This window comes from Pseudomonas sp. P7779 (assembly GCF_013386315.1).
In the GTDB taxonomy this organism is placed as follows: domain Bacteria; phylum Pseudomonadota; class Gammaproteobacteria; order Pseudomonadales; family Pseudomonadaceae; genus Aquipseudomonas.
The window spans coordinates 1-57,012 of record NZ_JACARZ010000074.1 but is presented as its reverse complement, the minus strand read 5'-3'; the positions used below and the strand labels follow the sequence as shown (position 1 = coordinate 57,012).

Genomic DNA, 57,012 nt, shown 5'->3' with positions numbered 1-57,012 from the left:
GGCACGCTGATCCTGGTGGACAGCCGCTGCACCTGCCCCGTGCACACCAACTGCAAACACATCGCCGCCGTGTTGCTCAAGGTCCAGGAAACCCTGGCCTACCCGGCGGCGGCCCAGGATGCCGAGTTGCTGGAGAAGCTCCAGGCGGTGCTGGATAACCGCGTGGTGTTGCCGCAAGTGGTGATGGAAGACGTGCAACCGGTGCCGCGCCTGTGGCTGGCGAGTATCGAGTTCAGTGCCTTCGAGCCGCGCAACGGCAAGATGCAGCGTTATATCCAGCATCGCGCAGCGTTGTCCTTCAACTATTTGGGCAACTACGTCAGCGGCCAGAAGAACGCCGACATTATCGTGCGCCAGGAACAACAGAGCCTGCGGATCAAGCGCCACCCCGAGGTGGAGCAGCAGTTTCGCGAACAGCTGCGCCTGCTGGGCTTCAAGATCGCCACCCGCCAGAGCAAGGCCCTGCCGGAAAGCGCCGGCGAGCTGTTCGAGATGGTCAATGACAGCGCGTGGCTTAACTTCACCCTGAATGCCTCGCCGAACCTGCGCGCCCAGGGTTGGGAACTACAGATCGACGAAGATTTCGGTTTTGACCTGAGCGCCGTCGACGACTGGTACGCCAGCGTCGACGAGATGCCGGAGCGCGACTGGTTCGACCTGGAGCTGGGGATCATCGTCAACGGCGAACGCCTGAGTCTTCTGCCGATCCTGTTGAACCTGATGCGCTCCCACACCGAGATCCTCAACCCGGAAAAACTCGCCCGGCGCCGTGATGACGAACTGATCCTGGTGAACATTCCCGGCCTGCCCAACGGCCACGGCCCGCTGCAAGTGGCGCTGCCTTATGGCCGGCTGAAACCGGTGCTGGCAACCCTGGGCGAGTTCTACCTGCAAGAGCCCGGCACCACCGCGCTGCGCCTGGCCAAGGCCGACGCGATTCGCCTGAACCCGCTGGAAGACCTGCCGCTGCAATGGGAAGGCGGCGAAAAGATCCGCAACTTCGCCCAGCGCCTGCGGGACATCAAGGATTTCAGCTGCGAAGCGCCGGAAGGCTTGAACGCAACGTTGCGCCCTTATCAACTGGAAGGCCTGAGCTGGATGCAGTCGCTGCGCCAACTCGACGTCGGCGGGATTCTCGCGGATGACATGGGCCTGGGCAAAACCCTGCAAACCCTGGCGCATATTCTCAGCGAGAAAATCGCCGGACGCCTGGACCGCCCGTGCATGGTGGTGATGCCCACCAGCCTGATCCCGAACTGGCTCGACGAAGCGGCGCACTTCACGCCGCAGCTCAAAGTCATGGCGTTATACGGCGCGGGGCGCAAGAAACATTTCCCTCAGTTGCAGGACTACGACCTGCTGCTGACCACCTACGCCCTGCTGCCCAAGGACATCGAGCAACTGGCCGCCCTGCCCTTGCACGTGCTGATCCTTGACGAAGCGCAGTACATCAAGAACCCCAACAGCAAGGCGGCCCAGGCGGCCCGCGAGCTGAACGCCCGCCAGCGCCTGTGCCTCAGCGGTACACCGCTGGAAAACCACTTGGGCGAGCTGTGGTCGCTGTTCCACTTCCTGCTGCCGGGTTGGCTGGGGGACGTGAAGAGCTTCAACCGCGATTACCGCGTACCGATCGAAAAGCGCGGCAGCGATGTGCGATTGCAGCACCTCAATGGTCGGATCAAGCCGTTCCTGCTGCGTCGCACCAAGGAACAGGTGGCGACCGAGCTGCCGCCCAAGACCGAGATCATCCACTGGGTCGACCTCAACGAAGCCCAACGCGACGTGTACGAAACCATGCGCCTGGCGATGGACAAGAAAGTCCGCGACGAGATTACCCGCAAGGGTGTGGCGCGCAGCCAGATCATCATCCTGGAGGCGCTGCTCAAGTTGCGCCAGGTGTGCTGTGATTTACGCTTGGTCAATGATGCAACCCTGCCGGCAAAGGGCAGTAGCTCGGGCAAACTCGACAGCTTGATGGAGATGCTCGAAGAGCTGTTTGCCGAAGGCCGCAGGATTCTGCTGTTTTCCCAGTTCACTTCGATGCTGAGCCTGATCGAGGCCGAGTTGAAGAAGCGCGGCGTGGCTTATGCGCTGCTTACCGGTCAGACGCGGGATCGGCGCACGCCGGTGAAAGACTTCCAGAGCGGCAAGCTGCAGATCTTCCTGATCAGCCTGAAGGCAGGCGGCGTCGGACTTAACCTGACGGAAGCCGACACGGTGATTCACTACGACCCGTGGTGGAACCCGGCCACGGAAAACCAGGCCACCGACCGTGCGTATCGCATCGGCCAGGAGAAGCCGGTATTTGTGTACAAGATGATTGCCCGGGGCACCGTGGAAGAGAAAATCCAGCATTTGCAGCAGGAAAAGTCTGATCTGGCGGCGGGCGTTCTGGATGGGCGGACGACGGGGGATTGGAAGTTGGGGAATGAGGATATCGAGGCGTTGTTTGCGCCGTTGCCTCATAAGCAGGAAAAGCGCTGACTGTTAGATCGCCTTCGCGAGCAAGCCCGCTCCAACATTTGACCGCATATACCCTGGAGGAATGCGGTCGGATGTGGGAGCGGGCTTGCTCGCGAAGGGCGCACCGCAGTTGTCAGTCGATCAACTGAGCATCCCGCAGCGCACCCAACGCAGCCAGCCAACGCGGATCCTGCTTGTACTCGGTCGAAGCCACCGCCTGGCCACGCATCCGCGCGATACGCGCCGACGGAGTGACCTTCATGCGCTGGGCGGCACTCAGGGCCAGCTCGGCGGCGGCGCGGTCGTTGCACACCAGGCCCATGTCGCAACCGGCAGTCAACGCCGCCTCAATACGACTGGCAGCATCACCGACCACATGAGCCCCCGCCATCGACAGGTCGTCACTGAAGATCACCCCGTCGAACTGCAACTCGCTACGCAGGATGTCCTGCAACCAGCGCCGGGAGAAGCCGGCCGGTTGCGCGTCCACTTGTGGATAAATCACATGGGCCGGCATGACGGCTGCCAGTTGCTTGCTCAGGCGCGCGAAAGGCACCAGGTCATTGGCGCGAATCTGTTCCAGGCTGCGCTCGTCGTTGGGAATGGCGACGTGGGAATCGGCTTCGGCCCAGCCGTGGCCGGGGAAGTGCTTGCCGGTGGCCGCCATACCGGCGCTGTTCATACCACGGATGAAGGCGCCCGCGAGCACGGCGGCGCGCTCGGGGTCGCCTTCGAAGGCGCGAGTGCCCACAACGGCGCTGCGTTGGTAATCGAGGTCCAGCACCGGGGCGAAGCTCAGGTCCAGGCCAACCGCCAGCACTTCGGTTGCCATGATCCAACCGCACTGCTCGGCCAGTTGCTCCGCATTCGGGTTGTCGGCCAAGGCACGCATCGCCGGCAGACGCACAAACCCCTGACGCAAGCGCTGCACTCGGCCGCCTTCCTGATCGACCGCCAGCAATAGGTCCGGGCGCACGGCGCGAATCGCCGCGCTCAATTCACGCACCTGCCGAGGATGCTCGATATTGCGTGCAAAAATGATCAGGCCGCCCACCTCGGGCTGACGCAACAAGTGGCGATCCTCAGCCGTCAGCCAGGTGCCGGCAACGTCCACCATCAAAGAGCCTTGCAGGGCTTGGGTCATATAGCTTCCTTAAATAACGCACGCAGCCCGAAGCCCCCGCGAGATCGCATCGCCAGGATTGAATCTGGAGACGGACGCTCAGCGAGCGCAACGGGCTGTGGATAGATAGCTGAAATCGGCATGGGCGGCTAGCTTAGCGGATGCAAGCGGCCGCGCACACCCGGGAGGGGTTAAACCTTGGCCGGGACCGGTACTGACTTGCTGCGCGGGCGCAATTGGGCGGCGGCCATGGCCTGGTCGGTGACGCCGGTTTCGGCACGCATGCCCGCAGCGAGAAACGGCACCATCAGGCGCATCACCTGCTCGATGGAGGTGTTGACGCCGAAGTCGGTCTCGGCAATCGCACGCAGTGCCTTGATCCCGGACATGCTGAATGCCGCGGCACCGAGCATGAAGTGCACGCGCCAGAACAGTTCGATTGGCGGGATACGCGGGGCGGCTTCGTTGACCAGCAACATATAGCGGCGGAACACCTTGCCGTACATGTCTTCAAGGTAGCGGCGCAGGTGGCCCTGGCTCTGGCTGAACGCCAGGCCCAACAGGCGCATGAAGATCGACAGGTCGTTGCCGCTGCGTGGCTGAACCACCAGGGCTTGTTCGACGAGGATCTCCAGCAGGTCTTCCAGGCTTGGCTTGTTTTCAGGCTTGGCCTGGCGACGCTCCAGCTCACGGTCGAGGCTGACGCAGAAAGGCCCCAGGAAACGTGAGAACACGGCCTGGATCAGCGCCTTCTTGGAGCCGAAATGGTAGTTCACTGCCGCCAGGTTGACCCCGGCCTTGCTGGTAATCAGCCGCAATGAAGTTTCAGCAAATCCTTTTTCCGCGAACAACTGCTCGGCAGCATCGAGAATGCGTTCAACGGTTTCCGACTGGGCCATGGCTACTCCGCCTGACAAACACTTGTTTGAAACATACGTTTCAAGCTATGTCTTGTCAAGCCTGCAGGTCGGTTTGCGGCTGGCCGGTCAGCTATTTCATGGCCATTTAATCACATTCGCCAAGGTCTGTAGGCAGCGCTGTCTCCAGTGTGTAGGACAGGTGATAAATGACCGTCCAGCGGAGTGAGTGAAAACGGTGATTGCCAAGCGCAGTCCACTGTATATAATCCCAGTCACTGTATAAAAAGACAGAGCGATCAACATGCTAAAACTGACGCCACGCCAAGCTGAGATTCTGGCTTTTATCAAGCGCTGCCTCGATGACAACGGCTACCCGCCGACCCGGGCGGAAATTGCGCTGGAACTGGGATTCAAGTCACCCAACGCCGCTGAAGAACACCTCAAGGCCCTCGCCCGCAAAGGCGCGATCGAGATGACCCCGGGTGCTTCACGCGGTATTCGCATCCCTGGCTTCGACGCCAAGGCCGACGAGTCGACACTGCCGATCATCGGCCGCGTCGCAGCCGGTGCGCCGATCCTGGCGCAACAGCACGTCGAGGAATCCTGCAACATCAACCCGACCTTCTTCCATCCCCGTGCCGACTACCTGTTGCGGGTCCATGGCATGAGCATGAAGGACGTGGGCATTTTCGACGGCGACCTGCTGGCCGTCCACACCACACGTGAAGCTCGCAATGGCCAGATCGTCGTCGCCCGTATCGGCGATGAAGTGACGGTCAAACGCTTCAAGCGCGAAGGCAGCAAGGTCTGGCTCCTGGCCGAGAACCCCGAATTCGCGCCGATTGAAGTGAACCTGAAGGATCAGGACCTGGTGATTGAAGGCTTGAGCGTCGGCGTTATTCGCCGCTAACGGAGGCATCATGCAGTTCCTACAGACCCCACAACACACTCAACTGTCGCTGTTTGAGGCCTTTATGGCCCAGCCCCTTGCGCCCATCCTCAAGGAAGTGGTCGAAGCGCCCTGGAGCGCCGAACCCGAGGCGTTCAGTGAACTGTCGTTGCGCGGTGCTGCCGGGAACTGCCTGAGCCTGTTGGCGCCGATCCTTCGCGAACTGAGCGAGGAACAGGACGCCCGCTGGTTGACGCTGATCGCCCCGCCATCCAGCCTGACCCAGGCCTGGTTGCGGGATGCCGGCCTGAACCGCGAACGCATCCTGTTGCTGCAACCCCGTGGTGCTCAAAGCGCCCAGCAGTTGACCTGCGAAGCCTTGCGCCTGGGCCGTAGCCATACGGTGGTCAGCTGGCTGAACCCGCTGACCACAGCGGCCAGGCAGCAACTGATCAGCGCCGCCCGCACAGGTGATGCGCAAAGCTTGAACATTCGGTTGGGATAAAACGATACGCGGGTAACTGACAGCTGTCAGGATCCGCCATGACGCGAGGCTTCTTCAGAATTGAGAAGCCAATCTGCACAATTGAAGCCTGTAAAAAAGTCGACAGACGGACTCAGTGAAGAATCCGCGGACCGTCTTCCTTTTCCGGTTCGCCTTCAGCCAGGCGCCCCGCCATCTGCACACCTACGCTCAACATGGCTTTTGCCACTTCCACGTGCTGGCCCTGCAGGAACGCTTTTGCGTCCTCGGAAAAATCCAAGATCACCAGAGAACCCTCGTCCTCAGCCCGGCGCAGCTCGATTCGGCCGTCGGGCAACTCAACAATTTCCAGAAAGGACGTTGGCATAAAAGTCTGTTCTCCACGAAAGGCCGGCATTATATCAGTCTTGTGGCGAGCGGGCTTGCCCGCATTGGGCTGAGCCGCGGCCCTCCGACAGCTGACACTGCCAGGCCTGAAAAGCCTTGGGGCTGCTTCGCAACCCAGCGGGAGCAAGCTCCCTCGCCACAAAGCGGTAGTTGTCAGCGAGAAGCCTTCAGCACTCGTTCAATCCATCCCGAAACCGAATGGCCAACTTCTTCAGCTCCTGCCGCCAGCTTTCCAGCTCTTCCCGGCTCAACGGCTCGGGTCCTTCTTCGTCCAGGCTTACGGCCACGATCAGCGGCTGGGTCACATCGCCTTTGGGCGTGTGCTTCACCCGTGGCGGTTGGAACATCTCCGCGTGGGCTACCAGCAAGCGCGCCAGCCAACTGTCCGGGCTTTGCGCCATTTCCACCAGCTCGGCCAGCTCCGGGATGGCCATGGATTCCAGCACATCCCGGTGGATGATCATTTCCGCACGCGGCGAGCCGGCCTGCGGCAGGCGGTAGAACCCGGCAATCTCATGGCACAAGCCAAGCAAGGCGCCATACAGGTGGAACAGCGCGGCTTCACGCCCGGCCTGTACCAGCGCGATAGCGTTCATCTCCTTTCCTTCCTCGGCACGGCCAAGGGCTTCCAGGGACAAACCCGCGAAGTAAATTTTCTGGTTGGTACGGGTATAGAGTTCGTTGGCCATGAAGGCAGTCTCCACAACGAATAAGGCGTGATGCTGGCTGAACAGTGTCACGGATCAGCCAAGGCCACTGCAAGCGCAAAAAAAAGGCCGCCTATCAAGGCGGCCTTTGTGCATGTAGCTGATCGTATCAAGCGCCCTGGCGCTTGTCCTCGACCTTCCACTTGCCACCGTCGTAGAACGCTTTCCAGCCGGTAGGCTTGCCTTCAACCTCGGTCTGCACGTACTGCTCCTTGGTCTTGCGGCTGTAGCGGATCACGGACGGACGACCGTCCGGGTCCTTCTTCGGCGCTTCGCAGAGGAAGTGGTACTTCGGATCGATCTCGTCCTTGTGGGGCACGATCTCGATCACCAGCGGTGCACGGGTCTCACGGTTTTTCGGGAACTGGCTGGCAGCCAGGAACAGCCCCGAAGCACCATCACGCAGGATGTAGGTGTCGTTGACCTTCTCGCACTTGAGCTCAGGCATCTTCACCGGGTCCATCTTCGGCGGCGCCGCGTCACCGCTTTTCAGCAGTTTGCGGGTGTTCTTGCACGTCGGGTTGGTGCAACCGAAGAACTTGCCGAAACGGCCGGTCTTGAGCTGCATCTCGCTGCCGCACTTGTCGCATTCCAGGCTCGGGCCTTCGTAGCCCTTGATGCGGTAAGTGCCTTCTTCGATCTCGTAGCCGTTGCAATCCGGGTTGTTACCGCAGATGTGCAGCTTGTGCTTCTCGTCCAGCAGGTAGGCATCCATTGCCGTGCTGCAGATCGGGCAACGGTGCTTGCCACGCAATACCAGAGACTCAGATTCACCCTCGTCATCGGCCGCGATTTCATCGCCCGGCACCAGGTTGACGGTGGCCTTGCAGCGCTCTTTCGGCGGCAGGCTGTAACCCGAGCAACCGAGGAATACACCGGTGGAGGCGGTACGAATCTGCATCGGGCGGCCGCAAGTGAGGCACGGAATGTCCGTCATCACCGGCTGGTTGGCCCGCATGCCGTTCTCGGCGCTTTCAGCCACTTCAAGTTTCTTCTTGAAGTCGCCGTAGAACTCGTCGAGCACGTTTTTCCAGTCGCGTTCGCCCTGGGCCACGTCATCGAGGTTCTCTTCCATGCCGGCGGTGAAGCCGTAGTCCATCAGGTTGGAGAAGCTCTCGGACAGGCGCTCGGTGACGATGTCGCCCATCTTTTCCGAGTAGAAACGACGGTTGTGCAAGGCCACGTAGCCGCGGTCCTGGATGGTGGAGATGATCGCCGCATAGGTCGAAGGACGACCGATACCGCGTTTTTCCATCTCCTTGACCAGGCTGGCTTCCGAATAACGCGCCGGCGGCTTGGTGAAGTGCTGGGACGGGTCGAGCTTGATCAGCTTCAACACATCGCCCTGAGCCATGTCCGGCAGCACATCGTCGTCGCCCGGCTTGGCGATTTGCGGCATCACGCGGGTGTAACCGTCGAACTTGAGGATACGGCCCTTGGCACGCAGCTCGAAGTCACCAGCACCCACGCTGACAGTCGTCGACAGGTATTGCGCCGGCAGCATCTGGCACGCCAGGAACTGGCGCCAGATCAGCTCGTAGAGGCGCTCAGCGTCGCGCTCCATGCCGCTCAGCTTGCTTGGCTCGGTGTTGGCGTCGGAGGGACGAATCGCTTCGTGAGCCTCTTGTGCGCCTTCCTTGCTGCTATAGACGTTAGGCTTCTCCGGCAGGTACTTCTTGCCGAATTCGCTTTCAATATAAGTACGCGCCATCGCCACCGCGTCTTGCGACAGGTTGGTGGAGTCGGTACGCATATACGTGATGTAGCCCGCTTCATACAGACGCTGGGCCATCATCATGGTCTTCTTCACCCCGAAGCCCAGGCGGTTGCTCGCGGCCTGTTGCAGGGTGGAGGTGATGAACGGCGCCGACGGCTTGCTGCTGGTGGGCTTGTCTTCCCGCTTGACGATGCTGTAGCTGGAAGCTTTGAGCTTCTCCAGCGCGGCCATGGCCTGGGCTTCGTTGAGCGGCTTGAAGGCCTCGCCTTTCTCGCGGGCCACTTCAAAGCGTACGTTGTTGCCCTTGGCAGTGCCCAGGTCAGCGTGCACTTCCCAATATTCTTCGGGGTTGAACGCACGAATCTCGCGTTCACGCTCCACCACCAGCTTTACCGCAACCGATTGCACACGGCCGGCGGACAGGCCACGGGCGATTTTCGCCCACAGCAGCGGCGAGACCATGTAACCCACGACACGGTCGAGGAAGCGACGCGCCTGTTGGGCATTGACGCGGTCAATGTCCAGTTCGCCCGGCTTGGAGAAGGCTTCCTGGATCGCCTTCTTGGTAATTTCGTTGAACACCACGCGCTTGTAGCGGCTGTCGTCACCCCCGATGGCTTCCCGCAGGTGCCAGGCAATAGCCTCCCCTTCGCGGTCCAAGTCGGTTGCGAGATAGATGGTGTCAGCATCCTTGGCGAGCCGGCGCAGCTCTTCGATGACCTTTTCCTTGCCCGGGAGGATCTCGTACTTGGCTTTCCAGCCATGATCGGGATCGACACCCATGCGCGAGACCAGCTGCTTGCGCGCTTTCTCTTTAGGCGTGAGCACCGGACCTTCGCCCGCAGCCGCCTTGCCGCGCTTGGCGGCAGGCTCCTTGCTGGCGCTAGCCGAACCGCTGGTGGGCAGGTCTCGGATATGGCCGATACTCGACTTCACCACGTACTCGTTACCCAAGTACTTGTTGATGGTCTTGGCCTTAGCCGGGGATTCCACAATGACCAGCGATTTGCCCATGGATCGGAAAATTCCTGAATTCGAGAAGTGAAAGGCGGTTGGCGCCTGACGCGGCAACGCTATATATAGTGGCAACAAGGTGAGGTCAAGCGCAGCATTCTGCGCGGCCTGCCTTTATTGCACGGAAAAAAGGCTGGGTTCGGCCTGCATCAAAGCAAAGCGCGGGACCTGTTCGCCGTCAACTTCGACGGTCTCAAGGAACATGCTCAAGGGACGCACCCAAAAGCCGTAATCGCCATACAGTGCTTGGTAAAACACCACTTCCTCTTCGGTCTCGGAATGCCGCGCCACATTAAAAACGCGGTACTGCGGACCTTTATAATGCTGGTAGAGCCCTGGTTCGACTTTCATGCTCTGGCCCTCTTACAAAATTTGTTAAAAAAAAATATAAAAAATTCCAAAAAACAAAAACCGGGGCACTGGGCCCCGGCTTCCGTCAACGAAACGTTTAGATACGTTCGAAGACGGTGGAGATGCCTTGGCCGAGGCCAATGCACATGGTTGCAACCCCAAGGTTGCCGCCATTTTGCTTCATCACGTTAAGCAACGTGCCGGAGATACGAGCGCCGGAACACCCAAACGGGTGACCCAAGGCAATCGCGCCGCCGTGCAGGTTAACCTTCTCGTTCATCTTGTCGAGCACTTTCAAATCTTTCAGCACTGGCAGGGCCTGTGCGGCGAAAGCTTCGTTGAGCTCGAAGAAGTCGATGTCGGAGATAGTCAGGCCTGCGCGCTTCAATGCTTTTTGTGTGGCCGGTACTGGACCATAGCCCATGATTGCCGGGTCCACACCTGCGACTGCCATCGAACGGATCACGGCCATCGGCTGGATGCCCAGGTCCTGGGCACGCTGGGCCGACATCACGATCATGCACGAAGCACCGTCAGTGATCTGCGACGAAGTACCGGCTGTCACGGTGCCGCCCTTTGGATTGAAGGCCGGCTTCAGGGCCGCCAGGCTTTCCAGGGTGGTGTCCGGACGAATGGTTTCGTCGTAGTCGAACAGTTTCAGGAAACCGTTCTCGTCGTAGCCGTTCATCGGGATGATTTCATCCTTGAACTTGCCTTCCACGGTGGCCTTGTGGGCCAACTGGTGGGAACGCAGGCCGAATGCATCCTGGGCTTCGCGGGTAATGCCGTGCATTTTGCCAAGCATTTCAGCGGTGAGGCCCATCATGCCCGAGGCTTTCGCCGCGTACAGGGACATGTGCGGGTTCGGATCCACACCGTGCATCATGCTGACGTGGCCCATGTGCTCCACGCCGCCGACCACGAACACATCACCGTTACCGGTCATGATCGCTTGGGCAGCGGTGTGCAGCGCGCTCATGGACGAGCCACACAGGCGGCTGACGGTCTGGCCGGCAGCGGTGTGCGGGATCTGCGTCATCAAGGAAGCCATGCGGGCGATGTTCCAGCCCTGCTCCAGGGTCTGGTTGACGCAGCCCCAGATCACGTCTTCGACTTCGTTCGGATCGACCTTGACGTTGCGTTCCAGCAATTTGCTGATCAGGTGCGCCGACATGTCTTCGGCACGGGTGTTGCGGTGCATGCCGCCCTTGGAGCGGCCCATCGGAGTACGACCGAAGTCGACAATCACGACGTCTCTTGGATTCAAGCTCATAAATATTCTCGCTCTAGTCGTCTGGGCACTTAACCGAAGAAGCTCTGGCCGTTCTTGGCCATCTCGCGCAGCTTCGCAGTCGGGTGGTACAGCGGGCCCAGATCAGCGTATTGATCAGCCAGGGCAACGAACTCGGCCACACCGATGGAATCGATGTAACGCAGCGCACCACCACGGAATGGAGGGAAACCAATACCGTAGACCAGGCCCATGTCGGCCTCGGCTGCGGTTTCAACGATGCCGTCTTCCAGGCAACGCACGGTTTCCAGGCACAGGGCGATCATCATCCAGTTGACGATGTCCTCGTCGGACACTTCACGCTGTTCGTAGATGACCGGCGCGAGTACTTCGTGAACCGATGGGTCGGCCACTTTCTTCTGCTTGCCCTTCTTGTCGGTCTCGTAGGCGTAGAAGCCCTTGCCATTCTTCTGGCCCAGGCGCTTGGCTTCGTAGAGCGCGTCGATCGCCGAGCGGCGGTCGTCTTTCATGCGGTCCGGGAAGCCTTCAGCCATTACGTCGCGACCGTGGTGGCCGGTGTCGATGCCGACCACGTCCATCAGGTACGCCGGGCCCATTGGCCAGCCGAATTTTTCCATGACCTTGTCGATGCGCACGAAGTCCACACCGGCGCTGACCAGCTTGGCGAAACCGCCGAAGTACGGAAACAGTACGCGGTTGACCAGGAAGCCCGGGCAGTCATTGACGACGATCGGGTTCTTGCCCATTTTCTTGGCGTAGGCAACGGTGGTGGCAACGGCCAGCTCGCTGGACTTCTCGCCACGGATCACTTCCACCAGCGGCATCATGTGCACCGGGTTGAAGAAGTGCATGCCGACGAAGTTTTCCGGACGCTTGAGGGCCTTGGCCAGCAAGGTGATGGAAATGGTCGAGGTGTTGGACGCCAGGATCGTGTCTTCTTTCACCTGGGCTTCAACTTCAGCCAGTACCGCCTGCTTGACCTTCGGGTTCTCGACAACCGCTTCGACCACCAGGTCGACGTGGCCGAAATCACCGTAGGACAGGGTCGGACGAATGCCGTTAAGCACTTCAGCCATTTTCGCTGCAGTCATGCGGCCTTTATCAACGCGGCCTACCAGCAGTTTCGCGGCTTCTGCCAGACCCTGCTCGATGCCGTGCTCGTTGATGTCTTTCATCAGGATCGGCGTGCCTTTGGACGCCGACTGATAGGCGATACCGCCGCCCATGATACCGGCGCCGAGTACGGCAGCCTGTTTCACGTCGCGAGCGATTTCGTCGTAGGCCTTGGCCTTTTTCTTCAGTTCCTGATCGTTCAGGAACAGACCGATCAAGCTCTGCGCGGCAGAGGTCTTGGCCAGTTTGACGAAACCAGCGGCTTCGACTTCCAGGGCTTTGTCGCGACCGAAGTTCGCGGCCTTCTGGATGGTCTTGATCGCTTCAACCGGCGCCGGGTAGTTCGGGCCGGCCTGGCCAGCCACGAAACCCTTGGCGGTTTCGAACGACATCATCTGTTCGATGGCGTTGAGCTTGAGTTTTTCCAGCTTTGGCTGACGCTTGGCCTTGTAGTCAAATTCGCCGCTGATGGCGCCCTTGATCAGGTTCAGCGCGGCTTCTGCCAGCTTGTCGGGAGCCACCACAGCATCCACGGCGCCGACTTTCAGCGCGTCTTCAGCACGGTTTTCCTTGCCGGCGGCAATCCACTCGATGGCATTGTCGGCACCGATGATGCGCGGCAGGCGCACGGTACCGCCGAAGCCTGGGTAGATGCCCAGCTTGACTTCCGGCAGGCCGATTTTCGCGGTGGCAGACATCACGCGGAAGTCGGCGGCCAGGCACATTTCCAGACCGCCGCCCAGGGCGATGCCATTGATCGCGGCAACGGTCGGCACGTTGAGGTCTTCGAAATCGCTGAAAATCTTGTTGGCTTCGAGGTTGCCAGCCACAAGCTCGGCATCGGGCAGCTTGAAGTTGTCGACGAATTCGGTGATGTCAGCGCCGACGATGAACACGTCCTTGCCGCTGGAGACGATCACGCCCTTGACCGAAGCATCTGCTTTGATGGTGTCTACGGCCTGACGCAATTCATTCAGGGTTAGACGGTTGAACTTGTTGACGGACTCACCCTTGAGGTCGAATTTCAATTCGACGATGCCACTTTCAAGAGCCTTAACCGTGATGGCTTTACCTTCGTAAATCATCAACTGATCTCCACGATATGGAAGCTGAACAGTACACGTCGGACGCAGGATTCAGCGTAGGCACTGACGTTTCCGTCGATGCTAACGCCAATTTGCCAGGCACACCCGCCAACGCGATAGTCGGGATTCTGTACGAACGGTCTGAAAGACAAACGCTCAATTCATACGCCCGTTTGATTTGGGTACGTCACCTTCAGCCAAATCCGAAGAATTGTCAATCGCTCGAAAGGGCCGCAAAAACGCGACTTTTCAGTCATTTCAGAACCCGGGGTAGCCGGCATCGCCCCGCCAATGTTTAATCATTCGCGAAATCAATAATGTGAATTTTGATTTAAAGGGCTGTACAGAACCGAATATGCGGCTAGGCTAGCGGCACTGAAAACGAATTACCGGCCTGCCTGGCCAACTCCAGCCCGATGATGCTTTCGGGCTTTTTAATGCCCGCAGGAATCTCAGGCCAGCGCCTTGAGCACCGCGTCAATGTCCTGCAACACGCTCAACTCGCCCTTCTCGCCCCAGTACAGGGTGATCATTTGCTTGTCGGCTTCGACTTTGTAGACGTTTGCCGGCAGCGTCGCAAAATGTGGCAACAACTTTTCATCGACGCAGGTTTCCTGCCACTGATTGACCCAAACCCCCGGCTCCAACTGCCAGTAACTCCAGGTCACCCGCGTGGTGCCACGCCGTGGCCGGTGATACTGGGCACACGGGCTTGGCGGCTCGTGCTTGAGCCAGTGTGGCCATTCCTGGGGCGTCAGTTGCATGGCCAGGCCAATGCGCCGCGCCTCCATGCGCAAAGCCATGCGCCCGCTCGAATGGCGCGAAGGACGCAGCCACGCCAGGGGGCTTAAAACCAGCGCAAGGATTGACACCACTATCCAGACCGTCATATGTGTACTCCCGAATTTCTTGATGAGCGGATTTGACCTGACGCAACCCCATCCGCTTGAAACCAGCCATACTGAACTTATCGCTTTCCCTTGGAGGACTCCTCATGCCCTACGAACATATTCTGGTCGCCGTGGACCTGACCGAAGAATGCGACCCCGTGATCAAGCGGGCCGTAGGCCTTGCAGGCGACTCGGTGAAGCTGTCCCTGGTGCATATCGTCGAACCGATGGCCATGGCCTTTGGCGGCGATGTGCCGATGGACCTTTCCCAACTGCAACAGCAGCAGTTCGACCAGGCCAAGGAACGCCTTGACCGGCTGATCAACAAGTACCCTGCCCTGAAAAAAGACCAGAGCCACCTGACCTACGGCCAGCCGCGCCAGGAAATCCACCACCTGGCCAAGGAGCAAGGTTGCGACCTGATCGTGGTCGGCAGCCACGGCCGTCACGGCCTGGCCTTGCTGCTGGGCTCCACCGCCAATGACGTGCTGCACGGCGCACCTTGCGATGTGCTGGCCGTGAAACTGGTCAAGAGCTCGTAAGACCAACGGCAATCCAATGTGGGGGCGGGCTTGTGTGGGAGCGGGCTCGCTCGCGAAAGCGGTGGATCAGTCGACAAATATATGGACTGACACACCGCATTCGCGAGCAAGCCCGCTCCCACATCTGAACCGCGTTTCATACAAAAAACCCGGCGCTCATACAAATGAGCGCCGGGTTTTTTATTGCGCTTGAATCACTCAGGCATCCAGCTCGGCCCAGCGTTCAACCAGGGCTTCAAGCTCGCTGTTAAGCTGCTCGAGGGATGCAATCACCTTGGCGGTTTCTGCAGCTGGACGCAGGTAGAAACCCGCGTCAGCCATTTCAGCTTCAACGGCAGCAATCTGCTGTTCCTTGGCGTCGATATCACCCGGCAGTGCTTCCAGCTCACGTTGCAGCTTGTAGCTGAGCTTCTTCTTCGCAGCAGGTGCTTCCTGGGCTGGTGCCGGAGCAGCAGCCACTGGAGCAACCACGGCCGAGGTCAAGTCAGCCTTGCCGGACTTGCTCTCGGTCACGCCCAGCAGGCGCGGCGAGCCGCCCTGGCGCAGCCAGTCCTGATAACCACCGACGTATTCACGCACCTTGCCTTCGCCTTCGAAGACCAGGGTGCTGGTGACCACGTTATCGAGGAATGCCCGGTCGTGACTGACCATCAGCACGGTGCCGTTGAAGGTCAGCAGGACCTCTTCCAGCAGTTCCAGGGTTTCCACGTCGAGGTCGTTGGTCGGTTCGTCGAGTACCAGCAGGTTGGCTGGCTTGCTGAACAACTTGGCCAGCAGCAGGCGCGCACGCTCACCACCGGACAAGGCCTTGACCGGCGTACGTGCCCGCTGCGGGCTGAACAGGAAGTCGCCCAGGTAGCTCAGCACGTGGCGGCTCTGGCCGTCGATGTCGATAAAGTCGCGACCTTCGGCGACGTTGTCGATCACGGTTTTTTCCAGGTCCAACTGGTGGCGCAGCTGGTCGAAGTAGGCCACGTCGATGCGCGTGCCCTCTTCCACGGTACCGCTGGTGGGTTGCAGGCCGTTGAGCATCAGCTTGAGCAAGGTGGTCTTGCCGGTACCGTTGGCGCCGAGCAGGCCGATACGGTCGCCGCGCTGCAGGACCATGGAGAAGTCCTTGATCAGGAACGGGCCGTCCGGGTGATGGAAGCTGACGTTTTCCAGGACCATCACTTGCTTGCCCGACTTGTCGGCGGTGTCCAGCTGGATATTGGCCTTGCCGGTGCGTTCACGGCGCTCGCTGCGCTCGACACGCAGGGCTTTCAGGGCACGTACGCGGCCTTCGTTACGGGTGCGGCGGGCCTTGATGCCCTGGCGGATCCAGACTTCTTCCTGGGCCAGCTTCTTATCGAACAGGGCATTGGCGGTTTCTTCCGCAGACAGCGCGGCTTCCTTGTGCACCAGGAAACTGGCGTAGTCGCCGTTCCAGTCGATCAGGCCGCCACGGTCCAGTTCGAGGATGCGGGTTGCCAGGTTCTGCAGGAAGGAACGGTCGTGCGTGATGAACAGCACGGCGCCCTGGAAATCCTTGAGGGCTTCTTCAAGCCAGGCGATTGCGCCGATGTCCAGGTGGTTGGTCGGTTCGTCGAGCAGCAACAGATCCGGCTCGGAAACCAGGGCCTGGGCCAGCAGGACGCGGCGACGCCAGCCGCCGGACAATTCGGCGAGGGTCTTGTCGGCGGGCAGTTGCAGGCGACTCAGGGTGCTGTCGACCAATTGCTGCAAGCGCCAGCCGTCGCGGGCTTCGAGGTCTTGCTGGACGTGCATCAGCTTGTCCAGGTCGGCTTCGGTGACGCAGTTCTGCGCCAGGTGATGGTATTCGGCGAGCAGTGCGCCCACGCCGTCGAGGCCTTCGGCAACCACGTCGAACACTGTCCGTCCGTCGGCCACCGGCAATTCTTGCGGCAATTCGCCAATCTTGAGGCCCGGGGCGCGCCAGACAGAGCCGTCATCGGGCTTCTGGTCGCCTTTTACCAGCTTCATCATGCTGGACTTGCCGGTGCCGTTGCGGCCGATGATGCACACCCGCTCACCACGGGCGATCTGCCAGGACACCTTGTCCAACAACGGCATAGCGCCGAAAGCAAGGGACACATCGCTGAATTTGAGCAGGGTCATACGCTTCTCCAAAAACTGGGCGCGCATTCTACCTGACTTAGGGCTCGAGGCGGCCGGCATTTTCGCCGCTGACACGTTCTGTTGGACATTTCAGATGAACTTGAACGAAGCGACCGGCAAAGCTTTCACCGGTTGCGGGCAAAAGGCTAAGCTAGGGGCAATCAGTGTCGGCGACGTCGGCACTAGTCCAGATTCCTCTGCACGGACGTCTCATGCGCAGTCGCCTTTTCAGCTTTTTATCTTGTCTGCTTCTTTCTGCCACCGCCGTTCAATCCGCCCAGGCCGTGGACCTCACCACCCAACGTCAATATTACGATGAAGCCAAACGAGCCCTCGCCAAAGGCGACAGCGGCCCGTATTTCCAATACAGCCAGGCCCTGGCCGACTACCCGTTGACGCCGTACCTCGCCTACGACGAGCTCACGGCGCGACTGAAAACCGCCAGCAACGAGGAGATCGAACAATTCCTCGCCAAGAACGGCGACCTGCCCCAGGCCAACTGGATGAAACTGCGCTGGTTGCGCTGGCTGGCCGACCGTGGCGACTGGCAAACCTTTGAAAAGTACTACGACGCCAAACTCAATTTCGTCGAACTGGACTGCCTCCATGGCCAATTCCAGCTGACCCACAACCAAAAAGCCGAAGGTTATAAAACCACCGAGAAGCTGTGGCTGACCGGTAAATCCCAGCCTGCGGCCTGTGATGCCACCTTTGGCCAGTGGGCCGCCGACGGCCAACTGACCGAACAGAAGATATGGGACCGCGCCAAGCTGGCCGCCGAAGCCCGCAACTATCCGTTGGCCAACAGCCTGGTGAAGACCCTGCCGACCCTCGGCGTCCAGGGCCGCCTGATGGTGGACGTGGCGCAGAAGCCCGACATGCTCGGCGACCCATCGCGCTTCCTGCCGGCCAACGAAGCCATGTCCGATGCCGTAGGCCTGGGCCTGCGCCGCCTGGCACGCCAGGACCCGGACAAGGCCATGGCCCTGCTCGACGGTTATGCCAGCAGCATGCACTTCTCTCGTGACGAAAAAGTGTCGATCGCCCGGGAAATCGGCCTGACCCTGGCGCGTCGCTACGACCCGCGCGCCCTTGACGTGATGACCAAATACGATCCGGAACTGCGGGACAACACCGTTTCCGAATGGCGCCTGCGCCTGCTGTTGCGCCTGGCCCGCTGGGAAGACGCCTACCAGTTGACCCGCAAGCTGCCCCAGGATTTGGCCACCACCAACCGCTGGCGCTACTGGCAGGCCCGCAGCCTGGAACTGGCAGAGCCGAAGAACCCGCAAGCCCTGGTGATGTACAAGGGCCTGGCCAAGGAACGAGACTTTTACGGTTTCCTGGCGGCGGATCGCTCCCAGTCCCCGTACCAACTGAACAACAAGCCACTGGTGATGAGCCAGGCGCTGATGAACAAGGTACGCAACACACCGGGCGTGCGCCGCGCCCTGGAGTTCTACGCCCGTGGCCAGATCGTTGATGGCCGCCGCGAGTGGTACCACGTCAGCCGGCACTTCAACCGCGACGAAATGGTCGCCCAGGCCAAGTTGGCCTACGACATGAAGTGGTACTTCCCGGCGATCCGCACCATCAGCCAGGCGCAGTACTGGGACGACCTGGACATCCGCTTCCCGATGGCCCACCGCGACACCCTGGTGCGCGAAGCCAAGGTCCGCGGCGTGCATTCCAGCTGGGTATTTGCGATCACCCGCCAGGAAAGCGCCTTCATGGACGACGCGCGCTCCGGCGTCGGCGCCACCGGCCTGATGCAACTGATGCCCGGCACCGCCAAGGAGACTGCGCGAAAGTTCAGCATCCCGCTGGCTTCGCAACAGCAGGTGCTCGACCCGGACAAGAACATCCAGCTCGGCGCCGCCTACCTGAGCCAGGTCCACGCCCAGTTCAACGGCAACCGCGTGCTCGCCACCGCCGCCTACAACGCCGGCCCGGGCCGTGTACGCCAATGGCTGCGCGGCGCCGATCACCTGAGTTTCGATGTGTGGGTGGAAAGCATCCCGTTCGACGAAACCCGCCAGTATGTGCAGAACGTGCTGTCTTATTCGGTGATCTACGGGCAGAAGCTCAATGCACCGCAGCCGCTGGTGGATTGGCATGAGCGGTATTTTGATGATCAGTAAGTAACGCTGTCCCATAAAAAATGCCCGCATTGAGAGATGCGGGCATTTTTTGTGGGCGGTGAATCAGTGGGTGGTCGACTCACCATCACTGAACTGCAACGCCGCCAGCCGTGCATACAGCGGATTGCTGGCGATCAGCTGCTGATGCGTCCCCACCGCCACCAGCTTGCCCTGGTCCATCACGGCAATCCGGTCGGCATTCTTCACCGTGGCCAGCCGGTGGGCGATGACCAGGGTGGTGCGCCCTTCCATCAACTGCGGCAGCGCCTGCTGGATCAGGTGTTCGCTCTGGGCGTCCAGCGCGCTGGTGGCTTCGTCCAGCAGCAGGATCGGTGCATCCACCAACAAGGCCCGGGCGATGGCCAGGCGTTGGCGCTGGCCGCCCGAAAGGCCCATGCCGCCGTCGCCCAGGTGGGTCTGGTAGCCGTCGGGCATTTGCAAAATGAAGTCGTGGGCGTGGGCGATGCGCGCCGCCTCCTCGACCTGGGCAAAGGTGGCCGTCGGATTGCCGTAGCGGATGTTCTCCTCAACGCTGCCGAAAAACAGCGCCGGGCTCTGGGACACCAGGGCGAAACAGCGGCGCAGGTCCAGCGGATCCAGCTCGGTCAGCGGGTGGCCTTCAAGCAGGATGCGGCCTTGCTGGGGATCGTAGAAACGCAGCAACAGATCGAACATCGTCGATTTACCCGCACCGGACGGACCGACCAGGGCCAGGGTTTCGCCAGCATTGATGCTCAGGCTCAAGCCGTCGATGGCAAAACGATCCGGACGCGACGGATAGGAGAAGCGCAAATCCTGGATTTCCAGGCGGCCACTGACCCGCTCCGGCAACTTGATCACGTTGGCTTCGGGCGCCTTGATCTCATTGCTCGACTGCAGCAATTCGCCAATCCGCTCCGCCGCACCGGCGGCGCGCTGCAACTCGCCCAACACTTCACTCAAGGTACCGACGGCACTGCCGACGATCAGGCTGTAGAACACGAACGCCGCCAGCTCACCACCGGAAATGCGCCCGCCGATCACGTCCATGCCGCCGACCCAGAGCATCACGCCCACGGCGCCCAGCACCAGCATGATCACCAGGGTAATCAGCCAGGCGCGCTGCACGATGCGTTTGCGGGCGGTGGTGAACGCCTCTTCCACCGTCAGCGCGAAGCGCTGTTCGTCCTGGACCTGGTGGTTGTAGGCCTGCACGGTCTTGATCTGGCCGAGGGTTTCGGACACATAGCTGCCGACATCGGCGATGCGGTCCTGGCTCTGGCGCGACAGGCTACGCACCCGGCGGCCGAAGATCAGGATCGGCGCCAGCACCAGTGGCAGCGCTATCACGACGATGCTGGTGAGCTTGGGGTTGGTGACAAACAGCAGCACGATCCCGCCGATCACCATCAAGGCGTTGCGCAGGAACAGCGACAGCGAGGAGCCGATCACCGATTGCAGCAAGGTGGTGTCGGTGGTCAGCCGGGACTGGATTTCCGAGCTGCGGTTGTTTTCGTAGAAGCCCGGATGCAGGTAGATCAAGTGGTTGAACACTTGCCGCCGGATGTCCGCCACCACCCGCTCGCCGATCCACGACACCAGGTAAAACCGCGCAAAGGTGCCCACCGCCAGGCCCAGCACCAGGATCATGAACAGACCGATGGACTGGTTGAGCAGGTGCGGCGACTGGGTCATGAACCCCTGGTCCACCAGCAGGCGAATACCCTGGCCCATGGACAAGGTAATGCCGGCGGTGACGATCAGCGCCAACAAGGCGCCCAGGGCCTGCCAGCGGTAGGGAGCGACGAAGCGACTGGCCAGGCGAATCGCGCGGCGTTGACGGGCTGAGAGCATGGAGGGTTTCACCTGAAGGTTGGAGACGGGAACCTGCATAGCTACATGGGGGGAACTTGAGCGAATCACAATGAGTCAGGTTAATTATGCTCACCGAACCTAGGCCCTAGAGGCTATCGGTCTAAGGACCGGCTGGAAATTTGTATCGGTTTCTGCTGGACTGGGCATTCGATCTGCGGGCCGCGCAAGGAGTTGTAACAACGCGGTCACGCGGGGGTTTTAAAGTAGGTACACAACCTGATGAGGAGACGGGCCATGTCCTTGCAAAACAGCAGCAACGCCAAAATTCAAGTGATCCGCCAACCGCAGCAATTGCCTTGCTCGTATATCGACGCTCAGGGCCGCGAAGTGCAAATCACCGAAGAAATGATCCAGAGCGCGTGCGCCGAACTGGAACAGAAATTGGTCAAGCCTGCCAAGCGAGGCTGATTCGCCCACGCTCTCTTAAACCCGGCCTTGATGGTCGGGTTTTTTATGCCTTCAGATTGCCTGTGCGCCCAATGCTGCCACGATGCTCGACAAGGCGGCAGACTCGCCGTTGATCCGCACTTTCAAGCCGTCAATCTCACGCCGCTCGGGGTAGTGCTTGCGCAATAGGTCGAAGGCCTTGCGCTGCTCATCCACTGTGCCTACCAGGCTGCGGCGGAAATCCGCGTCATCACGGCGCGGGTCGTACACGCTGCGGCACAGGGTCGCCAGGGCCCAGGCCGGATCGGTATTGGCATTGAGGCTGACTTCGGCCAGCCACGGCTCCGGCAGCAAGTCGCTCAATTGAATCGTCGGGTCCTGACCAAGATGCCGGCAAAACGCCTGATAGATCTGCGCCGTGCCGCGCTGCTTGCCGTCCAGGCTGTAGCCGGCGATATGCGGGGTGGCCAGCACACACAGGTCGGCCAGGTCGACGTCCACCTGCGGCTCGCCTTCCCACACATCCAGCACGGCCTGCAGGTCTTCGCGCGCCAGCAGCACCTCCTTGAGGGCGGCGTTGTCCACCACCGGGCCGCGGCTGGCGTTGATCAGCCAGGCACCGGGCTTGAGCTGGTTGAGGCGCTCGCGGTCGAACAAGTGCCAGGTGGAGCCGTTGCCGGATTTGTTCAGCGGCGTGTGCAGACTGATCACATCGCACTGCTCGACGATCTGCTCCAGGCTGACGTAATCACCGTCCTCGGCGATCTGCCGGGGCGGGTCGCACACCAGCACGTTCCAGCCCAACGCCTTGAGCACCTTGACCAGACGCCCGCCGACTTCACCGGCCCCCACCACACCGTAGGTGCGCTGGGCCAGGTCGGCGCCTTCGATCTCGGCCAGGGTCAGCAGGCTGCCCAGCACATAGTCGACCACGCCACGGGCATTGCAGCCGGGGGCGCTGGACCACTGGATGCCGGCGCGCTGGAAGTAATCGAGGTCGAGGTGATCAGTGCCGATGGTGCAGGTGCCGACAAACCGCACCGGCGTGCCTTCGAGCAAGGCCCGGTTGACGTTGGTCACTGAACGCACCAGCAGCACATCGGCCTGCTCTATCGTCGCGCGGTCAATGGACCGGCCCGGAACCCGGCGAATCTCGCCGAATCCTTCGAAGAATGCATCGAGCAGCGGGATATTTTCGTCGGCAACAATCAGCATGGCAGGCTCCTTTCGCGGATCAGCAGTGTACAGCGGTTTTCCTTGTGGCGAGGGAGCTTGCTCCCGCTGGAGTGCGCAGCGCTCCCAAATGCAGCACCGTGTTTTTTCAGGTACACATCGGTTGCCCGTTATGGGGCTGCTGCGCAGCCCAGCGGGAGCAAGCTCCCTCGCCACAGCAAGCTCCCTCACCACAGCAAGCGCCCTCGCCACAAAACGCTGCATTTGCGCGGGGATGTGTTTACAAATCCACAACACAGGTTTTTTCCTGACCAACACGTCAAGGCGTAGAATGCGCCGTCCTGCGCTCCCCCTATCGGACATCTGTACGTGAACACTGCCACAACCACCACCGCCCTTTCTCGCCCCGCCCGCGTCAGCCTTGAAGTGCGCAACCTGCTGGCCCTGGCGCTGCCGATCATGATCGGGCAACTGGCGACCACCGCCATGGGGTTCGTCGATGCCGTGATGGCCGGGCGTGTCAGCTCCCGAGACCTGGCGGCGGTCGCCCTGGGCAACTCCATCTGGATCCCGGTGTACCTGCTGATGACCGGCACCCTGTTGGCCACCACGCCGAAAGTCGCCCAGCGCTTTGGCGCCGGCACCCACGGTGAAATCGGCCCGCTGGTGCGCCAGTCGATGTGGCTGGCACTGGTGGTGGGAATTACCGCGCTGCTGTTGCTGATCAGCGCCGAACCGATCCTGCACCTGATGAAGGTCGATCCCGAGTTGATCAAGCCCTGCATGGGCTACCTGCACGGCATCGCTTCGGGCATGCCGGCCATTGCGTTGTATTACGTGCTGCGTTGCTTCAGCGACGGGCTGGGCCGAACGCGGCCGAGCATGGTCATGGGCCTGTGCGGGCTGGCGCTGAATATTCCGCTGAACTATGTGTTTATCTACGGCCACTTCGGCGTGCCGGCCATGGGCGGCATCGGTTGTGGCTGGGCCACGGCGATCGTGATGTGGGTGATGATGCTTGGCCTGGCCGCCTGGACCCGCTGGGCACCGGTGTATCAGAGCAGCGAGCTGTTCAAGCGCTTTGACTGGCCGCAATGGTCGGTGATCAAGCGTGTGTTGAGCATTGGCTTGCCCATCGGGATCGCGGTGTTCGCCGAGTCGAGCATTTTTGCGGTGATCGCGCTGCTGATCGGCAGCCTCGGCGCCACGGTGGTGGCCGGGCACCAGATCGCGCTGAACTTCAGTTCGCTGGTGTTCATGATCCCCTATTCCCTGAGCATGGCGGTCACCGTGCGCGTGGGCCAGGCCCTGGGCCGAGGAGAACCCCGTGAGGCGCGCTTTGCCGCAGGTGTCGGAATGGGCACCGCGCTGGTGTATGCCTGCCTGTCTTGCAGCCTGATGCTGCTGTTTCGCGAACAGATCGCCACCATCTACACCCAGGACCCGCTGGTGATCCAGGTGGCGGCGATGCTGATTGTGTTTGCGGCGCTGTTTCAGTTCTCGGACGCGATCCAGGTCACGGCCGCCGGCGCACTACGTGGTTACCAGGATACTCGGGTGACCATGGTGCTGACGCTGTTTGCGTATTGGGGCGTGGGCTTGCCGGTGGGCTACGCGCTGGGGCTGACCGAGTGGCTGGGCGACGCCCGCGGCCCGAGCGGCTTGTGGCAGGGGCTGATCGTGGGCCTGAGCTGTGCCGCGGCGATGTTGGTGATCCGCCTGGTGCGCAGCGCACGCAAGCGGATTCGCCGGGCTTAAGCCGATTTCTTGCGGATCCAGTATAGGTAGGTACCGGCCTGCTCCTGCTGGTCCACCAGTTCATGGTCGAGAAACACGCAGAACTTGGGGATGTCGCGACGGGTCGACGGATCGGTCGCGATCACCTTGAGCAAGCCACCGGGCGCCAGGTCGCGGATGTGCTGGTGCAGCATCATCACCGGTTCCGGGCAGTTGAGGCCGGTGGCATCAAGGGTGCCATCGACCGGGGTGTCAAAAATGTCGCTCATCATTCACTCCTGATACAGGCTGCCAGTTTACCGGGCCTTTGGCTTCTTCACATCCAACCGGCGCAAATGGCAGGTCACTTCTTCACGGTCGTGGTACAGCTGCTTGCAGCCGATCTCCACCCGGATGCCACGTTCCTTGAAGCCTTCCGCGATGCGTTCAAGCAGGCGCTTCACTTCGGCATAACGCTGCTTCATCGGCAACTTCAGGTTGACCACTGCTTCGCGGCAATGTCCCTCGCCGATCCAGGTTTCCAACAGGGCCGCATTGCGCGCCGGTTTCTCGACGATGTCGCAGACCATCCAGTCCACCGGCTGCTTGGGGGTGTAGATAAAGCCGTCGGCCATCAAGTGCTGCACCAGCCCGGTATCCATCAGGCTTTCGGCCATCGGGCCGTTGTCGATGGCGGTCACCAGCATGCCGCGGTTGACCAGTTGCCAGGTCCAGCCGCCAGGCGCTGCGCCGAGGTCGACGCCGGTCATGTCGCTGTGCAGGCGCTCGTCCCACTGATCACGGGGGATAAAGTGGTGCCAGGCCTCTTCCAGCTTCAAGGTCGAGCGGCTTGGCGCGTCCCGCGGGAATTTGAGGCGCGGGATGCCCATCGGCCACATGGCCGAGTTGTTTGACTCGGCCAGGCCCATGAACACTTCGCGGCCGCTCTTGAAGGTCAACAGCAGGCGCGGCTTGCTGGCGTCTTCCACCAGTTTGCCGGCGGCCATCAGCGCCTTGCGCAAGTGAACTTCGAATTTCTTGCAGAAGTTCGACAGCTCCTTGCCGTCATTGGTGTCGACCATTTCCAGCCACAGGCTGCCGCACACCGGGAAATCCCGCAGGTGCGCGAGGATCACGCTGATACGGTCGGTTTCCGGCAAGTCGATGAACACCCCGCGCGCCCACTGCCTCGGGAAGATCAGCTCGGCAAAGCGTTGGCCGCGCATCAGGCGCTGGGCGCCGTCTTCTTCGGTGCAGACAAATTCGGCGCAGGCGCTGCCGGTCTTGGCCTTGGCATAGCCCGAAACGTTCAGGCGTGCGGCGTGTTCCGCGATCTCGGAACAGACTTCGCCTTCAAAACCCGGGCGGCAGTGCATAAAAAGGGTGTTCATCAACTCTCCTGGATCACGGGCTTGCTATAGCGCAATGCCTGTCATGAAAACGCGCGCATGATAGCCGAGTTCGGAACCTTGGACTTATTGATAGAGTCCAGTAATTAGCCAGCTACTTAAAACAGGGCTAATTTGTAAGCTCTGTTCGTCCCGTCAGGTCCGTAGCCGTGCGGACCATAAGGAGTCATGTAATGTCATCCCTTGATAGTCTGAGAACCCTTAAAACCTTACAGATCGACGACAAGACCTATCACTACTTCAGCCTGCCCGAAGCCGCCAAGAGCCTGGGTGATCTGGACAAGCTGCCGATGTCCCTCAAGGTGCTGCTGGAAAACCTGCTGCGCTGGGAGGACGAAAAGACCGTCACCGGCGCCGACCTCAAGGCCATTGCCGCCTGGCTCAAGGAGCGCCGCTCCGACCGCGAGATCCAATACCGCCCCGCCCGTGTGCTGATGCAAGACTTTACCGGCGTGCCCGCCGTGGTCGACCTGGCCGCCATGCGCGCCGCCGTGGCCAAGGCCGGCGGTGACCCGCAACGCATCAACCCGCTGTCACCGGTGGACCTGGTGATCGACCACTCGGTGATGGTCGACAAGTTCGCCACCACCGGCGCCTTCCAGGAAAACGTCGACATCGAAATGCAGCGCAACGGCGAACGCTACGCCTTCCTGCGCTGGGGTCAGAGCGCCTTCGACAACTTCAGCGTAGTGCCACCGGGCACCGGCATCTGTCACCAGGTCAACCTGGAATACCTCGGCCGCACCGTGTGGACCAAGGATGAAGACGGCCGCACCTATGCCTTCCCCGACACCCTGGTCGGCACCGACTCCCACACCACCATGATCAACGGCCTCGGCGTATTGGGCTGGGGCGTGGGCGGGATCGAAGCGGAAGCCGCGATGCTCGGGCAGCCGGTGTCGATGCTGATCCCGGAAGTGATCGGCTTCAAGCTCACCGGCAAGCTGAAAGAAGGCATCACCGCCACCGACCTGGTGCTGACCGTCACCCAGATGTTGCGCAAAAAAGGCGTGGTCGGGAAATTCGTCGAATTCTATGGTGATGGCCTGGCTGACCTGCCCCTGGCAGACCGCGCCACCATCGCCAACATGGCCCCGGAATACGGCGCCACTTGCGGCTTCTTCCCGGTGGACGACGTGACTCTGGACTACCTGCGCCTGTCGGGCCGTCCTGCAGAAACCGTCAAACTGGTGGAGGCCTACACCAAGGCCCAGGGCCTGTGGCGCAATGCAGGTCAGGAGCCGATCTTTACCGACAGCCTGGCGCTGGACATGGCCAGCGTCGAAGCCAGCCTGGCCGGGCCTAAACGTCCGCAAGACCGTGTCTCACTGCCTAACGTCGGCCAGGCCTTCAGCGATTTCCTCGACCTGCAATTCAAACCCACCAACAAGGAAGAGGGCCGCCTGGAGAGCGAAGGCGGCGGCGGTGTTGCGGTGGGCAACGCCGACCTGATCGGTGAAGCCGACTACGACTTCGAAGGCCAGACCTATCGCTTGAAAAACGGCGCGGTGGTGATCGCGGCCATTACCTCCTGCACCAACACCTCCAACCCGAGCGTGATGATGGCGGCGGGACTGGTGGCGAAAAAGGCCGTGGAGAAAGGACTGAAGAGCAAGCCCTGGGTGAAAACCTCCCTGGCGCCGGGCTCCAAAGTCGTGACTGATTACTACAAAGCGGCAGGCTTGACCCAATACCTCGACAAGCTGGGGTTCGACCTGGTGGGTTATGGCTGCACCACCTGCATCGGCAACTCCGGGCCGCTGCCCGAACCGATCGAAAAAGCCATCCAGAAAGCCGACCTCGCGGTAGCCTCGGTGCTTTCAGGCAACCGTAACTTCGAAGGCCGGGTGCACCCATTGGTGAAAACCAACTGGCTGGCCTCCCCGCCTCTCGTCGTAGCCTACGCCCTCGCGGGCACCGTGCGCATGGACATCAGCAGCGAACCACTGGGCACCGGCTCTGACGGAAAACCGGTGTACCTGCGGGACATCTGGCCCAGCAGCAAGGAAATCGCCGACGCCGTTGCACAAGTCAGCACCGGGATGTTCCACAAGGAATACGCCGAGGTGTTTGCCGGTGATGAACAGTGGCAGGCCATTGAAGTGCCGCAGGCTGCAACCTACGTGTGGCAGAAGGACTCCACCTACATCCAGCACCCACCGTTCTTCGACGACATCGGCGGCCCGCTGCCGGTGATCGAAGACGTCAAGGGCGCCAACGTGCTGGCATTGCTGGGGGACTCGGTGACCACCGACCACATCTCCCCTGCCGGCAACATCAAGACCGACAGCCCGGCCGGCAAATACCTGCGCGAGCAAGGCGTCGAACCGCGGGACTTCAACTCCTACGGCTCGCGCCGCGGCAACCATGAAGTGATGATGCGCGGCACCTTCGCCAACATCCGCATCCGCAACGAAATGCTCGGCGGCGAGGAAGGCGGCAACACGATCTACATCCCTACCGGCGAGAAAATGCCGATCTATGACGCCGCCATGAAATACCAGGCCTCGGGCACCCCGCTGGTGGTGATCGCCGGCCAGGAATACGGCACCGGCTCAAGCCGTGACTGGGCGGCCAAGGGCACCAACCTGCTGGGGGTCAAGGCGGTGATCGCCGAGAGTTTCGAGCGGATTCACCGTTCCAACCTGGTGGGCATGGGCGTGCTGCCCCTGCAGTTCAAGCTGGACCAGAACCGCAAGGCACTCAAGCTGACCGGCAAGGAGAAGATCGACATCCTCGGGCTGACCCACGCCGAGATCGAGCCACGCATGAACCTGACGCTGGTGATCACCCGTGAGGATGGCAGCAGCGAGAAGGTCGAAGTGCTGTGCCGCATCGACACCCTCAATGAGGTCGAGTACTTCAAGGCCGGCGGGATCCTGCACTACGTGTTGCGGCAGTTGATTGCCTCGTAACTGACACGCGCTACCCAAAACACCGCCTTCCCTGGCGGTGTTTTCATTTTTACCGTCGGTGACGCTCGGTATACTGCCGCCCTCAGATTTTGACTGTCACAAGGATTCCCCATGCTTGCATTGCCATGGCTGTACCTGGCGCTTCTTTCCATCGGCTATGTACTTGCCTTGAGCTACGGGCAATTGGGGTTAATGGCGGCGCTTTCCGTCGCCATGCTGCTGTTGGCCGGGTTTGCCGTGCGGCAACAGCGAAACCCGTGGGTACGCTATCTGGGCCACGGGCTGTTTATCGTGCTGGCGCTGGGGCTGGCGATGCACTGGCTGCCGGGGTTCTACAACGGTCGCGGGATCGCGCCGCAGCGCTTTACGGACGACGCCGTGCCTTTCTCGATGTACCTGAACCAGGACAAGCCGCTGATTGGCTTCTGGCTGCTGCTGGCCTGCCCGTGGATTGTTGCGCGCCGGTCCCTGCGCCTGTCGATCTACGCCACCGCCCTGGCGTTGACACTGACGGCGATTGCCGCCCTGGGCGGCGCTGCGTTGCTGGGCGTCATCAGTTGGGCCCCGAAGTGGCCGGAGCAGGCCTGGCTGTGGGTGTTGAATAACCTGCTGCTGGTGACCCTGGTGGAGGAAGCGCTGTTCCGCGGTTATATCCAGGGCGGCCTGTGCCGACGGTTCAAGCAATTGCCCTATGGTGAAAACCTCGCATTGCTGTTGGCCGCCCTGCTGTTCGGCCTGGTACACCTGGGCGCAGGCTGGCAGTGGACCCTGCTGGCGACCATCGCAGGCCTGGGCTACGGCCTGGCGTATCGCTTTGGCGGATTGGGCGCGGCGATCGTTACGCACTTCGGGCTGAACCTGCTGCATTTCGGGTTGTTTACCTATCCGATGCTGGCGGGCTGAGGCTGCGCCGATTGTTGCAAAAAATAAGTTAAATAAAACCCCGCGACGGTCGACAACCTGTCAAAGCCTTGCGGATTGAACAATCATGCGTAATAACCAACCCGTTACCCAGCGCGAACGTACCTTCCCCGCTCAGCAACGGTTGATCTCCACCACGGATGCCAAAGGCGTGATCACCTACTGCAACGACGCCTTCGTCGAGATCAGTGGGTTTTCCCATGACGAACTGCTGCGTGCCCCGCACAACCTGGTTCGTCATCCGGATGTGCCGGCGGCAGTGTTCGCACACATGTGGTCCACGCTCAAACAAGGCTTGCCATGGATGGGCATCGTCAAGAACCGCTGCAAGAGCGGTGATCACTATTGGGTCAACGCCTATGTGACACCGGTCTTCGACGGCAACCAGGTGATCGGCTACGAGTCGGTGCGGGTCAAGCCCACCGCCGAGCAGATCCGCCGTGCCGAAGCGCTTTACCAGCGCATCAACCAGGGCAAGCCGGCCATCCCGCGCCGCGACAAGTGGCTGCCGGTGTTGCAGGACTGGCTGCCGTTTATCCTGGTCAGCCAGTTGAGCTTCCTGATTGGCGTCTGGCTCAATTCCCACTGGGGCTTTGCCCTGGCAGCGGCGCTGTCGGTACCGCTGGGCCTGTTGGGCCTGAGCTGGCAACAACGCGGGCTCAAGCGCTTGCTGCGCCTGGCCGAACAGACCACCTCAGACCCGCTGATCGCGCAGATGTACACCGACAGCCGCGGCGCCCAGGCGCGCCTGGAAATGTCGATCCTCAGCCAGGAGGCGCGTCTTAAGACCTGCCTGACACGCCTGCAGGACACTGCCGAGCACCTCAACGACCAGGCCGCGCAATCCAACACCCTGGCGCATAACAGCTCCAGCGGTCTTGAACGCCAGCGCGTGGAAACCGAACAGGTGGCCACCGCGGTCAACCAGATGGCCGCGACGACTCAGGAAGTCGCCAGCCATGTGCAACGCACCGCCGATGCCACCCAGGAAGCCAATCGCCTGACCGGGCGTGGCCGTGATATCGCCGGCGAAACCCGCGAAGCGATTCAGCGCCTGTCGGTGGCCGTGGGCGAGACCGGCGTGACCGTGACCCAACTGGCCAAGGACAGTGACGAAATCGGTGGCGTGGTGGATGTGATCAAAGGCATCGCCGACCAGACCAACCTGCTGGCGCTGAACGCGGCCATCGAAGCGGCCCGTGCCGGGGAGATGGGTCGCGGCTTTGCGGTGGTGGCCGACGAAGTGCGGCAACTGGCCCAGCGCACCAGCGAGTCCACCGGGCAGATTCATGCGCTGATCGCCAAGCTGCAACAGACCGCCAGCGCGGCCGTACAAACCATGGACGCCGGGCATCGCCAGGCGGAAGAAGGTGTGGCACGGGTGATGGAAGCGGATCAGGCGCTGATCGGGATCAGCGAGGCGGTGGCGCACATCACTGATATGACGGCGCAGATTGCGGCGGCGACCGAAGAGCAGAGCTCGGTGGCGGAAGAGATCAGCCGTAACATCAGCACCATTGCGCTGCTGGCGGACCAGACGTCGGAACAGGCGTTGAATTCGGCGCAGTTGAGTGAAGAGCTGACGCATACCGCCAATACTCAGTATTCGCTGGTAGAACGCTTTAACCGGTAAACCGCTTTCGCGAGCAAGCCCGCTCCCACATTTGGAATGCATTTCAAATGTGGGAGCGGGCTTGCTCGCGAAAGGGCCCTATCAGGCGCCGAGAAACCCGGCCACCTTCACCGCCGCAGCCTCCAGATGCTGCTCATGACTGAACCCCGAAGCCTTCAACGGCTTCAAATCATGATCCCCCGCCACCAGCCACATCACCTCGATACTCGGCGACAACACATACCCTTCCACCGCCGCCCGATTGCCCAGTGCATCCCGCTCACCCTGCACAATCAACGTCGGCGTCTTCAGCCCGGCCAGGTGCTCGGTCCGTGGCTTCTCCGGCTTGCCCACCGCATAGAACGGATAACCCAGGCACACCAGCGCGTCCGCGCCCAATTCATCCGCCAATAGACTGGCCATCCGCCCGCCCATCGACTTGCCGCCCACCGCCAGTTTCCCAGCGACATGACGTCGCACCTCGGCGTACACCTCACGCCAGCATTCCAGCAGTTTCGGGGCTGGATTGGGTGGGCGTTTGCCCCCGTCCACACGGCGCTGGGCCATGTAGGGAAACTCGAAGCGCAACACGTTCACGCCATGCCCGGCAAGGCGTGCAGCCATGTCGTTCATGAAGCCCGAGTCCATCGGCGCACCCGCGCCGTGGGCCAGGATCAACGTCGTGGGCGTACGCGCGATAGACCCTGTGGCGACATCCCACAACCAGCCGCGTTCCCGCACACACTGCGCCCATTGATCCCCGTCAATACTGGCCTTGTGCTCTTTGCCCATGCTTGCCTCGCTTTTTAGTCTGCCTATAACTCCAGCCCAAGTGCCGCATTTGCTTGGGTTGAACCGTGGATGGGGAACCATGAACACTACTTTAAGTACCGCCTATAACTACAAGGTGGTCCGCCAATTCGCCATTATGACGGTGGTGTGGGGCATCGTCGGCATGGGACTCGGGGTTTTTCTCGCTGCCCAGTTGGTATGGCCCGAACTCAACTTCAATTTGCCCTGGACCAGTTTCGGCCGCTTGCGCCCGCTGCACACCAACGCGGTGATCTTTGCCTTTGGCGGTTGCGCGCTGTTTGCCAGCTCCTTCTACTCGGTGCAACGCACCTGCCAGACCCAATTGTTCGCGCCAAAGATCGCGCAGTTCTGCTTCTGGGGCTGGCAGCTGGTCATTGTGCTGGCCGCGATCACCTTGCCGCTGGGCTACACCAGCTCCAAGGAATACGCCGAGCTGGAATGGCCGATCGACATCCTGATCACCATCGTCTGGGTGGCCTATGCCATCGTGTTCTTCGGCACGGTGATGAAGCGCAACACCAAGCACATCTACGTCGGTAACTGGTTCTTCGGTGCGTTCATCATCACCGTGGCCATCCTGCATATCGTCAACAACCTGGAAATCCCGGTCAGCCTGACCAAGTCCTACTCGCTGTACGGCGGTGCGACGGATGCCATGGTGCAGTGGTGGTACGGGCATAACGCGGTAGGCTTTTTCCTCACCGCCGGCTTCCTCGGGATGATGTACTACTTCGTGCCGAAACAGGCCGAACGCCCGGTGTATTCCTATCGCCTGTCCATCGTGCACTTCTGGGCACTGATCACCCTGTACATCTGGGCCGGCCCGCACCACTTGCACTACACCGCGCTGCCGGACTGGGCACAGTCCCTGGGCATGGTGATGTCGCTGGTACTGCTGGCACCGAGCTGGGGCGGGATGATCAACGGGATGATGACCCTGTCGGGCGCCTGGCATAAGTTGCGCAGCGACCCGATCCTGCGATTCCTGGTGGTTTCCCTGGCCTTCTACGGCATGTCGACCTTCGAAGGGCCGATGATGGCCATCAAGACGGTCAACGCCCTCTCCCACTACACCGACTGGACCATCGGCCACGTACACGCCGGGGCGCTGGGTTGGGTAGCGATGATCTCCATCGGCGCGCTGTATCACATGATCCCGAAAATCTTCGGTCGCGAGCAGATGTACAGCCTCGGCCTGATCAACGCGCACTTCTGGCTGGCCACCATCGGCACCGTGCTCTACATCGCCTCGATGTGGGTCAACGGCATCGCCCAGGGCCTGATGTGGCGTGCGGTCAACGAAGACGGCACCTTGACCTACTCCTTCGTCGAAACCCTGGTGGCCAGCCACCCAGGCTTCATCGTGCGACTGGTGGGCGGGGCGATCTTCCTCAGCGGCATGTTCCTGATGGCTTACAACACTTGGCGCACCGTGCGTTCGGCACAACCCGCCGAAGTCGCCGCTGCGGCGCAGATGGCCTGAGGAGTCGATGATGAAACACGAAACCATTGAAAAGAACGTCGGCCTGCTGATGCTGCTGATGGTGCTCGCCGTGAGTATCGGCGGCCTGACCCAGATTGTGCCGCTGTTCTTCCAGGATGTGACCAACAAGCCAGTGGAAGGCATGAAGCCCTACACCGCGCTGCAACTGGAAGGTCGCGACATCTATATCCGCGAAGGCTGCGTACAGTGCCATTCGCAGATGATCCGCCCGTTCCGCGCCGAAACCGAGCGTTATGGCCACTACTCGGTGGCCGGTGAAAGCGTGTGGGATCACCCGTTCCTGTGGGGCTCCAAGCGTACCGGGCCGGACCTGGCCCGCGTCGGCGCGCGCTACTCGGACGACTGGCACCGCGCGCACTTGTACAACCCGCGCAACGTGGTACCGGAATCGAAGATGCCGGCGTACCCATGGCTGGTCACCGCCCCGGTCGACAGCAGCCACACCGAGACCAAGCTCAAGGTGATGCGCACCCTCGGCGTGCCGTACACCGACGACGACATCGCCGGTGCCGTGGCCTCCCTCAAGGGCAAGACCGAGATGGACGCGCTGGTTTCGTACCTGCAAGTGCTCGGCACTGCCATCAAGAGCAAGAGGTGAGCCATGGGATTTGAATTCGATGCTGGAACCATCCGCGGCCTTGGCACGCTGGTCGTGGCCATCGCCTTCATCGGCCTGTCGCTGTGGGTGTTCAACTCCCGGCGCAACGCAGAGTTCGCCGAGGCGTGCCTGCTGCCGTTTGCCGATGAACCGCTACCGCCAACCCCCGACGCTCAAGAAGAGCCTGCAACAAGGAGCAACCGGCCATGACTACCTTCTGGAGTACATGGATCTGTGTACTGACCCTCGGCAGCCTGATCGGCCTGACCTGGCTGTTGATCGGCACCCGCAAGGGCGAGACCAAGGGCAGCGTGGACCAGACCATGGGCCACGCCTTCGACGGGATCGAGGAGTACGACAACCCGCTGCCACAATGGTGGTTCATGCTGTTCGCCGGCACCCTGGTGTTTGCCGTCGGCTACCTGATCCTCTACCCGGGCCTGGGCAACTGGAAAGGCGTATTGCCGGGCTATGAAGATGGCTGGACCCAGACCAAGGAATGGGACAAGGAGATGGCCAAGGCCGACGCCAAATTCGGGCCGATCTTCGCCAAATTCGCGGCCATGCCGGTGGAAGAAGTCGCCAAGGACCCACAGGCGCTGAAAATGGGCGGCCGCCTGTTCGCCTCCAACTGCGCGGTGTGCCATGGCTCGGACGCCAAGGGCGCCTACGGCTTCCCGAACCTTGCAGACAACATCTGGCGCTGGGGCGGTTCGGCGGATGCAATCAAGATGACCATCATGAATGGCCGTCATGCCGCGATGCCGGCCTGGGGTGAAGTGCTGGGTGAGGACGGTGTGAAGAACGTCGCAGCATACGTGCGCCATGAATTGGCAGGCCTGCCGCTGCCGGCGGACAGCACCGCGGATGTCGCCGCGGGCCAAGTGGCATTCAGCACCACCTGTGTCGCCTGCCACGGGCCGGAAGGCCATGGCGTGGAAGCCATGGGCGCGCCGAACCTGACGCAGCCAGGTGGCTTTATCTACGGCACCAGCCTGGCGCAGTTGCAGCAGACCATTCGCCACGGCCGCCAGGGCCAGATGCCTGCGCAGGAAGTACTGCAAGGCAATGACAAGGTGCACCTGCTGGCCGCCTATGTTTACAGCCTGTCCCACAATGCTGATGGCGCAACGCCTGACAGCCAACCCGAGTAATCCTGCACCACCCAAAAGCCGCGCCTGATTCAGGCGCGGCTTTTTTGCGACCCATTGTCGCACCCTTCCGATCGCTGACTTTCCCCTCCTGCCATTCGGGTCTACGCTTGTTTGCACAGTGGACTGGCATTGGCCGGTCGACGGCCGACTTGCACTCGATGGGTTGAAACATTTCTGCTCGATGACAGGCGCAAAGGCTGGTACCTACCGGCTGTCGTGCCACTGGCCATTCGTCACCCGAGCTGCTTGTTTACACACACTCAGTTACAAGTACCTTCGACCCGTTTAAAATCCTGTCCAAGTCGTCAGCTTTTAACCCTGAATTTTGTCCTTACGCCAAACATGGAAAGGGCGCAGAATCTGGTTTGGAACGCATTGACGCAGGTCACCTTGCGTTGCAATGGAATCTTGCTTTCTCCATACTTGCGACCGATTTTTACCCTATAAAAAAACTAAACCGTGGAACCTTAGAATGAGCACAGCAATCAGTCCGACTGCTTATAACTATAAGGTAGTCCGCCAGTTCGCCATCATGACGGTGGTCTGGGGGATCCTTGGCATGGGGCTCGGCGTTTTCATTGCCTCGCAACTGGTTTGGCCAGAGTTGAATTTTGGCCTGCCATGGACGACATTTGGACGCCTGCGCCCGTTGCACACCAACCTGGTGATTTTCGCCTTCGGTGGATGTGCACTGTTTGCCACTTCTTACTACGTCGTGCAGCGAACCTGCCAAACGCGACTGATTTCCGATGCACTGGCGGCCTTTACCTTCTGGGGTTGGCAAGCGGTCATCGTGGGCGCGATCGTCACCCTGCCGCTGGGCTACACCACCACCAAGGAATACGCCGAGCTGGAATGGCCGATCGCCATTTTGCTGGCGATTGTCTGGGTGACCTACGCAGTGGTGTTCTTCGGCACCATCGTCAAGCGCAAGACCAAGCACATCTATGTCGGCAACTGGTTCTACGGGGCATTTATCCTGGTGACGGCGATGCTGCATATCGTCAACCATGCGTCCTTGCCGGTCAGCTTCTTCAAGTCCTACTCGGCCTACGCCGGTGCGACGGACGCAATGATCCAGTGGTGGTACGGCCACAACGCCGTAGGTTTCTTCCTCACCACCGGCTTCCTGGGGATGATGTACTACTTCGTGCCGAAACAGGCCGAGCGTCCGATCTACTCCTATCGCCTGTCCATCGTGCACTTCTGGGCCCTGATCACCCTGTACATCTGGGCCGGTCCGCACCACCTGCACTACACCGCATTGCCGGACTGGGCCCAGTCCCTGGGCATGGCGATGTCGATCATCCTGCTCGCGCCAAGCTGGGGCGGCATGATCAACGGCATGATGACCCTGTCGGGCGCCTGGCATAAATTGCGCACCGACCCGATCCTGCGGTTCCTGGTGGTCTCCCTGGCGTTCTACGGCATGTCGACCTTCGAAGGCCCGATGATGGCCATCAAGACGGTCAACTCGCTGTCCCACTACACCGACTGGACCATCGGCCACGTACACGCCGGCGCCCTCGGTTGGGTAGCGATGATTTCCATCGGCGCGCTGTACCACATGATCCCGAAACTGTTCGGCCGTGCGCAGATGCACAGCGTCAGCCTGATCAACACGCACTTCTGGCTGGCCACCATCGGTACCGTGCTCTACATCGCCTCGATGTGGGTCAACGGCATCACCCAGGGCCTGATGTGGCGTGCAATCAACGATGACGGCACCCTCACCTACTCCTTCGTCGAAGGGCTGCAAGCCAGCCATCCGGGTTACATCGTGCGCGCCCTGGGCGGTGCGATCTTTGCCAGCGGCATGCTGTTCATGGCCTACAACGTGTGGCGCACCGTGCGTGCCTCCGACCCTGTAGAAGCCGAAGCCGCTACCAAGATCGCCGTTGTGGGAGCTCACTGATGAAGCATGAAGTAGTCGAGAAGAATATCGGCCTGCTGGCCTTCTTCATGGTCATCGCCGTGAGTATCGGCGGCCTGACCCAGATCGTTCCGCTGTTTTTCCAGGACGTGACCAACAAGCCGGTGGAAGGCATGAAGCCGCGCACCGCCCTTGAACTGGAAGGCCGCGACGTCTACATCGCCAACGGTTGTGTCGGCTGCCACTCGCAGATGATCCGCCCGTTCCGTGCCGAAACCGAACGCTACGGCCACTACTCGGTCGCCGGTGAAAGCGTGTGGGACCACCCATTCCTGTGGGGTTCCAAGCGTACCGGCCCGGACCTGGCCCGGGTCGGCGGTCGTTACTCCGATGACTGGCAGCGTGCGCACTTGTACAACCCGCGCAACGTGGTGCCCGAATCGAAAATGCCGGCGTACCCGTTCCTGGTCGAAAACAAACTCGACGGCAAGGACACCGCCAAGAAGATGGAAGTCTTGCGCACCCTGGGCGTGCCCTACACCGACGAAGACATCGCCGGCGCGGCAGCGGCCGTGAAGGGCAAGACCGAAATGGACGCACTGGTGGCCTACTTGCAAGGCCTTGGCACCATCATCAAAAGCAAACGGTGATCTGGATGGATATCGGGATGATTCGAGGCCTGGGCACCGTTGTCGTGATGGTGGCCTTTATCGGCCTGGCCTTGTGGGTGTTCAGCCCCAAGCGCAAGTCGGAGTTTGAAGACGCGACGTTGCTGCCCTTCGCGGATGATCCCGAAGCCATCAAGCACGTCGTGGAAGCGTCTAGGAGTAACAAAGAATGACTACGTTCTGGAGTCTGTACGTCACAGTCCTCAGTCTGGGTACCATTTTCGCCCTGACCTGGCTGCTGCTGTCGACCCGCAAGGGCCAGCGCGCCGAGCAAACCGATGAAACCGTCGGCCACTCGTTCGACGGCATCGAGGAGTACGACAACCCGCTGCCCAAATGGTGGTTCATGCTGTTCGTCGGCACCATCATCTTCGCCCTCGGTTACCTGGCGCTGTACCCTGGCCTGGGCAACTGGAAAGGCCTGCTGCCGGGCTACAACTACCTCGACAACGACAAGCAAACCCCGTTTGCCAATGGCCAGACCGGCTGGACCGGCGTGCACGAATGGGAAAAGGAAATGGCCAAGTCGGACGCCCGGTTCGGGCCGATCTTCGCCAAGTTCGCCGCCATGCCGATCGAAGAAGTGGCCAAGGACCCGCAAGCCTTGAAGATGGGTGGCCGCCTGTTCGCCTCCAACTGCTCGGTGTGCCACGGTTCCGACGCCAAGGGTGCCTACGGCTTCCCCAACCTGACCGACGCCGACTGGCGCTGGGGCGGCGACCCGGCCACCATCAAGGAAACCATCATGAAGGGCCGCCACGCGGTGATGCCGGCGTGGGCCGAAGTCATTGGCGAGCAAGGCGTGGCCGATGTGGCCGGCTTTGTGGTGACCAACCTCGATGGCCGCAAATTGCCGGAAGGCGCGAAGGCAGACGTGGCCAACGGCGAGAAACTCTTCGCCGCCAACTGCGTGGCGTGCCACGGTCCCGCCGGTAAAGGTACACCCGCCATGGGCGCGCCTGACCTGACCCACCCTGGCGCGTTCATCTACGGTTCGAGCTTCGCGCAACTGCAGCAGACCATCCGTTATGGCCGTCAAGGCCAGATGCCTGCGCAGGAGCAGTTGCAGGGCAATGACAAGGTGCACTTGCTGGCGGCGTATGTTTACAGCCTGTCCCATGGAGACAAGGCAGCTGAGGAGCAGTAAGCATTAAAACCAAAAAGCCCCGCGCAGCCAATGCTGCGCGGGGCTTTGGTAATGGGGCATTGGTGGAACTCAACTTACCCCGAGGACGAGGCGTTACCGTTCTTCATGCACTTGGTCCATTCTTTTAATAGCAGCGTTGATCGCCCCCCGATCAGCCGATTTAGACCAATCCGTCAGTCCTAACTGTGCCACTAACTCAGGACGACTCAAGATTTCCCGCGCGACCATCGCTTCATCTGGGCCGCGATCATGACGCGTCCCATCCGCGATGTTCTTCAGTGAAGCGTAAGTCACACCCTCCCTGCGATCAATCCCACCCCAACCGCGCTCGGGGTAATAGGTGTCATATTCATTCAGGAGCTTTTGCGCCAGCTCTTTATCACTCATCGTGGCCAGGGGAAACCCCATATTCTGACCCACGGTTATGATACTTTCACGATCGATTTTGCCATCGTGCTTATGCTTTCCGTAACCATCGAGTTTCTCCATGAGAACAGGATTTTCCAGCAGCGAACGGGCAAAATTCATGTCGTCACTGCTGTAGCCACTCTGCGCAGAGGCATACGCAACCTGTCGTAGCGAGTCGCGGGTGATGTAGTCTGGTTGCGCAGGGTCGGCATACTTATCAAAGTTTCTGAGTAGACGGTCGGCCACCCGATAATCATTCCAACTACTGAATTGCTCTACGCTGATGCCAGAGGATACTGGCAGCGTCGAAGCCGATGGTGGAACGGCTCCAACATTATGCGTGTCATTAGCACGTTGAATGGTCATTGGTTTCCTCGATTTGAATAACGTCAAAACAAAATAAATTTATCGGCGCGCAAGAGGCCTAGGCATAACGCTCAACAATTGCTCATCAAAGGTTTCATCGTGGTAACGCTGCGCGCTGCTACAAAACATTGCCGAACACTGATCCAGACTTGATCTCAACGTCGGCATTTCCTGCGTGGCAATAACGCGATCAGCGTTCCTACAACAAACGTTTCATTCTGTGTAAACAAAGGCTCGTTTGGGCCTAAGAACTGATATCGCAGAAGCGTCAGCTTCCTAACCAATCGTTGTAGGTTATTTAACAGCGCAAAAAGCAGGTATAAAAACGCCACCACACCGGCCCGTAGACCTCTCCTGATTTACTTACTCAACACCAGGAAGTCGCAAGGGAAACGGCAAGGTGCACTTGCTGGCGGCGTATGTTTCGGACTGTCCCATGGGAACAAGCCGCCAGACGCCGTGTGAGGAAAAGCGGTGAAAAAAAACGGCCCCGCCAGTGGAGATTGGCGGGGCCGTTTTGTTTTCAAGTCGAAAAAGTCGTCACCGCCAGCAACGCATCTACATTTGAGATTGATCAAGAAAACCGCAGGTAGTAACGTGACTACATTCGTACTCCATACGGAGGTTAGCCCCCATGACCATCACCACCATTTCCAGCCGTGAATTCAATCAAGACACAAGCGGTGCCAAAAAAGCCGCCCGCCAAGGCCCGGTTTTTATCACTGACCGGGGCAAGCCTGCCCATGTACTGCTAAGCATTGAGGACTACCAAAAACTGACAGGCCTCAATGCCGACATCGTTGACCTGTTGGTGATGCCAGAAGCGGCAGATATCGAGTTCGAAACCGAACGCGCCGTGATCACTCATCGACCCGTGGACTTCACTTGATGTATCTACTCGACACCAACGTCATCTCTGAACTGCGCAAACCCCAGGCCGATGCCAAGGTCGTCGCCTGGGCCAAAAGTGTCATCGCGCCACGGATGTATATTTCAGCCATTACCTTGAAGGAACTGGAAACAGGAGTCCTGCGAATGGAGCGGCGTGATCCCGCCCAGGGGAAGGTTTTGCGCACATGGCTCAAGCGCCATGTCATGCCGGCGTTTGATGCCAGAATCCTGCCGATTGATGCAGCAGTTGCCCTGCGCTGTGCCAGCTTGCATGTGCCAGACCAAGCCAACGAAAGTGACGCACTGATCGCTGCAACCGCGCTGGTTCATGGGCTGACAGTGGTCACCCGCAACATCGGCGACTTTCAATCCAGCGGCGTCGCGCTGATCAATCCATGGGACGAATGACCGGTAAGGCTGCGAAAACCGTCCATACTTCACAAGTCAATTGACCCAGATCACGTACACCATCAATTGATTTCCCCCAACGCGACCAAAGGTCGCACCCGTCGAAGGGTATCAGGGGCGTATCATTAGGCCACTGCAACACCCCTATTTTGACCCCGGCTGGCACGTACTGGCCGAGGCAAATCTCCACTGCCGTGGGATGCAATGATGAGCAACCAGATTCCGGTACATGACGTTACCCCGCCTGCCAAAAATTCGAATAACACCGTCGATCTCTACGCATCGCGGGAGAAAATCTACACCCGTGCCTTCACCGGCTTGTTCCGCAATCTGCGGATGCTCGGGGGTGCCGGTTTGTTCCTGCTCTACTTCGGCACCGTGTGGCTGAACTGGGGTGGCCACCAGGCTGTCTGGTGGAACCTGCCGGAACGTAAATTCTTCATTTTTGGCGCGACTTTCTGGCCCCAGGATTTCATCCTGCTGTCGGGCATCCTGATCGTGGCGGCGTTTGGCCTGTTCTTCATCACCGTGTATGCCGGCCGCGTCTGGTGCGGCTACACCTGCCCGCAAAGCGTGTGGACCTGGATCTTCATGTGGTGCGAAAAGGTCACCGAAGGCGACCGCAACCAGCGCATCAAGCTGGACAAGGCGCCGATGAGCGCCAACAAGTTCCTGCGCAAGTTCGGCAAGCACAGCCTGTGGCTGATCATCGGCTTCGTCACCGGCATGACCTTTGTCGGCTACTTCTCGCCGATCCGTGAACTGGTGCTCGATTTCTTCACCGGCCAGGCGGATGGCTGGTCGTATTTCTGGGTCGGCTTCTTCACCCTCGCCACCTACGGCAACGCCGGCTGGCTGCGCGAGCAGGTGTGCATCTACATGTGCCCGTATGCGCGTTTCCAGAGCGTGATGTTCGACAAGGACACGATGATCGTTTCCTACGACCCGCGCCGTGGCGAAGTCCGTGGGCCGCGCAAAAAAGGTATCGACTACAAGGCCCAGGGCTTGGGGGACTGCATCGATTGCACGATGTGCGTGCAGGTGTGCCCTACCGGCATCGACATCCGTGACGGCCTGCAGATTGAATGCATCGGCTGCGCGGCCTGCATCGACGCCTGCGACAACATCATGGACAAGATGGAATACCCGCGCGGGCTGATCAGCTACACCACCGAGCACAACCTGTCCGGGCAGAAAACCCATAAGCTGCGCCCGCGCCTGATCGGCTATGCCCTGGTGCTGCTGGCGATGATCAGCCTGTTGGTGGCCGCCTTCTTCGTGCGCTCGCTGGTGGGTTTCGACGTCAGCAAGGACCGCGTGCTGTACCGCGAAAACGCCGAGGGCCGGATCGAAAACGTCTACAGCCTGAAGATCATGAACAAGGACCAGCGCGACCACACCTACGTGCTTGACGCCGCAGGCCTGCCAGACCTCAAGCTGCAAGGCCGGCGCGAGATCAAGGTAGCGGCCGGGGAAATCTTCAGCATGCCGGTGGAGTTGTCGAGCGCACCGGAACAACTGCCGTCGAGCACCAACGAGGTGAAATTCATCCTCAGGGATGCCGATGACGACAGCGTCCACATTGAAGCCAAGAGCCGATTCATCGGCCCACAAGTCCGTTAATAGAGAGCCGAACAATGCCCGCAGCTACTGCCGCAAGCCCCTGGTACAAGCACCTCTGGCCCTGGATCATCATTGGGATCCTGACCTGCTCGGTGACGTTGACCTTGTCCATGGTGACCATCGCGGTGAACAACCCCGACAACCTGGTCAACGACAACTATTACGAGGCCGGCAAAGGCATCAACCGTTCCCTGGACCGCGAACTGCTGGCCCAGACTCTGCAACTGCGGGCCAAGGTGCACCTGGACGAGTTGACCGGCGAAGTCGAATTGCACCTGACCGGCAACAGCGGGCCCGGCACCCTGGAGCTGAACCTGATTTCGCCGACCCAGCCGGAGAAGGATCGCAAGATCATCCTGACCCGCAGCGACAGCGAGCCCGGCCGCTACATCGGCCAGGTGACCGACAAGGTCGAAGGCCGCCGCTTCGTCGAGCTGCTGGGGGTGGAAGGCGACCGGACCTGGCGTATGTTTGAAGAAGAACAGGTCAGCCATGACAAGGACTTGCTGCTGGGCGACGAGCCGCTGCAGGGTGCTGAAGACCTGAAAAAATAGAGCGTCACCTGTTTGATCGTTCCCACGCTCTGCGTAGGAATGCATCCCGTGACGCTCCGCGTCACAAGAGCGGACGCGGAGCGTCCAGCGAAGCGTTCCCACGCAGAGCGTGGGAACGATCATCGGAACTGAGCCATGACCACCCCAATCCCCTGCTACCACTGCGCCCTGCCCGTGCCGCCCGGCAGCCGGTTCACTGCCGTGATCCTCGGCGAGCCCCGCGAGCTGTGCTGCCCGGGCTGCCAGGCGGTGGCCGAGGCGATTGTCGCCGGTGGCCTAGAAAGCTATTACCAGCACCGCAGCGAAGCCTCGGCCAACCCCGAGGCGCTGCCGGTGCAACTGGTGGACGAGCTGGCGCTGTATGACCGTGCCGATGTGCAAAAGCCTTTCGTGCGCCACGACGGTGACCTGTCGCAAGCCACACTGTTGATGGAAGGCATCAGTTGCGCCGCCTGTGGCTGGCTGATCGAAAAACACCTGCGCAGCCTGCCCGCCGTGGCCGAGGCGCGGCTGAACCTGTCCAACCACCGCCTGCACGTGCGTTGGGCCGATGGGCAACTGCCACTGAGCCAACTGCTCGGCGAGTTGCGCTACATCGGCTACGCCGCCCACCCGTATCAAGCCGACCGTGCCGCTGAACAACTGGCCAGCGAAAACCGCCTGGCCCTGCGTCAACTGGGGGTGGCCGGGCTGCTGTGGTTCCAGGCGATGATGGCGACGATGGCCACCTGGCCGGAATTCAATATCGACCTGAGCCCGGAGCTGCACGTGATCCTGCGCTGGGTCGCGATGTTTCTGACAACGCCCATCGTGTTCTACAGCTGCGCGCCGTTTTTCAAGGGGGCGATGCGCGACCTGCGCACCCGCCACCTGACCATGGATGTTTCGGTGTCCCTGGCCATTGGCGGTGCCTACCTGGCCGGAATCTGGACCGCCATCACCGGCACCGGCGAACTGTATTTCGATGCAGTCGGCATGTTTGCCCTGTTCCTGCTGGCCGGGCGTTACCTGGAGCGCCGCGCCCGGGAACGCACGGCGGCAGCCACTGCGCAGTTGGTCAACCTGTTGCCAGCCTCGTGCCTGCGCATGAGTGCCGACGGGCAAAGTGAACGGATCCTGCTCAGCGAACTGGCCCTGGGCGACCGGGTACTGGTGCATCCGGGGGCGGTGCTGCCGGCAGACGGCATCATCCTCGACGGCCAGTCGAGCATCGACGAATCGCTGCTGACCGGCGAGTACCTGCCGCAACCACGCCAGGTCGGCGATGCCGTCACTGCCGGTACCCTCAACGTCGAAGGTGCGCTGACCGTCGAAGTCCGCGCCCTGGGCCACGACACGCGCCTGTCGGCCATCGTGCGCCTGCTGGAGCGGGCCCAGGCGGAGAAACCCCGGCTGGCGGAGATCGCCGACCGCGCCGCCCAATGGTTCCTGTTGTGCTCATTGGTCGCCGCTGCGGTCATCGGCCTGGTGTGGTGGGAGCTGGATTCGTCACGGGCGTTCTGGATCGTCCTGGCGATGCTGGTTGCGACCTGCCCTTGCGCCCTCTCACTGGCAACACCCACCGCCCTGACGGCAGCCACCGGCACCCTGCACAAACTCGGCCTGCTGCTGACCCGCGGCCACGTGCTGGAAGGCCTGAACCAGATCGACACGGTGATTTTCGACAAAACCGGCACCCTTACCGAAGGTCGCCTGGCGTTGCGCGCGATCCGCCCGTTGAGCCTGCTGGGCAGCGACGAGTGCCTGAGCCTTGCGGCGGCGCTGGAGCAACGTTCGGAACATCCGATCGCCCGCGCATTCGGCCGCGCGCCGTTGGCGGCGGATGAAGTGCTCAGCACGCCGGGCCTGGGCCTGGAAGGCCGCGTCGGTGACCGCCGGTTGCGCATTGGCCAGCCGGGTTTTGTCTGCGAACTGAGCGGCTGCGCCCTCCCCGCCTCGCCGAAGGAAGCCGGCCAATGGCTGCTGCTGGGCGACACCGGCGGCGCCCTGGCCTGGTTTGTCCTGGATGACCGCCTGCGCAGCGACGCGCCCGCCTTGCTCGCCGCCTGCAAGGCACGCGGCTGGCGCACGTTGCTGCTGTCGGGAGACAGCTCGCCGATGGTTGCCAGTGTCGCCGCCGAGCTGGGCATCGACGAAGCCCATGGCGGCCTGCGCCCCGATGACAAGCTGCAAATGCTGCAACAGCTGCACAAGGAAGGCCGCAAGGTGCTGATGCTCGGCGATGGCGTCAACGATGTGCCGGTGCTGGCCGCCGCCGATATCAGCGTGGCCATGGGCTCGGCCACCGACCTGGCCAAGACCAGCGCCGACGCGGTGTTGCTGTCGAACCGCCTCGACGCCCTGGTGCAAGCCTTTACCCTGGCCCGGCGCACCCGCCGGGTAATCATTGAAAACCTGCTGTGGGCCGGGCTGTACAATGGCCTGATGTTGCCGTTTGCCGCCCTCGGCTGGATCACTCCCATCTGGGCGGCGATCGGCATGTCCCTCAGTTCGTTGACCGTGGTGCTCAATGCCCTGCGCCTGACTCGCATGCCGAGCACGCCAGCCGTGAGCCCCGCCCCCGTAACCCGCCCGCTGCCGGCATGAGCCGCGCGGGCATGGAGTGCAGATGCCAGCTCTTTACGTGATGATCCCGGCGGCGCTGTTGATCGTGGCCATCGCCATTTACATCTTCTTCTGGGCGGTGGACAGCGGCCAGTACGACGACCTCGATGGCCCGGCCCACAGCGTGCTGTTCGATGACCAGGACCCGAACCACCTGGCGGCCGTCGATGAAGCCAACGGCCCTGAACAACCGCCCAAGCCGAAAGATCCGCCCCATGCTTGAACTGGCGCCCCTGCTGGTCTCGGCGGTGATCCTCGGCCTGCTGGGCGGCGGCCATTGCCTGGGTATGTGTGGCGGCCTGATGGGCGCGCTGACCCTGGCGATTCCCAAGGAGCAACGCAGTCGGCGCTTTCGCCTGCTGCTGGCCTACAACCTGGGGCGCATCCTCAGCTACGCCACCGCCGGCTTGCTGATCGGCCTGGCCGGCTGGGCCGTGGCCAACAGTCCGGCAGCGATGTTCATGCGCATCCTCGCCGGGCTGTTGCTGATCTGCATGGGCTTGTACCTGGCTGGCTGGTGGAGCGGCCTGACCCGTATCGAAAGCCTCGGGCGCGGCCTGTGGCGCCATATCCAGCCGGTTGCCAACCGTTTGCTGCCGGTGTCCAGCCTGCCCCGGGCGTTGCTGCTGGGTGCGCTCTGGGGCTGGTTGCCGTGCGGGTTGGTCTACAGCACGTTGCTGTGGGCGGCCAGCCAGGGCAATGCGCTGGACAGTGCGGTGCTGATGCTCGCGTTTGGCCTTGGCACCTGGCCGGTACTGCTGGCCACGGGCTTAGCCGCTGATCGAGTCACCGCGTTATTGCGCAAACGCAGCGTGCGGATGGCCGGTGGCCTGCTGGTCATGCTGTTCGGCATCTGGACCTTGCCCGGGCCGCACCAGCACTGGCTGATGGGCCACTAGATCGCCATGTGGCATAGCGCCGCTCCCCGTTGATGCAAATCAAGATGGCTTCCCCACCCAGCCCCTAGACTCGGCCCACTAGCCTATCCGGGGGAACGCCCGCATGCTCGACGCCATTCGTTGGGACACTGATCTGATTCACCGCTACGACCTGGCGGGGCCACGCTATACCTCGTACCCCACCGCCGTACAATTCGACAGCCAGGTCGGCACCTTCGACCTGCTCCACGCCCTGCGCGACAGCCGCAAGGCCGTACGGCCCCTGTCGCTGTATGTGCATGTGCCGTTTTGCGCCAACATTTGCTACTACTGCGCCTGCAACAAGGTCATCACCAAGGACCGCGGCCGGGCTCACGCCTATCTGCAACGCCTGGAGCAGGAAATCCAGTTGGTGGCGTGCCACCTCGATCCCAAACAGCCGGTGGAGCAGCTGCACTTCGGCGGCGGCACCCCGACCTTTCTCAGCCATGACGAGCTGCGTCAGGTCATGGGCCGCCTGCGCCAGCACTTCAACCTGCTGGACGATGACTCCGGCGACTACGGGATTGAAATCGACCCACGGGAAGCCGACTGGGCGACCATGGGCCTGCTGCGTGAACTGGGGTTCAACCGCGTCAGTATCGGCCTGCAGGACCTGGACCCCGAAGTGCAGCGTGCGGTGAACCGCCTGCAAAGCCTGGAAGAAACCCGCGCAGTGATTGACGCAGCGCGCACCCTGCAGTTTCGTTCGATCAATATCGACCTGATCTACGGTTTGCCCAAGCAGACACCGCTGAATTTCGCACGCACCGTGGAAGAAGTCATCAGCCTGCAACCGGACCGCCTCTCGGTGTTCAACTACGCACACCTGCCGGAACGGTTCATGCCCCAGCGACGGATCAACACCGACGACCTGCCCTCCCCGGCGGAAAAACTGCTGATGCTGCAAACCACCATCGAGCAGTTGACCCAGGCGGGCTACCGCTACATCGGCATGGACCACTTTGCCCTGCCGGACGACGAATTGGCCGTCGCCCAGGAAGAAGGCACGCTGCAACGCAACTTCCAGGGCTACACCACCCACGGGCATTGCGATTTGATCGGGCTTGGGGTGTCGGCGATCAGCCAGATCGGCGACCTGTACTGCCAGAACAGCAGCGACCTGAACCACTACCAGAACGCCCTCGCCGGCGCGCAACTGGCCACCAGCCGTGGGTTGTTATGCACCACGGATGACCGGCTGCGACGGGAAGTGATCCAACAGTTGATCTGCACGTTCAGCCTGAATTTCGAGAAGATCGAACAGGCTTTCAACATCGATTTTCGCGGCTATTTCGACGAACTCTGGCCGCAACTGGAGGCGATGACCGAGGACGGACTGATCGAACTCGACCCACAGGGCATCCGCGTATTGCCGGCGGGGCGCCTGCTGGTACGCTCGGTGTGCATGGTGTTCGATGCCTATCTGGAGCACCAGAATCGGCAACGATTTTCGCGGGTGATCTGAACCTGTCCTACTTCGCCAGCAGGGCCATCGCTTCCAGCTGCGACTCGGGAGACTCGTCCTTCAAGGCCTTGGTCAACTGCGATTGGGCGGTCATCAAGCCGGCCTGCAATGTCGCGATATCACTCTGCAAGGCGGCCACTCTGGCCTGCCTTGCCTGCGGGGTCTTTGAGGCGTCGGACATGGCAGCTGAGAGCTGAGCCATCTTCTCGGCGAGCTGTTTTCTCATCTCGCGAATCATTTTCAACAGCTGCTTGATGTTGTCTTTCAGGTTGCTGTCGTCAATGTCCTTGTTGGAGTTGGTGCTGGCCTTGGAGGCTTTCAGCCCCGCCCCCGAGATATCCACCACCAGTCCTTGGGGCTTGGTGTCAGTGGCCCGATCGGTCGAAGACGCTTGGTCTTTATCGTCTGCAGCGGGGTCTTTTTTCGCATCAGGCACGGTTAGCGAAGAAACAATGGCAGGGTTGGTTGCGCCAATGGAAAGCATGATCTGAGCCTCCAGCTCTAGGAGTGACAATCTTGTATCGACCTCGATACAAAATTCTTTATACCGCTGCTGCTTTTTTGTACACGCTGGCCTGATCGTCCCCCAGTGCGGTACCCTTACGTCTTATGTGTGTTTTCCCACAAGGATTTAAGAAATGTCCGAGCCAGTTAAACTGCGCGCTCATAGCCAGGCTCATTGCAAGGATTGCAGCCTGGCCCCCCTCTGCCTGCCACTTTCGTTGAATCTGGAAGACATGGAAGCGCTGGACGAGATCGTTAAACGCGGTCGCCCACTGAAAAAAGGCGAGTTCCTGTTTCGCCAGGGCGACAAGTTTGACTCCGTTTATGCAGTACGTTCTGGCGCGCTGAAAACCTTCAGCCTGAGCGATGGCGGCGAAGAACAGATCACCGGCTTCCACCTGCCGAGCGAACTGGTCGGACTGTCGGGCATGGACACTGAGATTCACCCCGTGTCGGCCCAGGCCCTGGAAACCACATCGGTGTGTGAAATCCCGTTCGAACGCCTGGATGAACTGGCCCTGCAGCTGCCGCAATTGCGTCGCCAGCTGATGCGCGTGATGAGCCGGGAAATCCGCGACGACCAACAGATGATGCTGCTGTTGTCGAAGAAAACCGCCGACGAGCGTATTGCCACTTTCCTGGTCAACCTCTCCGCACGTTTCCGCGCGCGGGGTTTCTCGGCCAACCAGTTCCGCCTGAGCATGTCGCGCAACGAAATCGGCAACTACCTGGGCCTGGCGGTGGAAACCGTGTCCCGGGTATTCACCCGCTTCCAGCAGAACGAGTTGATTGCGGCCGAAGGCAAGGAAGTGCATATCCTCGACCCGATCCAGCTCTGCGCATTGGCTGGCGGTTCGCTCGACGGTTGATCCAGACGCTTGCGGCCGAGCCAATCGGCTGGGCCGCAGGTATACTTCGAGTCCGCTTTCCTCCCCAGGACTCCTCGACGATGGTCTTCGATTCGTTCGACATCAAATCCCTGATTCGCCCAGTCATCGACTTCCCCAAGCCTGGGGTGATCTTTCGCGATATCACGCCGCTGTTCCAGTCGCCCAAGGCCTTGCGCCTGGTAGCCGACACCTTCGTACACCGCTACGTCGAAGCCGACTTCACCCACATCGGCGCGATGGATGCCCGGGGCTTCTTGATCGGTTCGATCATTGCCTATCAGTTGAACAAACCGCTGATCCTGTTCCGCAAGCAAGGCAAATTGCCGGCTGACGTGCTGGCCGAGAGTTACCAGACCGAATACGGCGAAGCCTTCCTGGAAGTGCACGCCGACAGCCTGTGTGAAGGTGATTCGGTACTGATGTTCGATGACCTGATCGCCACCGGCGGCACGCTGATCGCAGCGGCCAACCTGGCGCGGCGCATGGGCGCACGGATTTTCGAAGCGGCGGCGATCATCGATCTGCCGGAGCTGGGTGGTTCCCAGCGCCTGGAAGACCTGGGCATTGCGACGTTCTGCCTGACGCAGTTTGCACTGACAGACCAATAACCCCGGGACTCGTGTGGCGAGGGAGCTTGCTCCCGCTGGAGTGCGCAGCGCTCCCAAAGATCTTGGGGCCGCTACGCAGCCCAGCGGGAGCAAGCTCCCTCGCCACAGCTCTCTCGCCACAAAAGCGCTTTCTACAAGCCCATCTGCTTGCTGATGATTTCGTTCATCACTTCCCGAGTCCCGCCACCGATGGACAGGATGCGGTTGTCGCGATACAGCCGCTCCACCAGGTTGCCGCGCATGTAGCCCTGGCCGCCGAGGATCTGCACGGCATCAAAGGTCACGCGGTCGGCGGTGTCGGTGGCGAGGTTCTTGGCCATCGAGATCTCCTTGATCACACTCTTGCCCGCGGCCATCTTGGCGGCCTGGCGGTAGGTGAATTCCCGCGAGACCTCCACCGCCGTGGCCATTTCCGCCAGGCGATGCTTGAGCACCTGGAACTTGCCGATGGGTTTGCCGAAGGCCTCGCGCTGGGCCGCCCACTTCAGGCTTTCCTCCAGGGCCATCTGCGCAGTCATATTGGCCATCAGGGCCAGGGCCAGGCGCTCGCTCTGGAAGTTGCCCATGATGCAGGCGAAACCCATGTTCTCGGCGCCGATCAGATTGCCTACGGGTACGCGGCAATCATCGAAGAACAGTTCGGCAGTGTCCGACGCCCACCAGCCCATTTTCTTCAGCGGTGTACCGGTGGTGAAACCAGGCGTGCCCTTTTCGATCAACAACAGGCTGATGCCGGCAAAGCCCGGCCCCCCGGTACGTACCGCGACGGTATAGAAGTCGGCACGCTGGCCGCTGGTGATAAAGGTTTTGCTGCCGCTGACCCGGTAATGGTCGCCGTCGCGCACGGCACAGGTCTGCAGGCTGGCGACATCGGAGCCGCCACCGGGCTCGGTGACGGCCAGGGCGGCGATCTTCTCGCCGGATAACACCTGCGGCGCCACACGATCGCGCACCTCGGGCCGGGCCCATTTGACGATGGGCGGCAAGCCGATATCCAGCGAGCCCAACCCTGCCACTACTCCGCCGGAGCCGCAGCGCATCAGTTCTTCGCTGGCCGCGACCTTGGCGAACAGGTCACCTTCGTGGCTGCCTCCAAGGGCTTCGGGGTAACCGATGCCCAGGATCCCCGCCGCACCGGCCTTGAGGTACAGCTCCCGGGGGAAGCTTTCCGCTTCCTCCCACTGCTCGATGCCCGGCAACATCTCGCGCTCGACGAAACGACGCACGCTGTCGCGGACCAATTGGTGGCTGGGGTCGAAGTATTCCTGATAGGCAGACATCGGCAAGCTCCACGGGACGGTAGAGCGAACTTACCAAGCGCTTGCTTGGTTATCAAGCAAGAGGAAAGACTCGTGAACGCCACAAAACAAATGTGGGAGCGGGCTTGCTCGCGAATGCGGTGTATCAGTCGCCAGATGCATTGACTGAACCACCGCATTCGCGAGCAAGCCCGCTCCCACATTTTGTTCTGCGGTGTTTGTTATAGGGCGATCGGCTTACGTCCGGCAAACGAATGCGCCAAGGTCCCGCCATCCACCAGTTCCAGCTCGCCACCCAGCGGCACGCCGTGGGCGATGCGCGAGGTAATCAGGCCTTTGTTGGTCAGCAGCTGGGCGATGTAATGGGCCGTCGCTTCGCCTTCCACCGTAGGGTTGGTGGCCAGGATCACCTCGACGAACGTGCCCTGCTCCTCGATTCGCGTCACCAGTTGCGGAATACCAATCGCCTCCGGCCCCAGCCCGTCCAGCGGCGACAGGTGGCCCTTGAGCACAAAGTAGCGCCCGCGGTAACCGGTCTGCTCCACCGCGTAGACATCCATCGGCCCTTCGACCACGCACAGCAGCGTGTCGTCGCGACGCGGGTCGGCGCATTGCGGGCACAGCTCTTCCTCGGTCAGGGTGCGGCACTGGCGGCAGTGGCCAACCCCTTCCATCGCCTGGCTCAGGGCCTGGGCCAGTCGGGAGCCGCCGCTGCGATCACGCTCCAGCAGTTGCAGCGCCATGCGCTGGGCGGTTTTCTGACCCACACCTGGCAAAGTGCGCAGGGCGTCGATCAGTTGACGAATCAGGGGGCTGAAGCTCATGGGGAAAGGTCCGACAAAACAACGAGACGCGGTTTATACCCGCGCCTCGGATTAGCGTCAAATGCTCAATCTTGTGCGACCCGCACCACCAACTTGCCGAAGTTGCGCCCCTCCAGCAATCCGATAAAGGCTTCAGGTGCCTGCTCCAGGCCTTCCACCACGTCCTCGCGGAACTTGATCTTGCCATCCCGCACCCACGGCGCCATGGCACTGAGGAATTCCGGTTGGCGGTCGCCATAGTCGTCGAACACGATAAAGCCCTGGATCCGCACACGCTTGGTCAGCAAGGTACGTTGCAACGCCGGCAGCCGGTCGGGACCGCTGGGCGCTTCGTGGGCGTTATAGCCGGCGATCAGGCCACACAAGGGAATGCGCGCCTTGGCATTCAGCAGCGGCACGACCGCGTCGAATACCTTGCCGCCGACGTTTTCAAAGTAGATATCGATGCCCTTGGGGCAGGCCTGGGCAAGCTCCTCGGCAAAGTTGTCGCTCTTGTGATCGACACAGGCATCAAAGCCCAGCTCGTCCACCACATAGCGGCACTTGTCGGCGCCACCCGCCACACCGACCACCCGCAGGCCCTTGATCTTCGCCACCTGGCCCACCACCGAGCCCACCGCACCGGAAGCGGCCGCCACCACCAGGGTTTCCCCGGACTTGGGCTGGCCGATATCGGTGAGGCCCATATAGGCGGTCATGCCGGGCATACCCAGCACACCCAGGGCCATGGACGGGCTGGCCAGTCCCTTCGGTACCGGGATCAGGTTGCGCCCATCGGAGATGCTGTGGCTCTGCCAGCCGGTGGAACCGACCACCAAGTCACCCACCTCGAACTTCGGATTGCGGGACTGTTCGATGCGGCTGACAGCGCCACCGGTCATCACTTCGTCGATTTCTACCGGCGCAGCGTAGGACGGCGCATCACTCATGCGCCCGCGCATGTAGGGATCCAGGGACAGGTAAAGGGTCTTCAGCAAAACCTGGCCGTCGGCCAGTTCCGGCAGCGCGACGCGCTCCAGGCGAAAGTTTTCCGGCACCGGTGCGCCGTGGGGGCGTGAGACCAGCACAATGCGCTGGTTGAGGGTCAATGCTTCGGACATCAGCGAGGCTCCTTCTATCGGTGATTGAATTCAACGGTATAGGGTGCAGACCCCAACACAGGGTCCAGGGTTCGACAAAACTCTCGCAGTAGCAGTTGTCGAGCGCCAGCGAGGCTACGTTAGCCGCACCGCTGCTTTCATGCCAGACGTGGGACCGAGTCGCTGCCGACGCAGCCTCGCTGGCGCTCGACAGCTGCTACGGGTATGGAAAATAGCCGGACAAAAAAATGCCAGGCGCGGGGCCTGGCATTTTCGGTGCTGCTTGCCGATCAGAACGGCAGCTTCATGCCCGGTGGCAGTTGCATGCCAGCGGTCACGCCGGACATCTTGTCCTGGCTGTTGGCTTCGATCTTGCGCACGGCGTCGTTGACGGCCGCGGCAAACAGCGCCTCGAGCATTTCCAGGTCGTCTTCGCCGACGCCCGGCAATACGCTTGGGTCGATGCTCACGCGCTTGATGTCGTGACGACCGGTCATCACCACGCTGACCATATCGCCACCGGCTTTACCGGTGACTTCGGCGTTGGCCAGTTCTTCCTGCATCTTGGCCATCTTTTCCTGCATCTGCTGCGCCTGCTTCATCAGGCCGGCCATGCCACCTTTCATCATGGGAATCACCTCAAAAGTACGTGGATCAATTATTGGCCCCGGGTTATGACGCTTGGGGTACCGGGGCTTCTACAGGTTCAATAGTATCGTGCCGCACCACCGCGCCAAACTGCTGCATCATCTGCTGGATGAGCGGATCACCGTGGATCGACTCTTCAGCCTCGCGCTGGCGGTTGACCCGGCGACGGGACGCCGCCTGGGCCGGGGTTTCCTGCTCGGGCTTGACCAGCTCGATGCTGATGGTCAGCGTGCGCCCGTGGAACTGGTTCAGGGCATCGTTGAGCCGGCGCTGCTGGGTCGCGTTGAACAGGGCGCTGTGGGCCGGGTCCAGGTGCAGCAGCCAGTGGTCGCCATCAACGGCAATCAGGGTGCAGTTGGCGGCGATGCTGCCGGTCATGCCGGAGATCGGCAGTTTCGGGAACAGCTCCAGCCATTGCAACGCCAGGCCGGTGGCCGGCATCGCGGCAGGTTCGGGTTCAGGCTCCGGGGCAGGCTCGGCGGTGTGTTCGCTGGCCAGGTCGTCCAGGTAGCTGTAGGCCGAATCCATGTCCGGCTCGATGTAATCTTCGTCCAGCGGCGGCTCGTCGTCGAGGTCGGTGCCCGGGGTGGCGGCGTCCACTTGCGCAACGGTCGGCTCCGGCACCGGGGCCGAAACCCACTCGGGGGCGTCCGGCACCACGCTGTCCGGGGTCGGCGCGGGCATGGGTGTCAGTTCAGGCTGCTCGCTGGTGGTTTCCAGCACCGGCTCGACGGCAGGCTGCAGCTCGACCTCGACCTCGGCCTCTACCGGGTCGTTCCACGGCAGATCGACTTCAGGCACGGGCGCAGGCTCAACCACCGGCTCCGGCACCACCACAGGCGCCACGGGCTCGGCGACAACCGGCGCAGGCGGCGCAACCACTGGCGCGACAACAGCCGGGCCAGCCACTGGTTTGGCGGAATCAACTGTGGCCTGGCTGATCCCCACTGGCTTTAGCGGCTGTCTCGGCGCATCCGCCGTGTCGGCGGGCCTGAAGGCCAGCATCCGCAGCAGGACCATTTCGAAGCCGCCCCGCGGATCGGGTGCCAACGGCAGGTCACGTCGCCCAATCAGGCCCATCTGGTAGTAGAACTGTACGTCTTCGGCCGGTAACGCCTGGGCCAGGGCCAACACGCGGTCGCGGTCGCCGTGGCCGTTGTCGACACCTTCGGGCAGGGCCTGGGCGATGGCGACGCGGTGCAGCACATTGAGGATTTCCGACAGCACGCCATTCCAGTCCGGGCCTTGCTCGGACAGGTGGCGCACGGCTTCGAGCAACGCCTTGGCGTCGCCTTCGATCAGCGCGTGCAGCACGTCGAACACCTGGCCGTGGTCCAGGGTGCCGAGCATCGCCCGCACGTCGGCGGCCAGCACCTTGCCTTCACCGAAGGCGATGGCCTGGTCGGTAAGGCTCATGGCATCACGCATCGAGCCGTCGGCGGCACGACCCAGCAACCACAGGGCGTCGTCTTCGAACGGTACGTTCTCGACACCCAGCACGTGGGTCAAATGCTCGACCACACGCTCCGGGGTCATGTTTTTCAGGGAGAACTGCAGGCACCGCGACAAAATCGTTGCAGGAAGTTTCTGCGGGTCGGTGGTGGCCAGGATGAATTTGACGTAGGGCGGCGGCTCTTCCAGGGTCTTCAACAAGGCGTTGAAGGAGTGGCTGGACAGCATGTGCACTTCGTCGATCAGGTAGACCTTGAAGCGGCCACGGCTCGGTGCGTACTGCACGTTGTCGAGCAGCTCGCGGGTGTCTTCGACCTTGGTGCGGCTCGCGGCGTCGATCTCGATCAGGTCGACAAAACGCCCTTCGTCGATTTCCCGGCACACCGAGCAGGTACCACACGGCGTCGAGGTGATGCCGGTTTCACAGTTCAGGCACTTGGCAATGATGCGGGCAATGGTGGTCTTGCCCACCCCGCGGGTACCGGTGAACAGGTAGGCGTGGTGCAGCCGCTGGCTGTCCAAGGCATTGATCAGAGCCTTGAGCACATGGGTCTGGCCGACCATTTCGCGGAACGAGCGCGGACGCCATTTACGTGCAAGAACCTGATAACTCATCGAAAACCGTCGCAACTGGGAAGCGGAAGCGGGTAATGCTAGCGGAGCAAGGGGGAAATTGCATCCGGCACGCTCGTCTAATCTGACTAAGCTGGTCTGACCAAGCCTATAAAAGGCTGAACCCGGAGAATTTATGCGCGCAGTCCTGGGCGCCTTGTGGATGATTGCCACGGTCAGCCTGGCGGCACCCGCACCTCTGCGATTCTCCATTTCCGACAGCTGGACCATGCCCATGGTGCAACTCGACCAGGGCCAGCCGACCCAGGGGATTTTGTATGACCTGATGTTGAGCCTGGCCACCCAGGTCGGCCGTCCTGCGAAATTCCATGTGCTGCCGCGTGCGCGTATCGACACCGCCATGGAGCGCGGGGATGTGGATGTGCGCTGCTACGTGACACCGGCGTGGCTGAACAACCTGTCGGGGGACTACACCTGGAGCATCCCGCTGCTGGTCCAGCGCAATGTGCTGGCCGCCGGGCGCGTGCCCTCAACGTCAGTGGCACTGGACAGCCTTGCGCCGCAACACATCGGCACGGTACTCGGCTACAGCTACCCAACCCTGGAGGCGCGCTTCGCCAGCGGCCAGTTCAGCCGCGACGACAGCCGCAGTGAAGAGCAAGTGCTGCAAAAACTGGTGGCCGGACGCTTCAACTATGCAGTGATCAACGAATGGATCCTTGACCGCTTCAATCAGCAATTACCGCCCACACAGCGCCTGCATACGGTGGCCGTGATCGAGGAGCAACGCCTGGGCTGCTATGTGCGCAACGACCCGCAGGTGCCGGGGCAGCAGATCCTGCGCACGTTGCTGCGGATGAAAATGTCCGGGGAGATTGATGAAATCATCCAGCTGTATATCGGGAACAGCGCCCCCGCCCCTTAAGATCACCTGATTGTCCTTGTGGCCAGGGAGCTTGCTGTGGCGAGGGAGCTTGCTCCCGCTGGAGTGCGCAGCGCTCCCAAAGATCTTGGGGCCGCTACGCAGCCCAGCGGGAGCAAGCTCCCTCGCACCAG

The 57,012-nt window shown here is 61.3% G+C and carries 51 protein-coding genes (1 of these 51 only partly in view); 29 read left to right on the top strand and 22 right to left on the bottom strand.

All coding sequences use genetic code 11. The features are described 5' to 3' along the window. Nucleotides 1–2,484, top strand: partial view of a DEAD/DEAH box helicase gene (locus tag HX869_RS21205; protein ID WP_003218960.1) — the 3' portion only. It extends 207 nt beyond the left edge of the window; 2,484 of the gene's 2,691 nt are visible here — the last part of the coding sequence; the start codon falls outside the window, past its left edge; the stop codon is at nt 2,482–2,484. A gap of 112 nt (nt 2,485–2,596) precedes the next feature. Here HX869_RS21205 and nagZ read toward each other — a convergent pair whose 3' ends face one another. Both nagZ and psrA read right to left on the bottom strand, forming a co-directional pair. Continuing rightward, entirely contained in the window at nt 2,597–3,607 is a 1,011-nt protein-coding gene (gene nagZ / locus HX869_RS21200; RefSeq protein ID WP_177117264.1) for a beta-N-acetylhexosaminidase, read from the bottom strand. Between the two features lie 170 nt (nt 3,608–3,777). Next, a complete protein-coding gene (gene psrA / locus HX869_RS21195; RefSeq protein WP_178903596.1) occupies nt 3,778–4,485 on the bottom strand; it encodes a transcriptional regulator PsrA in 708 nt (235 codons plus the stop codon). A gap of 262 nt (nt 4,486–4,747) precedes the next feature. Here psrA and lexA point away from each other — a divergent pair, with 262 nt between their 5' ends. Then, entirely contained in the window at nt 4,748–5,356 is a 609-nt protein-coding gene (gene lexA, locus HX869_RS21190; RefSeq protein WP_178903595.1) for a transcriptional repressor LexA, read from the top strand. Nucleotides 5,357–5,366: 10 nt separating this feature from the next. Next, nucleotides 5,367–5,840, top strand: coding sequence for an SOS-induced cell division inhibitor SulA (sulA, locus tag HX869_RS21185; RefSeq protein WP_003218967.1), 474 nt, complete (start codon nt 5,367–5,369; stop codon nt 5,838–5,840). Between the two features lie 112 nt (nt 5,841–5,952). Here sulA and HX869_RS21180 read toward each other — a convergent pair whose 3' ends face one another. From HX869_RS21180 to HX869_RS21150, 7 genes are all read right to left on the bottom strand, one after another. After that, a complete protein-coding gene (locus HX869_RS21180) occupies nt 5,953–6,186 on the bottom strand; it encodes a hypothetical protein (protein ID WP_003218969.1) in 234 nt (77 codons plus the stop codon). A 187-nt stretch (nt 6,187–6,373) separates the two neighbouring features. Beyond that, the gene (locus tag HX869_RS21175; RefSeq protein ID WP_003218971.1) at nt 6,374–6,895 is read right to left on the bottom strand and encodes a DUF6586 family protein; all 522 of its coding nucleotides are present in this window, start codon (nt 6,893–6,895) and stop codon (nt 6,374–6,376) included. Between the two features lie 127 nt (nt 6,896–7,022). Next, the gene (topA, locus tag HX869_RS21170; protein ID WP_017477200.1) at nt 7,023–9,644 is read right to left on the bottom strand and encodes a type I DNA topoisomerase; all 2,622 of its coding nucleotides are present in this window, start codon (nt 9,642–9,644) and stop codon (nt 7,023–7,025) included. A gap of 114 nt (nt 9,645–9,758) precedes the next feature. Next, entirely contained in the window at nt 9,759–9,995 is a 237-nt protein-coding gene (locus tag HX869_RS21165) for a DUF1653 domain-containing protein (protein WP_008437597.1), read from the bottom strand. A 97-nt stretch (nt 9,996–10,092) separates the two neighbouring features. Beyond that, nucleotides 10,093–11,268 (bottom strand): acetyl-CoA C-acyltransferase FadA, encoded by a 1,176-nt coding sequence (fadA, locus tag HX869_RS21160; protein WP_003218978.1) that lies wholly within the window; start codon nt 11,266–11,268, stop codon nt 10,093–10,095. Nucleotides 11,269–11,297: 29 nt separating this feature from the next. Next, nucleotides 11,298–13,445: a fatty acid oxidation complex subunit alpha FadB gene (gene fadB, locus HX869_RS21155; RefSeq protein WP_003218979.1), complete on the bottom strand. Its 2,148-nt coding sequence runs from the start codon at nt 13,443–13,445 to the stop codon at nt 11,298–11,300. A 452-nt stretch (nt 13,446–13,897) separates the two neighbouring features. Continuing rightward, nucleotides 13,898–14,335 carry a hypothetical protein gene (locus HX869_RS21150; RefSeq protein WP_003218981.1) on the bottom strand — a complete coding sequence of 146 codons (438 nt, stop codon included), beginning with the start codon at nt 14,333–14,335 and terminating at the stop codon, nt 13,898–13,900. 104 nt (nt 14,336–14,439) lie between these two features. Here HX869_RS21150 and HX869_RS21145 point away from each other — a divergent pair, with 104 nt between their 5' ends. Then, complete coding sequence (locus tag HX869_RS21145; protein WP_003218985.1) at nt 14,440–14,877, top strand: universal stress protein; 438 nt, start codon at nt 14,440–14,442, stop codon at nt 14,875–14,877. 198 nt (nt 14,878–15,075) lie between these two features. Here the strand turns inward: HX869_RS21145 and HX869_RS21140 are convergent, their stop codons facing one another. After that, entirely contained in the window at nt 15,076–16,995 is a 1,920-nt protein-coding gene (locus HX869_RS21140) for an ATP-binding cassette domain-containing protein (RefSeq protein ID WP_003218986.1), read from the bottom strand. Between the two features lie 212 nt (nt 16,996–17,207). On the opposite strand from HX869_RS21140, the gene HX869_RS21135 reads away from it, so the two are divergent. Next, complete coding sequence (locus HX869_RS21135; RefSeq protein ID WP_178903594.1) at nt 17,208–19,136, top strand: transglycosylase SLT domain-containing protein; 1,929 nt, start codon at nt 17,208–17,210, stop codon at nt 19,134–19,136. A gap of 63 nt (nt 19,137–19,199) precedes the next feature. Here HX869_RS21135 and HX869_RS21130 read toward each other — a convergent pair whose 3' ends face one another. Further along, nucleotides 19,200–21,008: an ABC transporter transmembrane domain-containing protein gene (locus HX869_RS21130; protein ID WP_177008120.1), complete on the bottom strand. Its 1,809-nt coding sequence runs from the start codon at nt 21,006–21,008 to the stop codon at nt 19,200–19,202. Between the two features lie 216 nt (nt 21,009–21,224). On the opposite strand from HX869_RS21130, the gene HX869_RS21125 reads away from it, so the two are divergent. Continuing rightward, on the top strand, nt 21,225–21,398 hold the full coding sequence (locus HX869_RS21125) for a PA1571 family protein (RefSeq protein ID WP_003218992.1): 174 nt from the start codon (nt 21,225–21,227) through the stop codon (nt 21,396–21,398). A 51-nt stretch (nt 21,399–21,449) separates the two neighbouring features. Here HX869_RS21125 and pdxB read toward each other — a convergent pair whose 3' ends face one another. Then, complete coding sequence (gene pdxB, locus HX869_RS21120; RefSeq protein WP_087694847.1) at nt 21,450–22,592, bottom strand: 4-phosphoerythronate dehydrogenase PdxB; 1,143 nt, start codon at nt 22,590–22,592, stop codon at nt 21,450–21,452. 327 nt (nt 22,593–22,919) lie between these two features. On the opposite strand from pdxB, the gene HX869_RS21115 reads away from it, so the two are divergent. After that, nucleotides 22,920–24,308, top strand: a complete 1,389-nt coding sequence (locus tag HX869_RS21115; RefSeq protein WP_032899660.1) for an MATE family efflux transporter — start codon at nt 22,920–22,922, stop codon at nt 24,306–24,308. On the opposite strand, the gene tusA is transcribed toward HX869_RS21115, so the two are convergent. Together tusA and rlmM are read right to left on the bottom strand one after the other, a co-directional pair. Beyond that, on the bottom strand, nt 24,305–24,556 hold the full coding sequence (tusA, locus tag HX869_RS21110; RefSeq protein WP_088424520.1) for a sulfurtransferase TusA: 252 nt from the start codon (nt 24,554–24,556) through the stop codon (nt 24,305–24,307). The two genes, HX869_RS21115 and tusA, sit on opposite strands and share 4 nt — an antisense overlap. A gap of 27 nt (nt 24,557–24,583) precedes the next feature. Continuing rightward, entirely contained in the window at nt 24,584–25,657 is a 1,074-nt protein-coding gene (gene rlmM / locus HX869_RS21105; protein WP_003219000.1) for a 23S rRNA (cytidine(2498)-2'-O)-methyltransferase RlmM, read from the bottom strand. A gap of 191 nt (nt 25,658–25,848) precedes the next feature. Between rlmM and acnA the strand changes: the two genes are divergently transcribed. From acnA to HX869_RS21090, 3 genes are all read left to right on the top strand, one after another. After that, nucleotides 25,849–28,590: an aconitate hydratase AcnA gene (gene acnA / locus HX869_RS21100; RefSeq protein WP_178903593.1), complete on the top strand. Its 2,742-nt coding sequence runs from the start codon at nt 25,849–25,851 to the stop codon at nt 28,588–28,590. 111 nt (nt 28,591–28,701) lie between these two features. After that, nucleotides 28,702–29,493, top strand: a complete 792-nt coding sequence (locus tag HX869_RS21095; protein ID WP_177036334.1) for a CPBP family intramembrane glutamic endopeptidase — start codon at nt 28,702–28,704, stop codon at nt 29,491–29,493. 85 nt (nt 29,494–29,578) lie between these two features. Then, on the top strand, nt 29,579–31,144 hold the full coding sequence (locus HX869_RS21090) for a PAS domain-containing methyl-accepting chemotaxis protein (RefSeq protein ID WP_008437582.1): 1,566 nt from the start codon (nt 29,579–29,581) through the stop codon (nt 31,142–31,144). A gap of 81 nt (nt 31,145–31,225) precedes the next feature. On the opposite strand, the gene HX869_RS21085 is transcribed toward HX869_RS21090, so the two are convergent. Continuing rightward, nucleotides 31,226–31,915 (bottom strand): alpha/beta family hydrolase, encoded by a 690-nt coding sequence (locus HX869_RS21085; protein ID WP_177019527.1) that lies wholly within the window; start codon nt 31,913–31,915, stop codon nt 31,226–31,228. A 79-nt stretch (nt 31,916–31,994) separates the two neighbouring features. Between HX869_RS21085 and ccoN (HX869_RS21080) the strand changes: the two genes are divergently transcribed. The 8 genes from ccoN (HX869_RS21080) to ccoP (HX869_RS21045) all read left to right on the top strand — a co-directional run bounded on the left by ccoN (HX869_RS21080) (nt 31,995) and on the right by ccoP (HX869_RS21045) (nt 38,880). Continuing rightward, entirely contained in the window at nt 31,995–33,419 is a 1,425-nt protein-coding gene (gene ccoN, locus HX869_RS21080; protein WP_003219009.1) for a cytochrome-c oxidase, cbb3-type subunit I, read from the top strand. A 10-nt stretch (nt 33,420–33,429) separates the two neighbouring features. Then, nucleotides 33,430–34,038 (top strand): cytochrome-c oxidase, cbb3-type subunit II, encoded by a 609-nt coding sequence (gene ccoO / locus HX869_RS21075; protein WP_003219010.1) that lies wholly within the window; start codon nt 33,430–33,432, stop codon nt 34,036–34,038. 3 nt (nt 34,039–34,041) lie between these two features. Beyond that, entirely contained in the window at nt 34,042–34,248 is a 207-nt protein-coding gene (locus tag HX869_RS21070) for a cbb3-type cytochrome c oxidase subunit 3 (protein ID WP_003219012.1), read from the top strand. Further along, the gene (ccoP, locus tag HX869_RS21065; protein WP_003219014.1) at nt 34,245–35,192 is read left to right on the top strand and encodes a cytochrome-c oxidase, cbb3-type subunit III; all 948 of its coding nucleotides are present in this window, start codon (nt 34,245–34,247) and stop codon (nt 35,190–35,192) included. Before HX869_RS21070 ends, ccoP (HX869_RS21065) begins: the two co-directional genes overlap by 4 nt. Before the next feature lie 472 nt (nt 35,193–35,664). After that, the gene (gene ccoN, locus HX869_RS21060) at nt 35,665–37,107 is read left to right on the top strand and encodes a cytochrome-c oxidase, cbb3-type subunit I (RefSeq protein WP_003219015.1); all 1,443 of its coding nucleotides are present in this window, start codon (nt 35,665–35,667) and stop codon (nt 37,105–37,107) included. Beyond that, nucleotides 37,107–37,715, top strand: coding sequence for a cytochrome-c oxidase, cbb3-type subunit II (gene ccoO / locus HX869_RS21055; protein ID WP_003193167.1), 609 nt, complete (start codon nt 37,107–37,109; stop codon nt 37,713–37,715). Before ccoN (HX869_RS21060) ends, ccoO (HX869_RS21055) begins: the two co-directional genes overlap by 1 nt. Nucleotides 37,716–37,720: 5 nt before the next feature. Then, complete coding sequence (locus HX869_RS21050; protein WP_008437575.1) at nt 37,721–37,906, top strand: CcoQ/FixQ family Cbb3-type cytochrome c oxidase assembly chaperone; 186 nt, start codon at nt 37,721–37,723, stop codon at nt 37,904–37,906. Continuing rightward, nucleotides 37,903–38,880 (top strand): cytochrome-c oxidase, cbb3-type subunit III, encoded by a 978-nt coding sequence (ccoP, locus tag HX869_RS21045; protein WP_003219020.1) that lies wholly within the window; start codon nt 37,903–37,905, stop codon nt 38,878–38,880. The genes HX869_RS21050 and ccoP (HX869_RS21045) overlap by 4 nt, the downstream gene beginning before the upstream one ends. Nucleotides 38,881–38,973: 93 nt before the next feature. Here the strand turns inward: ccoP (HX869_RS21045) and HX869_RS21040 are convergent, their stop codons facing one another. Further along, complete coding sequence (locus HX869_RS21040) at nt 38,974–39,654, bottom strand: hypothetical protein (protein WP_023659084.1); 681 nt, start codon at nt 39,652–39,654, stop codon at nt 38,974–38,976. A 634-nt stretch (nt 39,655–40,288) separates the two neighbouring features. Here HX869_RS21040 and HX869_RS21035 point away from each other — a divergent pair. From HX869_RS21035 to hemN, 8 genes are all read left to right on the top strand, one after another. Continuing rightward, nucleotides 40,289–40,543 (top strand): type II toxin-antitoxin system Phd/YefM family antitoxin, encoded by a 255-nt coding sequence (locus tag HX869_RS21035; RefSeq protein WP_003219024.1) that lies wholly within the window; start codon nt 40,289–40,291, stop codon nt 40,541–40,543. After that, the gene (locus HX869_RS21030) at nt 40,543–40,953 is read left to right on the top strand and encodes a type II toxin-antitoxin system VapC family toxin (protein WP_102368383.1); all 411 of its coding nucleotides are present in this window, start codon (nt 40,543–40,545) and stop codon (nt 40,951–40,953) included. The genes HX869_RS21035 and HX869_RS21030 overlap by 1 nt, the downstream gene beginning before the upstream one ends. A 207-nt stretch (nt 40,954–41,160) precedes the next feature. Next, nucleotides 41,161–42,576, top strand: coding sequence for a cytochrome c oxidase accessory protein CcoG (ccoG, locus tag HX869_RS21025; protein WP_102368382.1), 1,416 nt, complete (start codon nt 41,161–41,163; stop codon nt 42,574–42,576). A gap of 14 nt (nt 42,577–42,590) precedes the next feature. Next, complete coding sequence (locus HX869_RS21020) at nt 42,591–43,130, top strand: FixH family protein (protein ID WP_008437568.1); 540 nt, start codon at nt 42,591–42,593, stop codon at nt 43,128–43,130. A 135-nt stretch (nt 43,131–43,265) separates the two neighbouring features. Next, complete coding sequence (locus HX869_RS21015; RefSeq protein WP_177022900.1) at nt 43,266–45,716, top strand: heavy metal translocating P-type ATPase; 2,451 nt, start codon at nt 43,266–43,268, stop codon at nt 45,714–45,716. Nucleotides 45,717–45,738: 22 nt separating this feature from the next. Beyond that, nucleotides 45,739–45,957 (top strand): cbb3-type cytochrome oxidase assembly protein CcoS, encoded by a 219-nt coding sequence (gene ccoS / locus HX869_RS21010; protein ID WP_003219033.1) that lies wholly within the window; start codon nt 45,739–45,741, stop codon nt 45,955–45,957. Next, nucleotides 45,950–46,633, top strand: coding sequence for a sulfite exporter TauE/SafE family protein (locus HX869_RS21005; RefSeq protein ID WP_003219035.1), 684 nt, complete (start codon nt 45,950–45,952; stop codon nt 46,631–46,633). The genes ccoS and HX869_RS21005 overlap by 8 nt, the downstream gene beginning before the upstream one ends. 103 nt (nt 46,634–46,736) lie before the next feature. Continuing rightward, on the top strand, nt 46,737–48,119 hold the full coding sequence (hemN, locus tag HX869_RS21000) for an oxygen-independent coproporphyrinogen III oxidase (RefSeq protein ID WP_178903592.1): 1,383 nt from the start codon (nt 46,737–46,739) through the stop codon (nt 48,117–48,119). A gap of 7 nt (nt 48,120–48,126) precedes the next feature. Here the strand turns inward: hemN and HX869_RS20995 are convergent, their stop codons facing one another. Then, a complete protein-coding gene (locus HX869_RS20995; RefSeq protein WP_003219041.1) occupies nt 48,127–48,603 on the bottom strand; it encodes a hypothetical protein in 477 nt (158 codons plus the stop codon). A gap of 154 nt (nt 48,604–48,757) precedes the next feature. Here HX869_RS20995 and fnr point away from each other — a divergent pair, with 154 nt between their 5' ends. Together fnr and HX869_RS20985 are read left to right on the top strand one after the other, a co-directional pair. Further along, nucleotides 48,758–49,492, top strand: a complete 735-nt coding sequence (fnr, locus tag HX869_RS20990; protein WP_003219044.1) for a fumarate/nitrate reduction transcriptional regulator Fnr — start codon at nt 48,758–48,760, stop codon at nt 49,490–49,492. 80 nt (nt 49,493–49,572) lie between these two features. Next, nucleotides 49,573–50,121 (top strand): adenine phosphoribosyltransferase, encoded by a 549-nt coding sequence (locus HX869_RS20985; protein ID WP_177036336.1) that lies wholly within the window; start codon nt 49,573–49,575, stop codon nt 50,119–50,121. Between the two features lie 131 nt (nt 50,122–50,252). Here HX869_RS20985 and HX869_RS20980 read toward each other — a convergent pair whose 3' ends face one another. The 5 genes from HX869_RS20980 to dnaX all read right to left on the bottom strand — a co-directional run bounded on the left by HX869_RS20980 (nt 50,253) and on the right by dnaX (nt 55,998). Then, nucleotides 50,253–51,401, bottom strand: a complete 1,149-nt coding sequence (locus HX869_RS20980; protein ID WP_178903591.1) for an acyl-CoA dehydrogenase family protein — start codon at nt 51,399–51,401, stop codon at nt 50,253–50,255. A gap of 200 nt (nt 51,402–51,601) precedes the next feature. Continuing rightward, nucleotides 51,602–52,204, bottom strand: coding sequence for a recombination mediator RecR (gene recR, locus HX869_RS20975; protein ID WP_003219049.1), 603 nt, complete (start codon nt 52,202–52,204; stop codon nt 51,602–51,604). A gap of 65 nt (nt 52,205–52,269) precedes the next feature. Beyond that, nucleotides 52,270–53,304, bottom strand: coding sequence for an NADP-dependent oxidoreductase (locus HX869_RS20970; RefSeq protein ID WP_003219050.1), 1,035 nt, complete (start codon nt 53,302–53,304; stop codon nt 52,270–52,272). 269 nt (nt 53,305–53,573) lie between these two features. Further along, nucleotides 53,574–53,912, bottom strand: a complete 339-nt coding sequence (locus HX869_RS20965; RefSeq protein WP_003193199.1) for a YbaB/EbfC family nucleoid-associated protein — start codon at nt 53,910–53,912, stop codon at nt 53,574–53,576. 43 nt (nt 53,913–53,955) lie between these two features. Continuing rightward, nucleotides 53,956–55,998: a DNA polymerase III subunit gamma/tau gene (gene dnaX / locus HX869_RS20960; protein ID WP_178903590.1), complete on the bottom strand. Its 2,043-nt coding sequence runs from the start codon at nt 55,996–55,998 to the stop codon at nt 53,956–53,958. A 133-nt stretch (nt 55,999–56,131) separates the two neighbouring features. Between dnaX and HX869_RS20955 the strand changes: the two genes are divergently transcribed. Next, nucleotides 56,132–56,881 carry an ABC transporter substrate-binding protein gene (locus HX869_RS20955; RefSeq protein WP_087694838.1) on the top strand — a complete coding sequence of 250 codons (750 nt, stop codon included), beginning with the start codon at nt 56,132–56,134 and terminating at the stop codon, nt 56,879–56,881. The last annotated feature ends 131 nt before the right edge of the window (nt 56,882–57,012 follow it).

Bases quoted from the DNA above. Each gene is read 5' to 3' on its own strand.
- nagZ (WP_177117264.1), bottom strand. From the start codon at position 3,607: ATGACCCAAGCCCTGCAAGGCTCTTTGATGGTGGACGTTGCCGGCACC.
- psrA (WP_178903596.1), bottom strand. From the start codon at position 4,485: ATGGCCCAGTCGGAAACCGTTGAACGCATTCTCGATGCTGCCGAGCAG.
- lexA (WP_178903595.1), top strand. From the start codon at position 4,748: ATGCTAAAACTGACGCCACGCCAAGCTGAGATTCTGGCTTTTATCAAG.
- sulA (WP_003218967.1), top strand. From the start codon at position 5,367: ATGCAGTTCCTACAGACCCCACAACACACTCAACTGTCGCTGTTTGAG.
- HX869_RS21180 (WP_003218969.1), bottom strand. From the start codon at position 6,186: ATGCCAACGTCCTTTCTGGAAATTGTTGAGTTGCCCGACGGCCGAATC.
- HX869_RS21175 (WP_003218971.1), bottom strand. From the start codon at position 6,895: ATGGCCAACGAACTCTATACCCGTACCAACCAGAAAATTTACTTCGCG.
- topA (WP_017477200.1), bottom strand. From the start codon at position 9,644: ATGGGCAAATCGCTGGTCATTGTGGAATCCCCGGCTAAGGCCAAGACC.
- HX869_RS21165 (WP_008437597.1), bottom strand. From the start codon at position 9,995: ATGAAAGTCGAACCAGGGCTCTACCAGCATTATAAAGGTCCGCAGTAC.
- fadA (WP_003218978.1), bottom strand. From the start codon at position 11,268: ATGAGCTTGAATCCAAGAGACGTCGTGATTGTCGACTTCGGTCGTACT.
- fadB (WP_003218979.1), bottom strand. From the start codon at position 13,445: ATGATTTACGAAGGTAAAGCCATCACGGTTAAGGCTCTTGAAAGTGGC.
- HX869_RS21150 (WP_003218981.1), bottom strand. From the start codon at position 14,335: ATGACGGTCTGGATAGTGGTGTCAATCCTTGCGCTGGTTTTAAGCCCC.
- HX869_RS21145 (WP_003218985.1), top strand. From the start codon at position 14,440: ATGCCCTACGAACATATTCTGGTCGCCGTGGACCTGACCGAAGAATGC.
- HX869_RS21140 (WP_003218986.1), bottom strand. From the start codon at position 16,995: ATGACCCTGCTCAAATTCAGCGATGTGTCCCTTGCTTTCGGCGCTATG.
- HX869_RS21135 (WP_178903594.1), top strand. From the start codon at position 17,208: ATGCGCAGTCGCCTTTTCAGCTTTTTATCTTGTCTGCTTCTTTCTGCC.
- HX869_RS21130 (WP_177008120.1), bottom strand. From the start codon at position 21,008: ATGCAGGTTCCCGTCTCCAACCTTCAGGTGAAACCCTCCATGCTCTCA.
- HX869_RS21125 (WP_003218992.1), top strand. From the start codon at position 21,225: ATGTCCTTGCAAAACAGCAGCAACGCCAAAATTCAAGTGATCCGCCAA.
- pdxB (WP_087694847.1), bottom strand. From the start codon at position 22,592: ATGCTGATTGTTGCCGACGAAAATATCCCGCTGCTCGATGCATTCTTC.
- tusA (WP_088424520.1), bottom strand. From the start codon at position 24,556: ATGAGCGACATTTTTGACACCCCGGTCGATGGCACCCTTGATGCCACC.
- rlmM (WP_003219000.1), bottom strand. From the start codon at position 25,657: ATGAACACCCTTTTTATGCACTGCCGCCCGGGTTTTGAAGGCGAAGTC.
- acnA (WP_178903593.1), top strand. From the start codon at position 25,849: ATGTCATCCCTTGATAGTCTGAGAACCCTTAAAACCTTACAGATCGAC.
- HX869_RS21095 (WP_177036334.1), top strand. From the start codon at position 28,702: ATGCTTGCATTGCCATGGCTGTACCTGGCGCTTCTTTCCATCGGCTAT.
- HX869_RS21090 (WP_008437582.1), top strand. From the start codon at position 29,579: ATGCGTAATAACCAACCCGTTACCCAGCGCGAACGTACCTTCCCCGCT.
- HX869_RS21085 (WP_177019527.1), bottom strand. From the start codon at position 31,915: ATGGGCAAAGAGCACAAGGCCAGTATTGACGGGGATCAATGGGCGCAG.
- ccoN (WP_003219009.1), top strand. From the start codon at position 31,995: ATGAACACTACTTTAAGTACCGCCTATAACTACAAGGTGGTCCGCCAA.
- ccoO (WP_003219010.1), top strand. From the start codon at position 33,430: ATGAAACACGAAACCATTGAAAAGAACGTCGGCCTGCTGATGCTGCTG.
- HX869_RS21070 (WP_003219012.1), top strand. From the start codon at position 34,042: ATGGGATTTGAATTCGATGCTGGAACCATCCGCGGCCTTGGCACGCTG.
- ccoP (WP_003219014.1), top strand. From the start codon at position 34,245: ATGACTACCTTCTGGAGTACATGGATCTGTGTACTGACCCTCGGCAGC.
- ccoN (WP_003219015.1), top strand. From the start codon at position 35,665: ATGAGCACAGCAATCAGTCCGACTGCTTATAACTATAAGGTAGTCCGC.
- ccoO (WP_003193167.1), top strand. From the start codon at position 37,107: ATGAAGCATGAAGTAGTCGAGAAGAATATCGGCCTGCTGGCCTTCTTC.
- HX869_RS21050 (WP_008437575.1), top strand. From the start codon at position 37,721: ATGGATATCGGGATGATTCGAGGCCTGGGCACCGTTGTCGTGATGGTG.
- ccoP (WP_003219020.1), top strand. From the start codon at position 37,903: ATGACTACGTTCTGGAGTCTGTACGTCACAGTCCTCAGTCTGGGTACC.
- HX869_RS21040 (WP_023659084.1), bottom strand. From the start codon at position 39,654: ATGACCATTCAACGTGCTAATGACACGCATAATGTTGGAGCCGTTCCA.
- HX869_RS21035 (WP_003219024.1), top strand. From the start codon at position 40,289: ATGACCATCACCACCATTTCCAGCCGTGAATTCAATCAAGACACAAGC.
- HX869_RS21030 (WP_102368383.1), top strand. From the start codon at position 40,543: ATGTATCTACTCGACACCAACGTCATCTCTGAACTGCGCAAACCCCAG.
- ccoG (WP_102368382.1), top strand. From the start codon at position 41,161: ATGAGCAACCAGATTCCGGTACATGACGTTACCCCGCCTGCCAAAAAT.
- HX869_RS21020 (WP_008437568.1), top strand. From the start codon at position 42,591: ATGCCCGCAGCTACTGCCGCAAGCCCCTGGTACAAGCACCTCTGGCCC.
- HX869_RS21015 (WP_177022900.1), top strand. From the start codon at position 43,266: ATGACCACCCCAATCCCCTGCTACCACTGCGCCCTGCCCGTGCCGCCC.
- ccoS (WP_003219033.1), top strand. From the start codon at position 45,739: ATGCCAGCTCTTTACGTGATGATCCCGGCGGCGCTGTTGATCGTGGCC.
- HX869_RS21005 (WP_003219035.1), top strand. From the start codon at position 45,950: ATGCTTGAACTGGCGCCCCTGCTGGTCTCGGCGGTGATCCTCGGCCTG.
- hemN (WP_178903592.1), top strand. From the start codon at position 46,737: ATGCTCGACGCCATTCGTTGGGACACTGATCTGATTCACCGCTACGAC.
- HX869_RS20995 (WP_003219041.1), bottom strand. From the start codon at position 48,603: ATGCTTTCCATTGGCGCAACCAACCCTGCCATTGTTTCTTCGCTAACC.
- fnr (WP_003219044.1), top strand. From the start codon at position 48,758: ATGTCCGAGCCAGTTAAACTGCGCGCTCATAGCCAGGCTCATTGCAAG.
- HX869_RS20985 (WP_177036336.1), top strand. From the start codon at position 49,573: ATGGTCTTCGATTCGTTCGACATCAAATCCCTGATTCGCCCAGTCATC.
- HX869_RS20980 (WP_178903591.1), bottom strand. From the start codon at position 51,401: ATGTCTGCCTATCAGGAATACTTCGACCCCAGCCACCAATTGGTCCGC.
- recR (WP_003219049.1), bottom strand. From the start codon at position 52,204: ATGAGCTTCAGCCCCCTGATTCGTCAACTGATCGACGCCCTGCGCACT.
- HX869_RS20970 (WP_003219050.1), bottom strand. From the start codon at position 53,304: ATGTCCGAAGCATTGACCCTCAACCAGCGCATTGTGCTGGTCTCACGC.
- HX869_RS20965 (WP_003193199.1), bottom strand. From the start codon at position 53,912: ATGATGAAAGGTGGCATGGCCGGCCTGATGAAGCAGGCGCAGCAGATG.
- dnaX (WP_178903590.1), bottom strand. From the start codon at position 55,998: ATGAGTTATCAGGTTCTTGCACGTAAATGGCGTCCGCGCTCGTTCCGC.
- HX869_RS20955 (WP_087694838.1), top strand. From the start codon at position 56,132: ATGCGCGCAGTCCTGGGCGCCTTGTGGATGATTGCCACGGTCAGCCTG.